Raw genomic sequence first — 57,671 nt, 5'->3', positions numbered from 1 at the left:
TATGAAAGCAGCAAGGACGGCACCTTTCAGCGCGAAAGCGCACAGCGGCGCAACGCCCTGCCCGCCGCGCAAGCCGGGCGCTACCACCTGTATGTATCGCTGGCCTGCCCCTGGGCCCACCGCACCCTGATCTTTCGCAAGCTCAAGGGCCTTGAGGGCCTGATCGATGTGTCGGTGGTCAGCTGGCTGATGGGCGAACATGGCTGGACCTTCGACCAGAGCAAAGGCTCGACCGGCGACACACTCGAGCACCTGGACTTGCTGCATCAGCGCTATACCCGCGACGACCCGCACTACAGCGGCCGGGTCACAGTGCCGGTGTTGTGGGACAAACAAGAGCAGCGCATCGTCAACAACGAGTCGGCCGAGATCATTCGCATCTTCAACTCGGCGTTCGACGAGCTGACTGGCAATCGCCTGGACCTGTACCCCGAAGCGCTGCGCGGGCAGATTGAGGCGCTTAACGAACGGATTTATCCCGCGGTGAACAATGGCGTGTACCGCGCAGGCTTTGCCACTTCGCAGGCGGCCTATGAGCAGGCCTTCGATGACGTGTTTGCCGAACTGGATCATCTGGAGCGGTTGCTCGGTACCCAGCGCTACCTGGCCGGAGAGTACTTGACCGAGGCCGACTGGCGGCTGTTTACCACGCTGATTCGCTTTGATGCGGTGTACCACGGGCACTTCAAGTGCAACCTGCGGCGCATTGCCGACTACCCGAACCTGTCGAACTGGCTACGGGAGCTGTATCAGTGGCCGGGGATCGCCGAGACGGTGAATTTCGAGCATATCCAGAAGCACTACTACATGAGCCACAAGACCATCAATCCGAACGGGATTGTGCCCAAGGGGCCGTTGCAGGATTTTGAGCTGGGGCATGACCGGGAGCGGTTGTTGGGGCGGGGGATTTGGCGCAAGGCTGGGGAATAGGGGTGGATTCATCGCGGGTCAAGCCCGCTCCCACAGGTGCAGTGCATAGAGTACCTGTGGGAGCTGGCTTGCCAGCGATGGTGTCAAGGCTGGGCGCCTTCGAACCAGGCCAGCTTCTCGCGAAGCTGCACCACCTCACCGACGATCACCAGGGTCGGCGCATGCACTTCATGCTCGGCCACAAGCTTGGGCAAGTCGGCCAAGGTGCCGGTGAACACCCGCTGGTTTGGCGTGGTGCCCTGCTGAACCAGTGCCGCCGGGGTGTCGGCTGCACGGCCGTGACGAATCAGCTCGGCACAGATGGTCGGCAAGCCAACCAGGCCCATGTAGAACACCAGGGTCTGCGCCGGCGCCACCAGGTCATCCCACGGCAGGTCGCTGGTACCGTCCTTGAGGTGGCCGGTGACGAAACGCACCGACTGGGCATAGTCGCGGTGGGTCAGCGGAATGCCGGCATAGGCCGAGCAGCCACTGGCCGCGGTAATCCCCGGCACCACCTGGAACGGAATGCCGTGGGCCGCCAGCTCTTCGATCTCTTCGCCGCCACGGCCAAAGATGAACGGATCGCCACCTTTGAGCCGCAACACACGCTTGCCTTGGCGCGCCAGGTCGACCAATTGCTGGTTGATCTGCGCTTGCGGCACGGCGTGGTCGGCGCGGCGCTTGCCGACGTAGATACGCTCGGCGTCACGGCGGCACAGTTCGATGATCGCCGGGGCAACCAGGCGATCATAGAGCACCACATCGGCCTGCTGCATCAGGCGCAAGGCACGGAAGGTCAGCAGGTCCGGGTCACCGGGGCCGGCGCCGACCAGATACACCTCGCCCGGCGCCTGGTAGGTGGCACCGTCGATCTTGGCTTGCAGCAGACGCTCGGCTTCAGCGCCCTGCCCGGCCAGTTGCCGCTCGGCGATCGGACCCTGGAAGACATCTTCCCAGAAGCCACGACGCTGATTGACGTCCGGATACAGCGCCTTGACCTTGTGCCGAAAGCGCGCGCCAAGGCCGGCCAGTTCGCCATAGGCAGCGGGAATCCAGGTTTCCAGCTTGGCCCGGATCAACCGCGCCAGCACCGGCGCATCGCCGCCGCTGGACACCGCAACCACCAATGGCGAGCGGTCGACGATGGCCGGGAAGATCACCGAACACAACGCCGGCGCGTCGACCACATTGACCGGCACGCAGCGCTGGTGGGCATCCGCCGAGACCTGAGCGTTGAGCGCCTGGTCGTCGGTGGCGGCAATGATCAGCTGGCAGCCGTCGAGGTCGCCTGACTGGTAACCACGGCTGAGGATTTCACCACCGCTGTGCCGGGCAAGCTCGGCCAGTTGCGCTTCGATCTCGGGCGCCACCACCCGCAGCACAGCCCCGGCATCAGCCAGCAGACGCGATTTGCGCAGGGCAATTTCGCCTCCGCCGACGATCAGCACACGGCTGCCGCGCAGTTTGTGGAACAGCGGCAGGAATTCCATTTAACCGATGACCTCCAGGCCACCCATGTACGGCTTGAGCACTTCCGGCACGCGGATCGAACCGTCGGCCTGCTGGTAGTTCTCCAGCACCGCCACCAGGGTGCGACCGACGGCCAGGCCCGAACCGTTGAGGGTGTGCACCAGTTCCGGCTTGCCGGTTTCCGGGTTGCGCCAGCGCGCTTGCATACGGCGGGCCTGGAAGTCACCACAGTTGGAGCACGAGGAAATCTCGCGGTACTTGTCCTGGCTCGGCACCCAGACTTCCAGGTCGTAGGTCTTGACCGCGCTGAAGCCCATGTCGCCGGTGCACAGCGCCAGCACCCGGTACGGCAGCTCCAGGGCTTGCAGGACGCGCTCGGCGTTGGCGGTCAGGCCTTCCAGAGCTTCCATGGACTTGCCCGGCTCGACGATCTGGACCATCTCGACCTTGTCGAACTGGTGCTGGCGGATCATGCCGCGGGTATCGCGGCCCGAAGCACCGGCTTCGCTACGGAAGCACGGGGTGTGGGCAACGAACTTGACCGGCAGTTGCTTGGCATCGAGGATCTCGCCGGCAACGATGTTGGTCAGCGACACTTCGGCGGTCGGGATCAGGTAGAAGTCGGCTTCGCCGTCGCGGCTGATCTTGAACAGGTCTTCCTCGAACTTGGGCAACTGGCCGGTGCCTTGCAGCGCCGGGGCCTGGACCAGGTACGGGGTGTAGGCTTCTTCGTAGCCGTGCTCGCTGGTGTGCAGGTTGATCATGAACTGCGCCAGGGCGCGGTGCAGGCGCGCGATAGGGCCGCGCAGCAGGGCGAAACGGGCGCCCGACAGCTTGGCGGCGGTTTCAAAATCCAGGCCGCCGCTCAGCTCGCCGAGGGCCACGTGGTCCTTGATCTCGAAGTCGAAGGCGCGCGGGGTGCCCCAACGACGGACTTCGACGTTGTGCTCTTCATCGGCGCCGACCGGCACGCTTTCGTCCGGCAGGTTGGGAATGCCCAGGAGGATGCCATCCAGTTCGGCCTGGATGCCGTCCAGCTCGACCTTGCCACTGGCAAGCTCGCCCGCCATACGCTCGACGTCAGCCATCAGCGGGGCGATGTCTTCGCCCTTGGCCTTGGCCTGGCCGATGGATTTGGAACGGGCGTTACGCTCGGCCTGCAGTTGTTCGGTACGGGTCTGCACCACTTTGCGGCGTTCTTCCAGTGCCTCGATGCGCGCGACATCCAGGCTGAAGCCACGGGAGGCCAGGCGGTCCGCCACTTCCTGAAGTTGGCCGCGTAACAGTTTGGAATCGAGCATATCGTTCTCTCGTTGGTTCAGAATTTGGTCAAAGACAGGCCGGCCCAGGTTGCGAGCAGCCCGCCAAATACGCTGATCCCGGCATAACCGAAGGCCAGCGGCGCCTGCCCGCTTTCAAGCAGGCGCACGGTATCCAGTGAAAAGGATGAAAAAGTCGTAAGACCGCCGAGAAACCCGACGATCAGGCCCGCGCGCAGCTCGACCGGCACCAGCGGGCGATGCAGAAACAGCCCGTAGAGCAAGCCGATCAGCAGGCAGCCAATCAGATTGACCGCCAGCGTACCGAGATAGAAGTGGCGTGGCCAGTGCGCGTTGACCCAATTGGCGGTGGCAAAGCGCATCAAGGTGCCAACAATACCCCCGGCGCTGACTGCGGCGATCACGGCAATCATGGTTTTCTCCGCTGCCGCGGGCTGTTGCGGTCGAGTTCGGCCAGGTGCTTGAGCTTCTCGCCGATCTTCAGCTCCAGGCCACGCGGCACCGGTTGGTAGTAGTGGCGCGGCGCAAGGTTGTCGGGGAAGTAGTCTTCACCAGCAGCATAGGCATCCGGCTCGTCGTGGGCGTAGCGGTATTCGTCACCGTAGCCCAGTTGCTTCATCAGCTTGGTCGGTGCGTTGCGCAGGTGCAGCGGTACTTCCAGCGAACCGAGCTCACCGGCCTCGCGCAGGGCAGCCTTGAAGCCCATGTACACCGCGTTGCTCTTCGGTGCACAGGCCAGGTAAGTAATGGCCTGGGCCACCGCCAGCTCGCCTTCGGGGCTGCCCAGGCGCTCCTGCACATCCCAGGCCGCCAGGCACAGGCTCAGGGCGCGGGGGTCGGCGTTGCCGATGTCTTCGCTGGCCATGCGCACCACGCGCCGGGCGATGTACAACGGGTCGCAACCGCCATCGAGCATGCGTGCAAACCAGTACAAGGCGCCATCGGGGTTGGAGCCGCGCACCGATTTGTGCAGTGCCGATATCTGGTCGTAGAAGGCTTCGCCGCCCTTGTCGAACCGCCGGCGGCTGTCGCCGAGCAGGCTCTGCAGCAACTCGACGCCGATTTCGCCACCGTCCTCCGCCAGGTCCGAGGCGTTCTCAAGAAAGTTGAGCATGCGCCGGCCATCGCCATCGGCGGCGGCCATAAGCATCTGGAAGGCTTCGTCGCCGACGCGCAACTGGCGCTTGCCCAGGCCGCGCTCTTCGCTCAGGGCGCGATTGACCAGCTTGCGCAGCGCGGCTTCGTCGAGGCTTTTCAGCACATAGACCCGCGCCCGCGACAGCAGCGCGTTGTTGAGCTCGAACGAAGGGTTCTCGGTGGTGGCGCCGATGAAAATCAGCGTGCCGTCTTCCACGTACGGCAAAAAGGCGTCCTGCTGGGACTTGTTGAAGCGGTGTACCTCGTCGACGAACAGAATCGTCCGCCGCCCGTACTGCCCGGCCTGCTGCTTGGCGATGTCCACCGCGTGGCGGATCTCCTTGACCCCGGCCAGGACCGCCGAGACGGTCTCGAAGTGAGCATCGCAGAACTGCGCCAGCAGCCGCGCCAGGGTGGTCTTGCCGACCCCGGGCGGGCCCCAGAAGATCATCGAGTGCAGCGCGCCCGCTTCCAGTGCCTCGCGCAGCGGCTTGCCGCGGGCCAGCAGGTGCTCCTGGCCAACGTACTCGTCCAGGTTGGCCGGGCGCAGGCGCGCGGCCAGGGGCTGGGCTACGGGGTCGCTACGAAACAGGTCCATGGGCGGCGCTACTACCTCTTACTCGGAGATGACATCCGCACCTTTGGGGATATCGAACTTGAACTTGCTCGCCGGGATCGCCTCGTTGGCCTTGACCGCGGTGAACAGGATGTTGGTGCGCTGGCCGACGCTGTCGATCAGTTGCATGTCATTGACCAGGCCGCGACGGAACGACAGGCGCAGGGAGTCGAACAGGGTGTCCTTGGTTTTCGGCTTGAGCACGAAATCCATGACCTCGCCCTGCTCCTTGGAGGTGATGTCGAAGCTCTGGCTGATCTTCGATACGTCACCAGACAGCAACAGTGCCGGGGTTTCGGTCAGGCGCTGGTCGAGTTTCTTGATGGTAGCCTGTTCCAGGTCCGGGTCCCACAGGGTGACGTTCTTGCCGTCCGACACCACCACTTGCTCGGCTGGTGCGTCGGTGTGCCAGTAGAACAGGCCCGGACGCTGCACGGCCATCTGCCCTGTGGTTTCCTGCAACTGGGTGCCGGTGCCATCGAGGGTGAGCTGGGAGAAATTGGCGCTGATGGTCCTGGATTTGTCCAGCAACTGGGTCAGGCGCGCGGCATCGGCCTCGGCGGCAATTGCCGAAGCGCTGGACAGGGCCATAGCGGAAACCAACAGCATGCGAATCAGGCGCATGGAAATCCTCGTTGCAGTATGAAGGGGCCGGCGGCCGTCACTGGCCGCCAGCGGGTTGGATCATCAGTCGCGGGACGGCCCGGGGGCAATCACTTCGCGCGAACCGTTGGTGTTCATGGCGGTGACCACACCGGCCATTTCCATCGCCTCGATCATCCGCGCGGCGCGGTTGTAGCCGATCTTCAGCTTGCGCTGTACGGCGGAGATGGACGCACGGCGGCTTTCCAGCACGAACTGCACGGCTTCATCGTAGAGCGCATCGGTCTCGGCGTCATCGCCGTCACCGCCACCACCGCCGCCGTCAAAGCCGCTGCCGGCCTCTTCGACGCCGCTAAGGATGTCGTCGTTGTAGTCCGGGGCGCCGCGCAGCTTCCAGGCCTCGACTACGCGATGGACCTCGTCATCGGAAACGAAGGCGCCGTGCACACGGATCGGCAGGCTGGTGCCTGGCGGCATGTAGAGCATGTCACCGTGGCCGAGCAGCTGTTCGGCGCCGCCCTGGTCGATGATGGTCCGCGAGTCGATCTTGCTCGAGACCTGGAAGGCCATCCGCGTCGGGATGTTGGCCTTGATCAGGCCGGTAATCACATCCACCGACGGCCGCTGGGTGGCGAGAATCAGGTGGATACCGGCAGCACGGGCCTTCTGGGCGATACGGGCAATCAGTTCTTCGACCTTCTTGCCGACGATCATCATCATGTCGGCGAACTCGTCGACGATCACCACGATGGTCGGCAGGGTTTTCAGCAGCGGCGGCACGTCGTCCATGCTTTCGCGCTTGAACATCGGGTCGTAGATCGGCTCGCCGGCCTCTTCGGCGTCCTTGACCTTGCGGTTGAAGCCGGCCAGGTTACGCACGCCCATGGCCGCCATCAGCTTGTAGCGCCGCTCCATCTCGGCCACGCTCCAGCGCAGGGCATTGGCGGCGTCCTTCATGTCGGTGACCACCGGGCAGAGCAGGTGCGGAATGCCTTCGTAGATCGACAGCTCGAGCATTTTCGGGTCGATCATGATCAGCTTGGCGTCTTCCGGGCCCGACTTGAACAGGATCGACAGGATCATGGCGTTAACGCCCACCGACTTACCGGAACCGGTGGTACCGGCCACCAGCAAGTGCGGCATCTTCGCAAGGTCGGTGATCACCGGCTTGCCGCCGATGTCGTGCCCCAGGGCCATGGTCACCGGCGATTTGGCTTCGTCGTATTGCGGCGACGACAGCACCTCGGAGAAACGCACGATCTGCCGGTCTTCGTTGGGGATCTCGATACCGACGGTGGTCTTGCCGGGGATCACTTCAACCACACGCACGCTGGTCACGGCCAGGGAGCGGGCCAGGTCCTTGGCCAGGTTGGCGATGCGGCTGACCTTGACGCCAGCGGCCGGCTGGATTTCGTAACGGGTAATCACCGGGCCCGGGTGGATCGAGTCCACCGAGACTTCGACGCCGAATTCCTTGAGCTTGATTTCCAGCAGATGGCCAACGCCGGCCAGGGACTCTGGCGAGTAGTTGACCTGCTTCTTCTCGGCAGGATCGAGGATCGAGATCGGCGGCAAGGTGCCTTCGATGGCGCTGTCGACGAACAGCGGCGCCTGTTTTTCCTTCTGCACGCGCTTGCTCGGCTCCGGCGCCTTGGCCGGGGCCGGCATGATCACCGGCGCCGGCTGCTGCACGCGCTCAGCGACGTGTTTGCTCAAGGCCTGGTCGCGCTCGATGATGCGCTCCTTGGCCTTGGCCTGCTCACGGCGATCTGGCGCTACCGGGGCGACTACCTCGTGGACCTGGTCATCGACCTCGCGCAGCTGCGCCACCAGGCGCTTGCGCTCGTTGCGCGCCTCCCACCAGCGGTTGGCGGCGCCCTGGAACAACTCGAACAGGTCGAGGGTGATCTTGCCGGTGACGTCCATGACCTTGAACCACGACAGGTCGGTGAACACCGTCAGGCCGAACAGGAACAGGGCAATGAACATCAGGGTGCTGCCCTGCACGTTCAGGGCGTTCTTGGCCAGGTCGCCAAGGCTTTCGCCCAGGGCGCCACCGGCCGATGCCGGCAAGCTGGCGGCGGAATGGAAATGAATATGCGCCAGCGCCGCGCCCGAAAGCACCAGGAACACCAGGCCGATCAGGCGCCAGGAAAACAGCCAGCCGCTCCACTGCCAGGGTTGGTGGCGTTCGCGGAAGATCTGCCAGGTCTTGATCGCCAGCAGCAACGGGAAGATGTAGGCGAAATAGCCCAGGACCATGAACAGGATATCGGCGAAATAGGCACCGGCACGACCGGCGGCATTCTGCACCTGCTCGACGTTGCTGGTGTGGCTGAAGCCCGGATCGGCCTGGTCGTAGGTCAGCAAGGCCATCCACAGGTACAGGCACAGCGCGCCCACGGCGATCAGCGCACCTTCCTTGAGCCGATAGTGCAGCTGCTGGCGCCAGAGCGGCACGGGCAAGGGACTGGGTGTTGCGGTGGATTTCTTCAAAACGCGTCTATTCCTGCGCTCATTGCGCGTCCAACAGTGATTGACCCAACTGAACAGTCAACAAACCACTACTTTTAACATTACTGCCCGCCTACCGCCATGGCGGCACGCCAGAATGAAGCGTAAACGGGGGCCAATTTCCTATACAGCAATTTGAGCATGCATTTTCTTTTGTGACAAAGGCTTATGCGGTGTTTTTGTGCAAGTGTGACAACAAAGGGTCATGCAAGTTGCCTGCAGGCACCACAGCTGCAGGAGCAGGCTTGTCCCGCGAGGCTTTTTCAGGCCATGCTGGGTGCCCTCCCCTCTTCCATCACTGGACCACGATGCTGACCTGGTTGAGCCGCGACACCCTGACCTTTCCGCCGCTGGACAAAGCCCTGCGCGACCCCAACGGCCTGCTAGCCGCCGGCGGCGACCTGAGTGCCGAACGCCTGGTGCAGGCCTATCGCCACGGCTGCTTCCCCTGGTACCAGGACGGCCAACCGATCCTCTGGTGGTCGCCTGACCCACGCACCGTGCTGCTCCCCGACGAACTGCACGTGTCACGCTCACTGCGCAAGTTCATCCGCCAGGGCCGCTACCAGGTCAGCTTCGACCAGGACTTTGCCGCCGTCATCAACGCCTGCGCCGCGCCCCGCGACTATGCCGACGGCACCTGGATCACCGACAGCATGCAGGCGGCCTACCTGAAGCTGCACCAGCAGGGCTTTGCCCATTCGGTCGAGGTTCGCCAGGGCGGCGAGCTGGTGGGCGGCCTCTACGGCCTGGCCATGGGCCGGCTGTTTTTCGGCGAATCGATGTTCAGTCGCGCCGACAACGCCTCCAAAGTCGGTTTTGTCGCCCTGGTCGAGCACCTGCAACAGGCAGGATTCGTCCTGATTGATTGTCAGATGCCTACCGACCACCTGCACAGCCTCGGCGCCCGCGCCATCGCCAGGGCCACCTTTGCCGACTACCTGCAGCGTTATCTCGACCAGCCAAACCGCGCCAGCTGGGTTTGCTAGGCGAGTTTTTCCAGCTGGCTTACACTTAAAACAAAAGCACCTCCCGAGGGGTTGATCATGACAGAGCTGGCGCGGTTGAAGTTTTATGCCACTCAACCCCATTCCTGCAGCTACCTGCCAGACGAACAAGCCACCACGCTGTTTCTCGATCCGAGCCAGCCGATGGACGTCAACGTTTACGCAGACCTGTCGGAAATGGGCTTCCGGCGCAGCGGCGATCACCTGTATCGCCCGCATTGCCAGAACTGTAACGCCTGCGTGCCGGCGCGGATCCCGGCTGCACGCTTTCTGCCCAACCGCCAGCAAAAACGCATCCTCAAGCGCAATGCCGACCTGACCGTCACTGCCGCCCGTCCGGCATTCAAGGAAGAGTATTTCGAGTTGTACCGGCGCTACATCGAGCAGCGCCACGCCGATGGCGATATGTATCCACCAAGCCGCGACCAGTTTTCCACCTTCCTGGTCCGCGACCTGCCGTTTTCGCGTTTTTACGAGTTCCGCCTGGGCGACCGCCTGCTCGCGGTGGCGGTCACCGACCTGCTGCCCAACGGCCTGTCAGCGGTGTACACCTTCTACGAGCCGGACGAAGAACGGCGCAGCCTGGGCCGTTTCGCGATCCTTTGGCAGATCACCGAAGCCCTGCGCCTGGGTCTGGGCGCGGTCTACCTCGGCTACTGGATCAAGAACTGCAAAAAGATGAACTACAAGACCCAGTACCGCCCCATCGAGCTGTTGATCAATCAACGCTGGGTGACGTTGAACTGAAATCATTGGCTTGAAGTCCATTTTTCGGGCACAATGCACGCCACTTTTTTTGCCTGGCGCAGCTGTGCACCGGGCCATTAACTGGACACCGAGGGCTTTACTGCATGTCGAAAGAAGACAGCTTCGAAATGGAAGGCACTGTCGTCGACACCCTGCCCAACACCATGTTCCGTGTGGAGTTGGAAAATGGGCACGTCGTTACCGCGCACATCTCCGGAAAGATGCGCAAGAACTACATTCGTATTCTGACCGGTGACAAGGTCCGCGTCGAACTGACGCCCTACGACCTGAGCAAGGGGCGCATCACCTACCGCGCCCGCTAAGCGACACCAACGAAAACGCCCGGCTAAATGCCGGGCGTTTTCGTTGGCCCTGGAAAAGCATCGCTGGCAAGTCGGGTCGCCGCACCGCAGCTCCCACAGGGATTGTGTGGGAGCTGGCTTGCCAGCGATGGGCTGCATAGCAGCCCCAGCCTGCCTTACGCCATCTCAGCCGTGGTCTCGAAGTCGAACACCAGTTCGCCATCGCGGATGTCGATGTGCACCACACCGCCATGCTCGGCCAGCTCGCCGAACAGGATCTCTTCGGCCAACGGCCGCTTGATCTTGTCCTGGATCAGCCGCGCCATTGGTCGCGCGCCCATCTGCGCATCGTAACCACCGGCAGCCAGCCAACTGCGCGCCGCATCGCTTACCTCCAGCAGCACGCGCTTGTCTTCCAGTTGCGCCTGCAGTTCGATGAGGAACTTGTCCACCACGCTCTTGATCGTCTCGTGGCTGAGGCGGCCAAACTGGATGATGGTGTCCAGACGGTTGCGGAACTCCGGCGTGAAGCTCTTCTTGATCACTTCCATGGCGTCGGAGGAATGATCCTGCTGAGTGAAGCCGATGGAGGCTCGCGCAGCGGTTTCAGCACCGGCGTTGGTGGTCATGATGACGATGACGTTACGGAAGTCCGCCTTGCGCCCGTTGTTGTCGGTCAGGGTACCGTGGTCCATCACCTGCAGCAGCAGGTTGAAGACTTCCGGGTGGGCCTTCTCGATTTCATCGAGCAGCAACACGCAGTGCGGCTGCTTGGTGATGGCTTCGGTGAGCAGGCCGCCCTGGTCGAAACCGACGTAGCCCGGAGGCGCACCGATCAGACGCGAAACAGTGTGCCGCTCCATGTACTCGGACATGTCGAAACGCACCAGCTCAACCCCCAGGGCCTTGGCCAACTGCCGCGCCGCTTCGGTTTTACCGACACCGGTAGGGCCGGCAAACAGGAACGAACCGACCGGTTTGTCCGGCGCCTTGAGGCCAGCACGGGACAGCTTGATGGCGGTGGCCAGCGAATCGATCGCCGCATCCTGGCCGAACACCGTGAGCTTGAGGTCGCGCTCCAGGTTACGCAGTAGCTCCTTGTCGGAACTGGTCACGTGTTTTGGCGGAATCCGCGCGATTTTGGCGACGATGTCTTCGACCTGCGGCACGTCGATGCGCTTGACGCGCATCTCGACCGGTTGCAGGCGCTGGTAGGCACCGGCTTCGTCGATCACATCGATGGCCTTGTCGGGCATGTGCCGGTCGTTGATGTAGCGCGCTGCAAGCTCGGCAGCGGCGCGCAGGGCCTCATCGCTGTACTCGATGCTGTGGTGGCTCTCGAAGCGCCCTTTGAGCCCACGCAGGATGCCCACGGTGTCCTCCACCGATGGCTCGCTGACATCGACCTTCTGGAAGCGCCGCGCCAGGGCCCGGTCTTTCTCGAAGATGCCGCGAAATTCCTGGAAGGTGGTCGAGCCGATGCAACGGATATCACCCGAAGACAGCAGCGGCTTGAGCAGGTTGGAGGCATCCATTACCCCGCCGGAGGCCGCACCGGCACCGATGATGGTGTGGATCTCGTCGATGAACAGGATCGCCTGCGGACGCTTGCGCAGTTCGTTGAGCAGCGCCTTGAAGCGCTTCTCGAAATCGCCGCGGTACTTGGTGCCTGCCAACAGCGCACCCAGGTCCAGGGAATAGACCACGCTGTGGGCCAGCAGGTCCGGCACCTGGCCGTCGACGATGCGCTTGGCCAGGCCTTCGGCGATGGCGGTTTTACCGACACCGGCCTCACCGACCAGCAGCGGGTTGTTCTTGCGCCGACGGGCAAGGATCTGCGCCACGCGCTCGACTTCGAGCTCGCGACCGACCAGCGGGTCGATACGCCCCTGACGGGCCTGTTCGTTGAGGTTGCTGGCATAGGCATCCAGTGGATTGCCCGACGATGAAGTTTCGCCGCCGTCCTCGTCCTGCATGTCCTGTTCGCCCTCGGAGTGTTCACCATGGCCCGGCACCTTGGAGATGCCGTGGGCGATGTAATTGACCACGTCGATACGCGCCACGCTCTGCTGTTTAAGAAGGAACACCGCCTGGCTTTCCTGTTCGCTGAATATCGCAACCAGCACGTTGGCACCGGTGACTTCACGCTTGCCCGAGCTCTGGACATGGAAGACTGCGCGCTGCAGTACACGCTGGAAGCCCAGGGTTGGCTGGGTCTCGCGGTCCTCGTCGTGCACGGGGATCAACGGCGTGGTGGAGTCGATAAACTCCTGCAGGTCGTGTTTGAGTTTGTCGAGGTTTGCGCCGCAGGCGCGCAGAACGGTCGCGGCGGCCTCATTATCCAATAGTGCCAGCAGCAGGTGCTCGACGGTCATGAACTCATGACGCTTCGAGCGTGCCTCCTTGAAGGCCAGATTGAGGGTGACTTCGAGCTCGCGGTTTAACATAGCTTCACCTCATACCCAAGTGGCCGGCGATTAACCGTCCTTCTCGATTTCACAGAGTAGCGGATGCTGGCTTTCCCTTGCGTATTGGTTGACCTGCATGGCCTTGGTCTCGGCGATGTCCCGGGTAAACAATCCGCACACTGCCCGTCCTTCTGTATGGACGGCCAGCATGACCTTGGTCGCCAGCTCGCGATTCAGGTTAAAAAACACCTCGAGCACTTCGACGACGAAATCCATCGGTGTGTAGTCATCGTTGAACAAAACCACCTTGTACATGGGTGGCGCCTGCAGGGCCGGCTTGGCCTCCTGTATCGCCAGGCCAGAACCATCGTCCTCATGCGATTGCGGGCGATCCTGATTGAATGTTAGTCGAATCTGGCTATGTGCATGCATGGAAAGAAATTCATCATTTCGACAGGTTGGTTTATGGGTTGACCGCACAGGCGACGCGGGACAGCCGTCGCCTCACCTTGACTATCGGCAAAACGGTGTTACAACCAATAAGAACCCACCGTGGTCGATAAAGATCCGCGCAGTCAACCAGAATTTTCGCAGGTTCATATGCGGATGGAGTGGATGATACTCCAGTGATGGAGTCCTTTGCAGAGGGATATGAGGATGGCAAGCGGTAAAGTCAAGTGGTTCAACAACGCCAAGGGCTATGGCTTCATCAATGAAGACGGGAAAACAGAGGACCTGTTCGCACACTACTCGGCTATCCAGATGGACGGTTATAAAACCCTGAAAGCCGGACAACCCGTCAGTTTCGAGATCATCCAGGGCCCCAAGGGCTTGCACGCGGTGAACATATCGAACCTCGCCGCACAAACCACCGCCTCCCCCACCCCCAACCCGCAAACGACTGAAGCCTGAGCCGGCGATCAGACATAAAAAAACCGGCCAGCCCGCAAGGACTGGCCGGTTTTCTTGTGCCGCTTACATGTGCTTGATCAAAGCCTCACCGAAACCGGAGCTGCTGACCAGCGTCGCGCCTTCCATCAGGCGCTCGAAGTCGTAGGTCACGGTCTTGGCGGCGATGGCGCCGTTGGTGCCCTTGATGATCAGGTCGGCCGCCTCGGTCCAGCCCAGGTGGCGCAGCATCATCTCGGCAGAGAGAATCACCGAACCCGGGTTGACCTGGTCCTTGCCGGCGTACTTCGGCGCGGTGCCGTGGGTGGCTTCGAACATCGCCACGGTGTCGGACAGGTTGGCGCCCGGGGCAATACCGATGCCGCCGACTTCCGCCGCCAGGGCGTCGGACAGGTAGTCACCGTTGAGGTTGAGGGTGGCAATCACGTCGTATTCGGCCGGGCGCAGCAGGATCTGCTGGAGCATGGCGTCGGCAATGGCATCCTTGACGATGACTTCACGGCCGGTTTTCGGGTTCTTGAACTTCATCCACGGGCCGCCATCGAGCAGCTCGGCGCCGAATTCGTTCTTGGCCACTTCGTAGCCCCAATCCTTGAAGGCACCTTCGGTGAACTTCATGATGTTGCCCTTGTGCACGATGGTCAGCGACTTGCGGTCGTTGTCCACCACATACTGCAGGGCCTTGCGCACCAGGCGCTGGGTGCCTTCCTTGGAGACCGGCTTGATGCCGATGCCGCAGTCCTGGTCGAAACGGATCTTGGTGACGCCCATTTCTTCCTTCAGGAACTTGATGACCTTGGTCGCTTCCGGCGAACCGGCCTTCCACTCGATGCCGGCATAGATGTCCTCGGAGTTTTCGCGGAAGATCACCATGTCGACGTCACCCGGTTTTTTCACCGGGCTCGGCACGCCCTGGAACCACACTACCGGGCGCAGGCAGACGTACAGGTCCAGCTGCTGGCGCAGGGCAACGTTGAGGGAACGGATACCACCACCGACCGGGGTGGTCAGCGGACCCTTGATGGACACCACGTAATCCTTGACTGCGTCCAGGGTTTCCTGGGGCAGCCAGGTGTCCTGGTCGTATACCTGGGTGGCTTTTTCACCGGCGTAGACTTCCATCCAGGAAATCTTGCGCTTGCCCCCATAGGCTTTCTCTACAGCAGCATCAACCACTTTGATCATGACGGGGCTTACATCTACGCCAATGCCGTCGCCTTCGATGAACGGGATGATCGGATTATCAGGAACATTGAGAGAATGGTCCGCATTGACGGTGATTTTGTCGCCGACTGCCGGAACCTTGATTTTCTGGTATCCCATGCTGCACTCCGTTTTTTTTGGTGTGGTTCGTCATCTGGATCCCCTGAGCGTACCCCAGTTGAACGGCAACGGGAACCACGTGCGCAAATGCCCTGCAATGGGGCAGCAACGCCTACATCTTTGGTCTAAAAAAGCCCCTGCGACCGGTTGATCTTGATCAATACGACCAAGGCTTTGGTATACTCGCCCGGTGACCAAAGGGTCACTGGGGGCGAACCGTCTGAAACGAGACCTGCGGCCCCGACAAGACTGGGCTGTTACCGCAGTTCAGCCGTTTGACACTCGACTGATGCAATCCACCATCACCGCCCAGAATCTTCGACCTTCTGCTCATGGATGTGTCTGAGCGAAGCGCCTACCCTGCGCACCTCGAGATTCTGCGCACGCTCAGCAAAACAGAGAGTTAACCCGAATATGCCCACCCGATCCAAGATCATCTACACCTTCACCGACGAAGCCCCCGCCCTCGCCACCTATTCATTGCTCCCCGTCATCGAAGCCTTCACCGCTTGCGCCGACATCGCCGTAGAAACCCGGGACATCTCTCTGGCCGGCCGTATCCTTTCTGCCTTCCCTGAACAGCTCGGCGCCGACAAGCAAGTGGCCGACCACCTGGCAGAACTGGGCCAACTGGCAACCACGCCAGAAGCCAACATCATCAAGCTGCCGAACATCAGCGCCTCGGTGCCGCAACTGAAGGCCGCGATCAAGGAACTGCAAGCCAAGGGCTTCAACATTCCTGACTACCCTGAAGCCGCCGCCACCGACGCCGAGAAAGAAGCCAAGGCTCGCTACGACCGCATCAAGGGCAGCGCCGTGAACCCGGTCCTGCGTGAAGGCAACTCCGACCGCCGCGCCCCGCTGTCGGTCAAGAACTACGCACGCAAGCACCCGCACAAGATGGGCGCCTGGGCTGCCGACTCCAAGTCCCACGTGGCCCACATGAGCCACGGCGACTTCTACGGCAGCGAGAAAGCCGCGCTGATCGAAGCCGATGACAGCCTGCGCATCGAACTGCTGGACAAGAACGGCAACACCACCGTCCTGAAAGAAAAAACCGCGGTCAAGGCCGGCGAAATCGTCGACTGCGCGGTCATGAGCACCAAGGCGCTGCGTAAATTTATCGCCGCCGAGATCGAAGACGCCAAAGCCAAGGGCGTGCTGCTGTCGGTGCACCTGAAGGCCACCATGATGAAGGTCTCCGACCCGATCATGTTCGGCCAGATCGTTGCCGAGTACTACCAGGACGCGCTGAACAAGCACGCTGCGGTACTGGAGCAGATCGGTTTCAACCTGAACAACGGTATCGGCGACCTGTACGCCCGTATCAAGACCCTGCCAGCCGAGCAGCAGGCGCAGATCGAAGCCGACGTCAAAGCCGTCTACGACGTCCGCCCGGCCCTGGCCATGGTCAACTCCGACAAGGGCATCACCAACCTGCACGTGCCAAGCGACGTCATCGTCGACGCCTCGATGCCGGCGATGATCCGTGACTCGGGCAAGATGTGGAACACCGAAGGCCAGCTGCAAGACACCAAGGCAGTGATCCCGGATCGTTGCTACGCCACCATCTACCAGGCCGTTATCGACGACTGCAAGCAACACGGCGCCTTCGATCCGACCACCATGGGCAGCGTGCCGAACGTTGGCCTTATGGCGCAGAAAGCCGAAGAGTACGGCTCCCACGACAAGACCTTCCAGGCCAAGACCGACGGCGTGATCCGCGTGGTTGACGGCAAGGGCAACCTGCTGCTGTCCCAGGACGTCGAAGCCGGCGACATCTTCCGCATGTGCCAGGTCAAAGACGCGCCGATCCAGGACTGGGTCAAGCTGGCCGTCAACCGTGCCCGCGCCAGCAACACCCCGGCGCTGTTCTGGCTCGACCCGCATCGCGCCCACGACGGCGTGCTGATCGAGAAGGTCCAGAAGTACCTGAAAGACCACGACACCACCGGCCTGGACATCCGCGTCCTGTCGCCTGTCGAGGCCATGAAGGTTTCCCTGCAGCGCATCCGTGCGGGCCAGGACACCATCTCGGTCACCGGCAACGTACTGCGCGACTACCTGACCGACCTGTTCCCGATCATGGAACTGGGCACCAGCGCCAAGATGCTGTCGATCGTGCCGCTGATGAACAACGGCGGCCTGTTCGAAACCGGCGCCGGCGGTTCGGCACCCAAGCACGTCCAGCAACTGGTTGAAGAGAACTTCCTGCGCTGGGATTCCCTGGGTGAGTTCCTGGCCCTGGCGGCTTCCCTGGAGCACCTGAGCACTGCCTACACCAACCCGAAAGCCAAGGTACTGGCGGCGACCCTGGACCAGGCCACCGGCCAGTTCCTGGACACCAACAAGTCCCCTGCGCGCAAGGTCGGCGGTATCGACAACCGTGGCAGCCACTTCTACCTGACCCTGTACTGGGCCCAGGCCCTGGCCGCCCAGAGCGACGACGCCGCCCTGCAAGCGCGCTTCGCCCCACTGGCAAAAGCCCTGGCCGAGCACGAAGCGACCATCGTCGCCGAGCTCAACGCCGTGCAGGGCAAGCCGGCCGACATCGGTGGTTACTACTACCCGGATGCCGAGCTGACCAGCAAAGTGATGCGCCCGAGCCAGACCTTCAACAGCGCGATTGCCGCACTGTAAGAGAAGCAGCTTGAAGCAGTAAACAAAAACCCCGGCCACGCACCGGGGTTTTTTTAGCTTTGAGTTTCAAGCTGCAAGCTACAAGAAAGAGCCTTGCGCGCACGGCTTTTACTTGTAGCTTGCAGCTTGAAACTTACAACTTAGGGAGAGAATCGACCGTGCGCCCCCACATCACCGTCGCCACTATCATCGAAGACCAGGGCCGCTTCCTCATGGTCGAGGAATTCAAGGCCGGCAAGCACGTGTTCAACCAGCCCGCCGGCCACCTGGAGACCAACGAAAGCCTGCTCGACGCCGCCCGGCGCGAAACCCTCGAAGAAACCGCCTGGGAGGTCGAGCTGACCGGCATCGTCGGCATCTACCTGTATACCGCCCCCAGCAACGGCGTGACCTACCAGCGCATCTGCTTCGCCGCCAGGCCGCTCAAGCACCACCCCGAGCGCGCCCTGGACAGCGACATCGTGCGCGCCGTATGGCTGAGCCGCGAGGAGCTGCTGGCCGACCCCGAGCGCTGGCGCAGCGAGCTGGTGCCGCGCTGCATCGACGATTACCTGGCCGGCCCGCTGCACAGCCTGGCGTTGATTCGCGACTGACAGCAACGATGCCTTGCAGGCCGCAGCCTGATAGAATCGTTGTCTTTTTCCAGATACACAGCCGGTACCTATGACCAGTCCAGCACTTTACGAACCCGAAAAGACACGCGTTATCGTCGGCATGTCCGGCGGCGTGGACTCTTCCGTCTCCGCCCTCCTGCTGATGGAGCAGGGCTACCAGGTGGAAGGCCTGTTCATGAAGAACTGGGAAGAGGACGACGGCACCGAATACTGCACCGCCCGCGAAGACCTGGCCGACGCCCAGGCCGTGTGCGACCGCATCGGCATCAAGCTGCACACCGCCAACTTCGCCGCCGAATACTGGGACAACGTCTTCGAGCATTTCCTGGCTGAATACAAGGCCGGGCGCACGCCGAACCCGGACATCCTCTGCAACCGCGAAATCAAGTTCAAGGCCTTCCTCGACTACGCGCTGATGCTCGGTGCCGACCTGATCGCCACCGGCCACTACGTGCGCCGCCGCGACACTGACGGGCGTACCGAACTGCTCAAGGGCCTGGACCCGAACAAGGACCAGAGCTACTTCCTGCACGCCGTTGGCGGCAAGGAAATCGCCCGCACGCTGTTCCCGGTCGGCGAACTGGAAAAACCCGAAGTGCGCGCCATCGCCGAGAAACACGGCCTGGCCACGGCGAAGAAGAAAGACTCCACCGGTATCTGCTTTATCGGCGAGCGCCGCTTCAGCGACTTCCTCAAGCAGTACCTGCCGGCACAACCGGGCGAGATCCAGACCACCGACGGCGAAGTCATCGGCCGTCACCACGGCCTGATGTACCACACCATCGGCCAGCGCCAGGGCCTGGGCATCGGCGGCCTGAAAGACGCCGGTGACGAGCCGTGGTACGTACTGGAGAAAGACCTCACCCGCAACGTGCTGGTGGTCGGCCAGGGTAACGAACACCCGTGGCTATTCTCGCGCGCCCTGCTCGCTTCAGAGATCTTCTGGGTCAACCCTATCGACCTGTCCAGCCCACGGCGTCTGACGGCCAAGGTGCGCTACCGCCAAAGCGATCAGGGCTGCACCCTGGAACAGACCGCAAGCGGCTACCGCGCGGTGTTCGACGAGCCACAGCGGGCGGTGACGCCAGGCCAGTCGGTGGTGTTCTATGACGGCGAAATCTGCCTCGGCGGCGGCGTGATCGAAACCGCCGAGCCGTGGAGCGCGCGCGCATGAATGCCATGCAAGAGCAGTTGGTTGCCCTGGGCGGTGTATTCCAGGCCGCGGTGCTGGTTGACCGCATCGCCCGCACCGGCCAGGCCAGCGAGGCGAACCTTGGCTGCATGCTCGGCAGCCTGCTGGTACGCGACCCCAAGGACACCCTGGAGGTGTTCGGCGGTGACGACCTGAACCTGCGCGACGGCTACCGCGCCCTGGCCAGCGCCCTGGAGCGCGACCCCGGCAGCCTGCAGCGCGAGCCGCTGCGCTATGCCCTGTCGATGCTGGGCCTGGAGCGCCAGCTGGCCAAGCGCGGCGACATGCTCGATGTGATCGGCAGCCGCCTGCCGCAAATCCAGTCCCAGGCCGAGCATTTCGGCCTGGTACATGAAAACGTCATTGCTTCCAGCGGCGCCCTGTACCAGGACACCCTGAGCACCCTGCGCCAACGCATCCAGGTGCATGGCGACATGCGCCACCTGCAGCAGCCAAGCAATGCCTCGAAGATTCGCGCCCTGCTGCTCGCCGGCATCCGCGCCGCGCGCCTGTGGCGACAGCTGGGCGGCCATCGCTGGCAGTTGGTGGTCAGCCGGCGCAAACTGCTCAAAGAGCTGTATCCGATGTTGCGTGGCTGAACACCCATTGCTGGCAAGCCAGCTCCCACAGGGCCGGCATGCACTGCACCTGTGGGAGCTGGCTTGCCAGCGATGGGGCCTTTGAAGCCACTATGATACTGAATGATTTGCTGGCATTACCTTTTGTCAGCCACCCGACCCGGGCGCGTTTTTCATGTATGATATGCGCCCTTTTCAAAGCCTGACTGTCCGAGAACACCCCATGCAGCTTTCCTCGCTCACTGCGGTTTCCCCTGTTGACGGCCGCTACGCCGGCAAAACCCAGGCCCTGCGCCCTATTTTCAGCGAATACGGCCTGATCCGTTTCCGCGCCCTGGTCGAGGTTCGCTGGCTCCAGCGCCTGGCCGCCCACCCGCAGATCGCCGAGGTTCCGGCCTTTTCCGCCGAAGCCAACGCCCTGCTCAACGGCCTGGCCGATGAGTTCGCCCTCGAGCACGCCGAGCGCGTCAAAGAGATCGAGCGCACCACCAACCACGACGTCAAGGCCATCGAGTACCTGCTCAAGGAGCAGGCCGCCAAGCTGCCGGAGCTTGCCAAGGTCAGCGAGTTCATCCACTTTGCCTGCACCAGCGAGGACATCAACAACCTGTCCCACGCCCTGATGCTGCGCGAAGGCCGCGACAGCGTGCTGCTGCCGCTGATGCGCCAGATCGCCCAGGCCATCCGTGAGCTGGCCCACCGCTTCGCCGACGTGCCGATGCTGTCGCGCACCCACGGCCAACCGGCGTCGCCAACCACTCTGGGCAAAGAGCTGGCCAACGTCGTCTACCGCCTGGAGCGCCAGATCGCCCAGGTTGCCGCCGTGCCACTGCTGGGCAAGATCAACGGCGCCGTGGGCAACTACAACGCCCACCTGTCGGCCTACCCGCAGATCGACTGGGAAGCCAACGCCCGCGCCTTCATCGAAGACGAGCTGGGCCTGGTGTTCAACCCGTACACCACCCAGATCGAGCCGCACGACTATATCGCCGAGCTGTTCGACGCGATCGCCCGCTTCAACACCATCCTGATCGACTTCGACCGCGACGTCTGGGGCTACATCTCCCTGGGCTACTTCAAGCAGCGCACCATCGCTGGCGAAATCGGCTCCTCGACCATGCCGCACAAGGTCAACCCGATCGACTTCGAAAACTCCGAAGGCAACCTGGGTATCGCCAATGCCCTGTTCCAGCACCTGGCCAGCAAGCTGCCGGTCTCGCGCTGGCAGCGCGACCTGACCGACTCCACCGTGCTGCGCAACCTGGGCGTCGGTTTCGCCCACAGCGTGATCGCCTACGAGGCCAGCCTCAAGGGCATCAGCAAGCTGGAAATCAACCAAGCGCGTATCGCCGAAGACCTGGACGCCTGCTGGGAAGTTCTCGCCGAGCCGATCCAGACCGTCATGCGCCGCTACAACATCGAGAACCCCTACGAGAAGCTCAAGGAGCTGACCCGTGGCAAAGGCATCAGCCCCGAAGCGCTGCTGACCTTCATCGATGGCCTGGACATGCCGGCAGAGGCTCGCAGCGAGCTGAAGAAGCTGACTCCAGCCTCCTACATCGGTAATGCCGCGGCTCAAGCCAAACGCGTCTGATCTGCGCCCTGCGCGTAAACGCCCGGCTCAGCCGGGCGTTTTTATTACCGAAAGAAAATTACTTTTTTTCAATAGGTTACACATGAATCCTGATACTCCTCTGCAGCTTCTGGGCGGCCTCACTGCCCGCGAATTCATGCGCGACTACTGGCAGAAGAAACCCCTGCTGGTACGCCAGGCCTTCCCGGACTTCGAAAGCCCGATCGACGCCGACGAACTGGCCGGCCTGGCCCTGGAAGAAGAAGTGGAATCGCGCCTGGTCATCGAGCACGGCGAGCGCCCATGGGAACTGCGCCGCGGCCCGTTCGAAGAAGATGCCTTCAGCACCCTGCCCGAGCGCGACTGGACCCTGCTGGTGCAAGCGGTCGATCAGTTCGTGCCGGAAGTCGGCGAACTGCTGGAGCATTTTCGCTTCCTGCCAAGCTGGCGCATCGACGATGTGATGATCAGCTACGCAGCGCCCGGCGGCAGCGTCGGCCCGCACTTCGACAACTACGATGTGTTCCTGCTGCAAGGCCAGGGCAAGCGCAACTGGAAGATCGGCCAGATGTGCGACAGCGACAGCCCGCTGCTGGAGCACGCCGACCTGCGCATCCTCGCCGAATTCGAGCAGAGCGACGAGTGGACCCTGGAGCCCGGCGACATGCTCTACCTGCCGCCACGCCTGGCCCACTACGGCATTGCCGAAGATGACTGCCTGACCTATTCGGTGGGCTTCCGCGCGCCGGGCGCCGCTGAAGTGCTGACCCATTTCACCGACTTCCTCAGCCAGTTCCTGCCTGACGAAGAGCGTTACACCGACGCCGACGCCGAGCCGGTCAGCGACCCGCACCAGATCCAGCACGACGCCCTCGAGCGCCTGAAAAAGCTGCTCACCGAGCACATGGGCGACGAGCGCCTGCTGCTGACCTGGTTCGGCCAGTTCATGACCGAACCGCGCTATCCGGAGCTGGTCAGCGGCGAGCCGCTGGACGAAGTCGAGCTGATCGAGAGCCTGGCCCAGGGCGCGATCCTGATCCGCAACCCGAGCGCGCGCCTGGCCTGGTCGGAAGTCGACGACAACCTGCTGCTGTTCGCCAGCGGCCAGAGCCGCCTGCTGCCGGGCGACCTGCGCGAGCTGCTGAAACTGATCTGCGCCGCCGACGCGTTGCACATTGAAAACCTTGAGCAGTGGCTTGAAAACGATCAAGGCATTACCTTGATCTGCGAACTGGTCAAACAAGGAAGCCTGGGGTTTGCCAATGAATAAGATTCGCGTCCGTCTCGCCGACTGGCAGAAAGACAACGCTGATATCCGCCGCATTCGTGAAGCTGTGTTCATCGCCGAACAGAACGTGCCGCCGGAGCTGGAGTGGGATGCCGACGACAACACTGCCGTGCATTTTCTGGCCATGGAGGGTGACTACGCCATCGGCACCGCCCGCCTGCTGCCCGACGGCCAGATCGGCCGGGTCTCGGTGCTCAAGGACTGGCGCGGGCTGAAGGTCGGTGACGCGCTGATGCAGGCGGTGATCGTCGAAGCCCAGAACCGTGACCTCAAGCAGCAGATGCTCAGCGCCCAGGTACACGCCACGCCGTTCTATGAGCGCCTTGGCTTCAAGGTGGTCAGCGAAGAGTTCCTCGAGGCGGGTATTCCGCACGTGGACATGGTTCGCGAATCGCGCGAACTGGTCTGATTGCGATTGGGGCTGCGAAGCAGTCCTCAGCCTGACAACCTCGCTCCCATAACTGCTACAAATTTGCCATCATGTCCACTCCACTCGCGGAGATCATGGACATGCCGCTACGCCCCCTTCTCGCCTCCCTGCTTCTGTCGTTCAGCCTGAGTACGCTGGCCGCCACTGAAGTCCTGCCGCTGAACCATCGCACCAGCGCTGAAATCCTCCCCACCGCGCAAGCCTTCATCGGCAAGGACGGCAGCGTCAGCGCCTTCGAGAACAAACTGATCGTCAACGCCGAACCCGAGCGCATCGACGACCTGCGCTCCCTGCTGCAACAGCTGGATACCGCGCCGCGTCGACTGCTGATCAGCGTCGACAACAACGACAGCAATTTCCAGGACAACCGCGGCAATGCCCGGGTCATTCGCTACGGCACCAGCAACCGCGAAGGCGGCCTGCAGCAGGTCCAGGCCAGCGAGGGCAGCCCGGCACTGATCCAGGTCGGCCAGAGCATCCCGGTCACCAGTACCAGCACCGACAGCGATGGTCGAGTGCAGAGCGACACTGAATACCGCAACGTCACCCAGGGTTTTTACGTCACTGCCAGCGTCACTGGCGACACCGTGCACCTGAACATCAGTACCAACAATGACCGGATGAGCCAGGAACGTCCCGATGTAGTGAAGGTGCAAAGTACCGACACAAAAGTCACCGGCAAGCTCGGTGAGTGGATCACGCTGGCAGGGGTCAACCAGCAGAGTCAGTCCGAACGCAGTGCTTCGGCCCTCAGCTACAGCACCCAGCGCGGTGAAAACATGACATTGCGGGTAAAAGTCGACGCTTTGGACTGAACCCAGACAAATCAAGGCCTCGACCAAAGGCCTCAAAACTGACTGACGAGTCGTATTAGACCAAAGATGTAGTGGTTATAAAAAACCACTACAAAACATTTGACGACCCCGAAACGTCGAGGCATGATGGCCCCGCTCCCGCTGATCAGAGGCCCTGGCAAGGGCCTTCGAGCCGCGCTCTAACCCACCCACCTGAGCCGGCTCGTGTCTGTACCGCCCACAAGGCAGTTTGACGAGATTGCGACTGGAACGAAGTTGTCCCGAGGGACGGAAGCGCATCAAAAGGTACCCGGCAGCACTGTTCTTTGCAGTTCGGCAACCACGAGCCACCCTGCAACGAAAACCTCGCCCACCTGCTCACTTCCCCCTTCGAGCCCCCATCGTTCGACCGTCGCATATTTCGCCCATACTGACCTTTGCCAGGCTTCTGATCTGCGCAGTAGAGAGCGCGAATTTTTACCAAAGACCGATGCGACGAGGTTTATTTCCATGGCACTGACACGCGAACAGCAAATTGCAGCCCTCGAAAAAGACTGGGCCGAGAACCCGCGCTGGAAAGGCGTGACCCGTACCTACACCGCCGCTGATGTCGTTCGTCTGCGTGGCTCGATCCAGCCTGAGCACACCCTGGCCCGCCTGGGTGCCGAGAAGCTGTGGAAGCTGGTCACCCAGGGCGCACACCCGTCCTTCCGTCCAGAGAAAGATTTCGTCAACTGCATGGGCGCCCTGACCGGCGGCCAGGCCGTGCAACAGGTCAAAGCCGGTATCCAGGCAATCTACCTGTCCGGCTGGCAAGTGGCTGCCGACAACAACTCGGCCGAGTCCATGTACCCAGACCAGTCGCTGTACCCGGTGGATTCGGTTCCTACCGTGGTCAAGCGCATCAACAACTCGTTCCGTCGCGCCGACCAGATCCAGTGGAAAGCCGGCAAGAACCCGGGCGACGAAGGCTACGTCGACTACTTCGCCCCGATCGTGGCTGACGCCGAAGCCGGTTTCGGCGGCGTCCTGAACGCCTACGAGCTGATGAAGAACATGATCGAAGCAGGCGCCGCCGGCGTTCACTTCGAAGACCAGCTGGCCTCGGTGAAAAAGTGCGGCCACATGGGCGGCAAGGTACTGGTTCCAACCCAGGAAGCCGTACAGAAGCTGACCGCTGCCCGCCTGGCGGCTGACGTAGCCGGTGTACCGACCATCATCCTGGCCCGTACCGACGCCAACGCCGCAGACCTCTTGACCAGCGACTGCGACCCGTACGACCAGCCATTCGTGGTTGGCGAGCGCACCCAGGAAGGCTTCTACAAGGTTCGCGCCGGCCTCGATCAAGCCATCGCCCGTGGCCTGGCTTATGCGCCATACGCCGACCTGATCTGGTGTGAAACCGCCAAGCCGGACCTGGACGAAGCTCGCCGCTTTGCCGAAGCGATCAAGAAGGAATACCCGGACCAGATCCTGTCGTACAACTGCTCGCCTTCCTTCAACTGGAAGAAGAACCTGGACGACGCAACCATCGCCAAGTTCCAGCGCGAACTGTCGGCCATGGGCTACAAGCACCAGTTCATCACCCTGGCCGGTATCCACAACATGTGGCACGGCATGTTCAACCTGGCGCACGACTACGCCCGCAACGACATGACCGCCTACGTGAAGCTGCAAGAGCAAGAGTTCGCTGACGCCTCGAAAGGCTACACCTTCGTGGCCCACCAGCAGGAAGTCGGCACCGGCTACTTCGACGACATGACCACCGTGATCCAGGGTGGCAAGTCTTCGGTTACCGCGCTGACCGGTTCGACTGAAGAAGAGCAGTTCCACTGATCGCTGATCGGTTGCTGACATTCGGGTAACACGCAAAACCCGGGGCCTGTGATGGGGCTCCGGGTTTTGTTTTTTATCAGGACTTGGTGGTGCCAGCGATAGGGTCCCCAGCAAATGCACAGGGCTTCCTTATTAATTGCCATTGGCTATGCTAGGTGCACAACAACACCAAGGATCGGCCATGCCCCGCCCTGTCACCCTGCTCTGCCTGGCCCTGCCGGGCGCTGCCTTCTATCTATATGCACTGGCCAGCGGCAACGCGCTGCTGGGCCTGGCGGTCAAACCGATCCCGGTGCTGGCGCTGATCTGCTGGCTGAGTAGCGCCGAGCCCACCGCCTACCGGCGCTGGATCATTATTGGCCTGGGTTTCTCACTGCTTGGCGACATTCTGCTGGCCGTGCCTGGCGACCTGTTCGTGTTTGGCCTGGCGGCCTTTCTCTGTGCACACCTGGCCTATCTGCGCGGCTACCTGGGCGAGAACCGCCAACTGGCGCCCGCTGCGCTGTTGGGTTCGGCGATTGTCGGTGCGGCGCTGCTGGGGCTGCTGATCAGTTCCGGCCTGGGTGAATTGCTGATTCCGGTCAGCGTTTATGCCCTGGCCATCAGCGCCATGCTCTGGCGCGCCCTGGCCTGTGGCGGCCTGGCGGCGCTGGGCGCGCTGGCGTTTGTGTTTTCCGACAGCCTGATCGGGATCGACCGCTTCGTCAGCCCGTTCGCTGCCGCCCAGTACCTGATTATCCTCGCCTACTGGCTGGGCCAGTGGGCTATCGCCGCCTCGGCCTACACCAGGCAATCGGCAAAAGCCTTGATCCAGAGCGCGGCAAGGCAAGAAAAAACAGGTTAAAACACAAGGTGTGGAAACTTGCAGGTGACGCCTATGTTGCACAACTTTGTAGTTGACTCGAACAGTAGGGCTAATCGCGCACCCTCAAATGATATTAATTATCATTACGAAGTTGCGGGTTCATTACGCGTTGCAAGAAACATAATTAACAGAACCCGGGGCAATGCCCGTTCCACGTGGCCTGCAGCCTGTTACGAAAGATTTTTGTTCTTAATCTTACGAATAAATTTGCTGCAGAAATTTTACTTGCACCGGGTTTACCCATAAAATCAGCGCGATAGATTCCGCTGCGACATATCGTCACTGCTCTACTTCTTTTCAAGCCGCAGAGCCTGGTCTCTGTATAAGGATTTTCAGCATGCCCGATTCGACAGGACTCATCGCCCACAACTGGGGCTTTGCCATTTTCCTTTTGGGTGTCGTAGGCCTGTGCGCCTTCATGCTCGGTCTGTCCGCCCTGCTCGGCAGCAAGGCCTGGGGCCGCAGCAAGAACGAACCCTTCGAGTCCGGCATGCTGCCCACTGGCGGCGCCCGCTTGCGCCTGTCAGCCAAATTCTATCTGGTCGCGATGCTGTTCGTGATCTTCGATATCGAAGCCCTCTTTCTCTTTGCATGGTCTGTGTCCGTCCGCGAAAGCGGCTGGACCGGATTCGTCGAAGCACTCGTTTTCATAGCAATTCTGTTGGCAGGTCTTGTCTACCTATGGCGCGTCGGGGCACTTGATTGGGCTCCCGAAGGTCGTCGCAAGCGGCAAGCGAAGCTGAAACAATGAGGCTTTGGCAATGCAATACAATCTCACCAGAATCGACCCGGATGCTCCCAACGAGCAATATCCAATCGGAGAGCGGGAAACCGTCTCCGATTCGCTGCTAGAGGACCAGGTCCACAAGAACATCTTCATGGGCAAACTTGAAGATGTGCTCAGTGGCGCGGTCAACTGGGGGCGTAAGAACTCCCTGTGGCCGTACAACTTCGGCCTCTCCTGCTGCTACGTGGAAATGACCACGGCCTTCACGGCGCCCCACGACATCGCCCGCTTTGGCGCCGAAGTCATCCGGGCTTCGCCGCGCCAGGCCGACTTCATGGTCATCGCCGGCACCTGCTTCATCAAGATGGCGCCGATCATCCAGCGCCTGTACGAGCAGATGCTCGAGCCCAAGTGGGTCATTTCCATGGGCTCGTGCGCCAACTCCGGCGGCATGTACGACATTTACTCGGTCGTTCAGGGGGTCGACAAGTTCCTCCCCGTGGATGTCTACGTGCCTGGCTGCCCGCCTCGCCCTGAAGCCTTCCTGCAAGGCCTGATGCTGTTGCAGGAGTCGATTGGCCAGGAGCGTCGTCCTCTTTCCTGGGTTGTCGGCGATCAAGGCATTTACCGTGCCGAGATGCCGTCGCAGAAAGAGCAACGCCGTGAACAGCGCATCCAGGTCACCAACCTGCGCAGCCCCGACGAAGTCTGATCCAGCGACCTGTTGCCTGCGCATGCGCGACAGGCAGCCTGGCTTCATTCTCTACGTTGACCGAAAGCGACCGAGACCATGACAGCGGACACCGCTATTTATATCCCGCCTTACAAGGCTGACGACCAGGATGTGGTCGTCGAACTGAACAACAAATTCGGCCCCGAAGCGTTCGTCGCCCAGGAAACCCGCACCGGCATGCCGGTGCTTTGGGTTACCCGCGAAAAACTCAAGGACGTGCTGGGTTTCCTGCGCAATGTCGCCAAGCCGTACAGCATGCTCTACGACCTGCACGGCGTCGACGAGCGCCTGCGCACCCAGCGCCGCGGCCTGCCGGGCGCCGACTTCAGCGTCTTCTACCACCTGCTGTCGGTGGAGCGGAACAGCGACGTGATGATCAAGGTGGCCTTGAGCGAAGGCGACCTGAACCTGCCGACCGTCACCGGCATCTGGCCCAACGCCAACTGGTACGAGCGTGAAGTCTGGGACATGTTCGGCATCGACTTTGCCGGCCACCCGCACCTGACCCGGATCATGATGCCACCGACCTGGGAAGGTCACCCGCTGCGCAAGGACTACCCTGCCCGCGCCACCGAATTCGATCCGTACAGCCTGACCCTGGCCAAGCAGCAGCTCGAGGAAGAGGCCGCGCGCTTCAACCCTGAAGCCTGGGGCATGAAGCGCCAGGGCACCAACGAGGACTACATGTTCCTCAACCTGGGCCCGAACCACCCTTCGGCCCACGGTGCCTTCCGTATCGTCCTGCAGCTGGACGGCGAAGAGATCGTCGACTGCGTCCCGGACATCGGCTACCACCACCGTGGTGCCGAGAAAATGGCCGAGCGTCAGTCCTGGCACAGCTTCATCCCCTACACCGACCGTATCGACTACCTCGGCGGGGTGATGAACAACCTGCCGTACGTACTGGCGGTGGAGAAGCTGGCCGGCATCCAGGTGCCGCAGAAGGTCGACGTGATCCGCATCATGCTCGCCGAGTTCTTCCGCATCACCAGCCACCTGCTGTTCCTGGGTACCTACATCCAGGACGTCGGTGCCATGACCCCGGTGTTCTTCACCTTCACCGACCGTCAGCGCGCCTACACCGTGATCGAAGCCATCACCGGCTTCCGTCTGCACCCGGCATGGTACCGCATCGGTGGTGTTGCCCACGACCTGCCGCGCGGCTGGGAAAAACTGGTGAAGGACTTCGTCGACTGGCTGCCAAAGCGCCTCGACGAGTACACCAAGGCCGCCCTGCAGAACAGCATCCTCAAGGGCCGGACCATCGGCGTTGCCCAGTACAACACCAAAGAGGCCCTGGAATGGGGCGTCACCGGTGCCGGCCTGCGTTCCACCGGTCTTGACTTCGACCTGCGCAAGGCCCGCCCTTACTCCGGCTACGAGAACTTCGAGTTCGAAGTACCCCTGGCCCACAACGGCGATGCCTACGATCGCTGCATGGTCCGTGTCGAGGAAATGCGCCAGAGTATCCGCATCATCGACCAGTGCCTGCGCAACATGCCGGAAGGCCCGTACAAGGCGGATCACCCGCTGACCACGCCGCCGCCGAAAGAGCGCACCCTGCAGCACATCGAAACCCTGATCACTCACTTCCTGCAGGTTTCGTGGGGCCCGGTCATGCCGGCCAACGAATCCTTCCAGATGATCGAGGCGACCAAGGGCATCAACAGTTACTACCTGACGAGCGACGGCGGCACCATGAGCTACCGCACCCGGATCCGTACCCCGAGCTACCCGCACCTGCAGCAGATCCCATCGGTGATCCGCGGCAGCATGGTCGCGGACCTCATTGCGTACCTGGGCAGTATCGACTTCGTTATGGCTGACGTGGACCGCTAAGCATGAACAGCACGCTTATCCAAACCGACCGTTTCGCCCTGAGCGAAACCGAGCGCTCGGCCATCGAGCACGAGATGCATCACTACGAGGACCCGCGCGCGGCGTCCATCGAAGCCCTGAAGATCGTCCAGAAGGAACGCGGCTGGGTGCCGGACGGCGCCATCTATGCCATCGGCGAAGTGCTCGGCATTCCTGCCAGCGACGTCGAAGGCGTGGCCACCTTCTATAGTCAGATCTTCCGTCAGCCGGTTGGCCGGCACATCATCCGCGTCTGCGACAGCATGGTCTGCTACATCGGCGGCCACGAGTCGGTGGTCAGCCAGATCCAGAGCGAGCTGGGCATCGGCCTTGGCCAGACCACCGCGGACGGGCGTTTCACCCTGCTGCCGGTGTGCTGCCTGGGTAACTGCGACAAGGCCCCGGCGCTGATGATCGACGACGACACTTTTGGCGACGTGCAGCCTGCTGGCGTCGCCAAACTGCTGGAGGGTTACGCATGACCATCACTTCCTTCGGCCCGGCCAACCGCATTGCGCGTTCGGCCGAGACCCATCCGCTGACCTGGCGCCTGCGTGACGACGGCGAGCCGGTCTGGCTCGACGAGTACCAGGCCAAGGACGGCTACGCCGCCGCCCGCAAGGCCCTGGCGCAAATGTCCCAGGACGATATCGTCCAGACCGTTAAAGATTCCGGCCTCAAGGGCCGTGGCGGTGCGGGCTTCCCCACCGGCGTCAAATGGGGCCTGATGCCCAAAGACGAATCCATGAACATCCGCTACCTGCTGTGCAATGCGGACGAAATGGAACCCAACACCTGGAAAGACCGCATGCTGATGGAGCAACAGCCCCATCTGCTGATCGAAGGCATGCTGATCAGCGCCCGCGCGCTGAAAGCCTACCGCGGTTATATCTTCCTGCGTGGCGAATACACCACCGCAGCGCGCAACCTCAACCGCGCGGTCGAGGAAGCCAAGGCTGCAGGCCTGCTGGGCAAGAACATCCTCGGCAGCGGCTTTGACTTCGAGCTGTTCGTCCACACCGGTGCCGGGCGCTACATCTGCGGTGAAGAAACCGCGCTGATCAACTCCCTCGAAGGCCGCCGCGCCAACCCGCGCTCCAAGCCGCCCTTCCCTGCCGCCGTTGGCGTGTGGGGCAAGCCGACCTGCGTGAACAACGTCGAGACCCTGTGCAACGTGCCGGCCATCGTCGGCAACGGCATCGACTGGTACAAGTCGCTGGCCCGCGAAGGCAGTGAAGACCACGGCACCAAGCTGATGGGCTTCTCCGGCAAGGTCAAGAACCCTGGCCTGTGGGAGCTGCCGTTCGGCGTCACTGCCCGCGAGCTGTTCGAAGACTACGCCGGCGGCATGCGCGATGGCTTCAAGCTCAAGTGCTGGCAGCCAGGCGGCGCCGGTACCGGTTTCCTGCTGCCCGAGCACCTGGATGCACAAATGTACGCCGGTGGCATCGCCAAGGTCGGCACCCGCATGGGAACCGGCCTGGCCATGGCCGTGGACGACAGCATCAACATGGTCTCGCTGCTGCGCAACATGGAAGAGTTCTTTGCCCGTGAATCCTGTGGCTTCTGCACCCCGTGCCGCGACGGCCTGCCGTGGAGCGTCAAGCTCCTGCGCGCCCTCGAAAAAGGCCAGGGCCAGCAGGGCGACATCGAGACCCTGCTGGGTCTGGTCGGCTTCCTCGGCCCAGGCAAGACCTTCTGTGCACACGCACCGGGCGCCGTTGAGCCGCTGGGTAGCGCGATCAAGTACTTCCGCCCTGAGTTCGAGGCTGGCATTGCCGCCCAGGCACCGGTCGCTGCCGCTGCCGGCCTGCGCCCGGACCTGGCGAAGCCGATCGTCGTCGGCGCATAACGAATAACAACGCGGGCGGTCCGTGCCGCCCGCTGCCTGCCCAGCTCGCCCGGGGACACCTGTAGCGGGCTGCAGGCACACAGATTTCCATTAGCCACGCCCGCAGACGCGGGCCAACGAAGAACTTTGAACCATGGCCACTATCCACGTAGACGGCAAAGAGCTCGAAGTCAACGGCGCAGACAACCTGTTACAGGCGTGTCTGTCGCTCGGCCTCGACATCCCCTATTTCTGCTGGCACCCGGCGCTCGGTAGCGTCGGCGCCTGCCGCCAGTGCGCGGTCAAGCAGTACACCGACGAGAACGACACCCGTGGTCGTATCGTCATGTCCTGCATGACCCCTGCCTCCGATGGCAGCTGGATCTCCATCGAAGACGAAGAAGCCAAGGTATTCCGTGCCAGCGTCGTCGAATGGCTGATGACCAACCACCCGCACGACTGCCCGGTGTGCGAGGAAGGCGGTCACTGCCACCTGCAAGACATGACGGTAATGACCGGCCACAACGAGCGCCGCTACCGTTTCACCAAGCGTACCCACCAGAACCAGGAGCTCGGCCCGTTCATCTCCCACGAGATGAACCGCTGCATCGCCTGCTACCGTTGCGTGCGTTACTACAAGGACTACGCCGGCGGTACCGACCTGGGCGTGTTCGGTGCCCACGACAACGTCTACTTCGGTCGCGTTGAAGACGGCACCCTCGAGAGCGAGTTCTCCGGCAACCTCACCGAGGTCTGCCCGACCGGTGTGTTCACCGACAAGACCCACTCCGAGCGCTACAACCGCAAATGGGACATGCAGTTTGCCCCAAGCATCTGCCATGGCTGCTCCAGCGGTTGCAACATCAGCCCGGGTGAGCGTTACGGCGAACTGCGCCGGATCGAAAACCGCTTCAATGGTTCGGTCAACCAGTACTTCCTCTGCGACCGTGGCCGCTTCGGCTATGGCTACGTCAACCGCACCGACCGTCCACGTCAGCCGCTGCTGGCCGACGGCACCAAGCTGAGCCTGGATGCCGCCCTGGACAAGGCCGCGGACATGCTGCGCGGGCGCAACATCGTCGGTATCGGCTCGCCGCGCGCCAGCCTCGAAAGCAACTATGGCCTGCGCGAGCTGGTCGGCGCCGAGCACTTCTACTCGGGTATGGAAGCCGGTGAGCTGGCCCGCGTGCGCCTGGCCCTGCAAGTACTCAACGACAGCCCGCTGCCGGTCCCGACCCTGCGCGACATGGAAGACCATGACGCGGTATTCGTCCTCGGCGAAGACCTGACCCAGACCGCCGCCCGTGTCGCCCTGGCCCTGCGCCAGTCGGTCAAGGGCAAGGCCGAAGCCATGGCCGATGCCATGCGTGTTCAGCCTTGGCTCGACGCCGCGGTGAAGAACATCGGCCAGCACGCCATGTACCCGCTGTTTATCGCAAGCCTGGCCGAAACCAAGCTCGATGACGTGGCCGAAGAGTGCGTGCACGCAGCGCCGGACGACCTCGCCCGCATCGGTTTTGCCGTGGCTCACGCCATCGACCCGAGCGCGCCAGCCGTCGAAGGCCTGGACGCCGAAGCCCTGGCCCTGGCCAAGCGCATCGCCGACGCCCTGGTTACCGCCAACCGTCCGCTGGTGGTTGCCGGTACCTCGCTGGGCTCCAACGCCCTGATCGAGGCGGCGGCCAACATCGCCAAGGCCCTGAAGCTGCGCGAGAAGAACGGCTCGCTGAGCCTGGTGGTCCCTGAGGCCAACAGCCTCGGCCTGGCCATGCTCGGCGGCGAGTCGATCGATGCCGCCCTGGATGCGGTGATCGAAGGCAAGGCCGACGCCATCGTCGTGATGGAAAACGACCTGTACAGCCGCGTCTGCGCTGCCAAGGTCGACGCTGCCCTGGCCGCTGCCAAAGTAGTCATCGTTGCCGATCACCAGAAGACCGCCACTACCGACCGCGCCCACCTGGTGCTGCCAGCTGCATCGTTTGCCGAAGGCGACGGTACCCTGGTCAGCCAGGAAGGCCGTGCCCAGCGCTTCTTCCAGGTGTTCGACCCTACCTACCTGGACAGCAGCATCCTGGTTCACGAAGGCTGGCGCTGGATGCACGCCCTGCGTGCCACCCTGCTCAACAAGCCGGTCGACTGGACCCAGCTGGATCACGTTACCAACGCCTGCGCCGCTGCCGCGCCGCAACTGACCGGCATCGTCAACGCCGCACCGTCCGCTTCGTTCCGCATCAAGGGCATGAAGCTTGCGCGTGAGCCGCTGCGCTACTCCGGCCGTACTGCCATGCGCGCCGACATCAGCGTGCACGAGCCGCGTACCCCGCAAGACAAAGACTCCGCGTTCGCCTTCTCGATGGAAGGTTACTCGGGTTCGGCCGAACCGCGCTCGCAAGTGCCGTTCGCCTGGTCGCCGGGCTGGAACTCGCCGCAAGCCTGGAACAAGTTCCAGGACGAGGTCGGCGGTCACCTGCGCGCAGGCGACCCGGGCACCCGCCTGATCGAAACCCAGGGCGACAAGCTGAACTGGTTCGCCAGCGTACCGGCGGCCTTCGCCCCGGCCCGTGGCACCTGGCAAGCGGTGCCGTTCTACCACCTGTTCGGCAGCGAAGAGAACTCCTCGCGCGCCGCCCCGGTGCAAGAGCGCATCCCAGCGGCCTACGTGGCCCTGGCCAAGTCCGAAGCCGACCGCCTGGGTGTCAACGACGGCGCCATGCTTAGCCTGACCGTGGCAGGCCAGACCCTGCGGCTGCCGCTGCGCATCAATGAAGAACTGGGCGCAGGCCTGGTTGCCCTGCCGAAAGGCCTGGCCGGCATTCCGCCAGCCATCTTCGGTGCATCCGTCGAAGGCCTGCAGGAGGCAGCACAATGACCTGGTTCACCCCTGAAGTGATCGATGTGATCATCACCGTCATCAAGGCCGTCGTGGTCTTGCTGGCCGTGGTGGTCTGCGGTGCGCTGCTCAGCTTCGTCGAGCGGCGCCTGCTGGGCTGGTGGCAGGACCGTTACGGTCCGAACCGCGTCGGCCCGTTCGGCATGTTCCAGATCGCTGCCGACATGCTGAAGATGTTCTTCAAGGAAGACTGGAACCCGCCCTTCGTCGACAAGGTGATCTTCACCCTGGCGCCGGTGGTGGCCATGAGCGCCTTGCTGATCGCCTTCGCGATCATCCCGATCACCCCGACCTGGGGTGTCGCGGACCTGAACATCGGCGTGCTGTTCTTCTTCGCCATGGCCGGTCTGTCGGTGTACGCCGTACTGTTCGCCGGCTGGTCGTCGAACAACAAGTACGCCCTGCTCGGCAGCCTGCGGGCCTCGGCCCAGACCGTGTCGTACGAAGTGTTCATGGGCCTGGCGCTGATGGGCATCGTTGCCCAGGCTGGCTCGTTCAACATGCGCGACATCGTCGACTACCAGGCCCAGAACCTGTGGTTCATCATTCCGCAGTTCTTCGGTTTCTGCACCTTCTTCATCGCAGGCGTCGCCGTGACTCACCGTCACCCCTTCGACCAGCCGGAAGCGGAACAGGAACTGGCCGATGGTTACCACATTGAATATGCCGGCATGAAGTGGGGCATGTTCTTCGTCGGTGAATACATCGGCATCATCCTGGTCTCGGCGCTGTTGGTGACCCTGTTCTTCGGTGGCTGGCACGGTCCGTTCGGCATCCTGCCGCAGATCCCGTTCATTTGGTTCGCCCTGAAGACCGCGTTCTTCATCATGCTGTTCATCCTGCTGCGCGCCTCGATCCCGCGCCCACGCTATGACCAGGTGATGGACTTCGGCTGGAAGTTCTGCCTGCCGCTGACCCTGATCAATTTGCTGGTGACCGCTGCGCTCGTGTTGCTCAACACGCCAGCTGTTGCGGCCCAGTGAGGATTTGACCCATGTTCAAGTATATTGGCGACATCGTTAAGGGCACAGGCACCCAGCTGCGCAGCCTGGTGATGGTGTTCTCTCACGGTTTTCGCAAACGTGACACCCTGCAATACCCCGAAGAGCCGGTCTACCTGCCGCCACGCTACCGTGGCCGCATCGTCCTGACCCGCGACCCGGATGGCGAAGAGCGCTGTGTAGCGTGCAACCTGTGTGCCGTGGCGTGCCCGGTCGGTTGCATCTCGCTGCAGAAAGCCGAAACAGAAGACGGTCGTTGGTACCCGGAGTTCTTCCGCATCAACTTCTCCCGTTGCATTTTCTGCGGCCTCTGCGAGGAAGCCTGCCCGACCACCGCGATCCAGCTCACGCCGGATTTCGAGATGGCCGAGTTCAAACGTCAGGACCTGGTGTACGAGAAAGAAGATCTGCTGATCTCCGGCCCCGGCAAGAACCCTGACTACAACTTCTACCGTGTTGCAGGTATGGCTGTTGCCGGCAAGCCGAAAGGCGCCGCGCAGAACGAAGCCGAGCCGATCAACGTGAAGAGCTTGCTCCCTTAAGGAAGAAAGATGGAATTCGCTTTCTATTTCGCATCCGGTGTCGCTGTGGTGTCCACCCTTCGGGTGATCACCAACACCAACCCCGTGCACGCCCTGCTCTACCTGATCATTTCGCTGATCTCCGTGGCGATGACCTTCTTCGCCCTCGGCGCTCCGTTCGCCGGTGTTCTGGAAGTGATCGCCTACGCTGGCGCCATCATGGTGCTGTTCGTCTTCGTGGTGATGATGCTCAACCTCGGGCCGGCTTCGGTCGCCCAGGAACGTGGCTGGCTCAAGCCGGGCATCTGGCTTGGCCCGGTGGTGCTTGGCGCACTGCTGCTGGTCGAGCTGCTGTACGTGCTGTTCGCCAGCGAAAGCGGCGGCGGCATTGGCCACACTACCGTTGACGCCAAGGCCGTCGGCATCAGCCTGTATGGTCCTTACCTGCTGGTGGTGGAACTGGCCTCGATGCTGCTGCTTGCCGCAGCAGTGACGGCTTTCCACCTCGGCCGCAACGAGGCGAAGGAGTAATCACATGTCTGCAATTCCTCTCGAGCATGGCCTGGCAGTCGCCGGCATCCTGTTCTGCCTCGGCCTTGTCGGCCTGATGGTGCGCCGCAACATTCTTTTCGTGTTGATGAGCCTGGAAATCATGATGAACGCTTCGGCACTGGCGTTCATTGTCGCCGGTAGCCGTTGGGCGCAGCCGGATGGACAGATCATGTTCATCCTGGTGATCAGCCTGGCAGCCGCCGAGGCCAGTATCGGCCTGGCGATCCTGCTGCAGCTGTATCGCCGCTTCCACACTCTCGACATCGATGCAGCCAGTGAGATGCGCGGATGAACCTTATCTTCCTGACGTTCGTATTCCCCCTGATCGGCTTCCTGCTGCTGTCGTTCTCGCGCGGTCGCTGGTCCGAGAACCTGTCGGCGCTGGTCGGCGTCGGTTCGGTGGGCCTCTCGGCCGCCGTGGCCGCCTACGTGATCTGGCAGTTCAACGTCGCCCCGCCGGATGGCGGCGCGTACAGCCAGCTGCTGTGGCAGTGGATGTCGGTGGACCGCTTTACACCGAACTTCACCCTGTACGTGGATGGTCTGTCGATCACCATGCTCGGCGTGGTCACCGGTGTGGGCTTTCTGATCCACCTGTTCGCCTCCTGGTACATGCGTGGTGAAGCCGGCTACTCGCGCTTCTTCGCCTACACCAACCTGTTCATTGCCAGCATGTTGTTCCTGGTGCTGGGCGACAACCTGCTGTTCATCTACTTCGGTTGGGAAGGCGTGGGCCTGTGCTCGTACCTGTTGATCGGTTTCTACTACAGCAACCGCAACAACGGTAACGCCGCACTCAAGGCCTTCATCGTTACCCGTATCGGCGACGTGTTCATGGCCATCGGCCTGTTCATCCTGTTCGCCCAGCTCGGCACCCTGAACGTGCAGGAGCTGCTGGTACTGGCACCGCAGAAGTTCCAGGCGGGTGATTTCTGGATGGTCCTGGCGACCCTGATGCTGCTCGGTGGTGCGGTCGGTAAATCCGCCCAGCTGCCGCTGCAGACCTGGCTTGCCGACGCGATGGCCGGCCCTACTCCGGTTTCGGCACTGATCCACGCGGCAACCATGGTGACCGCTGGCGTCTACCTGATTGCCCGTACCCACGGCCTGTTCGCCCTGGCTCCCGACATCCTGCACCTGGTCGGTGTGGTTGGCGGCGTGACCCTGGTGCTGGCCGGTTTTGCCGCCCTGGTACAGACCGACATCAAGCGTATCCTCGCCTACTCGACCATGAGCCAGATCGGCTACATGTTCCTGGCCCTGGGCGTTGGTGCCTGGGAAGGCGCGATCTTCCACCTGATGACCCACGCCTTCTTCAAGGCCCTGCTGTTCCTTGCTTCCGGTGCGGTGATCGTTGCCTGCCACCACGAGCAGAACATCTTCAAGATGGGCGGCCTGTGGAAGAAACTGCCATTGGCGTATGCCAGCTTCATCGTCGGTGGTGCCGCCCTGGCTGCCCTGCCGCTGCTGACCGCAGGCTTCTACTCCAAGGACGAGATCCTCTGGGAAGCCTTTGCCAGCGGCAACAACGGTCTGCTGTACGCCGGCCTGGTCGGTGCCTTCATGACCTCGCTGTACACCTTCCGCCTGATCTTCATCGCCTTCCACGGCGAAGCCAAGACCGAAGCTCACGCCGGCCACGGGATTTCCCACTGGCTGCCGCTGGGCGTGCTGATCGTGCTGTCGACCTTCGTCGGTGCCTGGATTCATCCACCACTGGCGGGCGTGCTGCCGCAGAGCGTCGGCCATGCCGGCGGCGAAGCCAAGCACAGCCTGGAAATCGCCTCGGGCGCCATCGCCATTGCCGGTATCCTGCTGGCCGCGGTGCTGTTCCTGGGCAAGCGTCGCCTGGTCACCGCGATTGCCAGCAGCGGCATCGGTCGCGTGCTGTCGGCCTGGTGGTTCGCCGCCTGGGGCTTCGACTGGATCTACGACAAGCTGTTCGTCAAACCTTACCTGCTGATCGCCCACATCCTGCGCAAGGATCCGGTTGACCGCAGTATTGGCCTGATTCCGCGTATGGCCAAGGGCGGTCATGCCGCCATGAGCAAAACCGAAACCGGTCAGCTGCGCTGGTACACCGCTTCGATCGCCGTAGGTGCCGTGCTTGTGCTCGGTGCCGTTGTAATGGCTGCGGTCTGATATGAACCTTGCGACTTTGCGAAAGGAATTGAGCCCGTCATGATTTTGCCTTGGCTGATCCTGATCCCCTTCATCGGCGGCCTGCTGTGCTGGCTGGGTGAGCGCTTCGGCGCCACCCTGCCACGCTGGATTGCGCTGCTGACCATGTCCCTGCTGCTTGGTATCGGCCTCTGGCTGTGGGCCAACGGGGACTACACCCTGGCCCCTGCACCGGGCGCTGCGCCTGAGTGGGCGGTCGAATTCAAAGTGCTGTGGATCGAGCGCTTCGGCATCAGCCTGCACCTGGCCCTCGACGGCCTGTCGCTGCTGATGATCCTGCTCACCGGCCTGCTGGGTGTGCTTTCGGTACTGTGCTCCTGGAAAGAGATCCAGCGTCACGTCGGCTTCTTCCACCTCAACCTGATGTGGATCCTCGGCGGCGTGGTCGGTGTGTTCCTGGCCCTGGACCTGTTCCTGTTCTTCTTCTTCTGGGAAATGATGCTGGTGCCGATGTATTTCCTCATCGCGCTCTGGGGTCACAGCTCCTCGGACGGCAAGAAGACCCGGATCTACGCCGCGACCAAGTTCTTCATCTTCACCCAGGCCAGCGGCCTGATCATGCTGGTGGCGATCCTTGGCCTGGTCCTGGTCAACTACAGCAACACCGGTGTGATCACCTTCGACTACACCCAGTTGCTCAAGGCCGAACTGCCGGCTGGCACCGAATACCTGCTGATGCTCGGCTTCTTCATCGCCTTCGCGGTCAAGCTGCCGGTGGTACCGTTCCATTCCTGGCTGCCTGACGCTCACGCCCAGGCACCGACCGCAGGTTCCGTCGACCTTGCCGGTATCTTGCTGAAGACCGCGGCCTACGGCCTGCTGCGTTTCGCCCTGCCGCTGTTCCCGAATGCCTCGGCCGAGTTTGCGCCGATCGCCATGACCCTGGGTCTGATCGGGATTTTCTACGGTGCCTTCCTGGCGTTCGCCCAGACCGACATCAAGCGTCTGGTCGCCTTCTCCAGCGTTTCGCACATGGGCTTCGTGCTGATCGGTATCTACTCCGGCAGCCAGCAAGCGCTGCAAGGTGCGGTGATCCAGATGCTGGCTCACGGCCTGTCGGCTGCGGCACTCTTTATCCTCGCCGGCCAGCTGTACGAGCGCCTGCACACCCGTGACATGCGTCAGATGGGTGGCCTGTGGCACCGCATCGCCTACCTGCCGGCCATCAGCCTGTTCTTCGCCGCCGCGTCCCTGGGCCTGCCGGGCACCGGTAACTTCGTTGGCGAATTCCTGATCCTGATCGGTAGCTTTGTCGCTTCGCCATGGGTCACTGTCCTCGCCACTTGCGGCCTGGTGTTCGGTTCGGTGTACTCGCTGATCATGATTCACCGCGCCTACTTCGGCCCGGCCAAATCCGATGAAGTCCTGGCTGGCATGGACACCCGCGAAATGATCATGGTGCTGGGCCTGGCTGGCCTGCTGATCCTGCTGGGCATCTACCCGCAGCCGTTCCTGGACACTTCTGCCGCCACCATGAGCGGTGTGCAGCAGTGGTTCGGTACCGCTTTCACTCAACTCGCTTCGGCCCGGTAAGAGCGCTATGGACCTGACGATTCAACACTTTATCGCGCTTGCGCCGCTGCTGATCACCACCATCACCACAGTTGTGGTGATGCTGGCGATCGCTTGGCGGCGCAACCACTCGCAAACCTTCCTGCTGTCTATCGTGGGCCTGAACCTGGCCCTGCTGTCGATCATCCCGGCCCTGAAGGTCGCGCCGCTGGCAGTCACCCCACTGCTGACCATCGACAACTTCGCCTGCCTGTACATGGCGCTGATCCTGGTCGCCACCCTGGCTTGCGTCACCCTCGCCCATGCGTATTTGGGTGATGGCGGCAAGGGCTACCCAGGCAACCGCGAAGAGCTGTACCTGCTGATCCTCATGTCGGCCCTGGGCGGCCTGGTACTGGTCAGCGCGCAGCACCTGGCAGGCCTGTTCATCGGCCTGGAACTGCTGTCGGTACCGGTCTATGGCCTGGTTGCCTATGCCTTCTTCAACAAGCGCTCGCTGGAAGCCGGCATCAAATACATGGTGCTCTCGGCCGCCGGTTCCGCCTTCCTGCTGTTCGGCATGGCGCTGCTGTATGCCGACGCCGGCAGCCTGAGCTTCGACGGCATCGGCAAGGCCCTGGCAACCACCAGCATGCCGAGCATGCTCGCCCAACTGGGCCTGGGCATGATGCTGGTCGGCCTGGCCTTCAAACTGTCGCTGGTGCCGTTCCACCTGTGGACCCCGGACGTCTACGAGGGTGCTCCGGCACCGGTCGCCGCCTTCCTGGCCACCGCCAGCAAGGTTGCCGTGTTCGCCGTCGTGGTGCGCCTGTTCATGCTCTCCCCTGCTGCCAGCAGCGGCGTGCTGACCACCGTGCTGTCGATTATCGCTGTCGCCTCGATCCTGATCGGCAACCTGCTGGCGCTGACCCAGAGCAACCTCAAGCGTCTGCTCGGTTACTCCTCGATTGCCCACTTCGGTTACCTGCTGATCGCCCTGGTGGCAAGCAAGGGCCTGGCGGTTGAAGCCATCGGCGTGTACCTGGTCACCTACGTGATCACCAGCCTCGGTGCCTTCGGCGTGATCACCCTGATGTCGTCGCCATACAACGGTCGCGACGCTGACGCCCTGTACGAGTATCGCGGCCTGTTCTGGCGCCGTCCGTACCTGACCGCGGTGCTGACCGTGATGATGCTGTCGCTGGCCGGTATTCCACTGACCGCAGGCTTCATCGGCAAGTTCTACATCATCGCTACCGGCGTCGAGTCGCAGCTGTGGTGGCTGGTCGGTGCCCTGGTGATCGGTAGTGCCATCGGCGTGTTCTACTACCTGCGCGTGATGGTCACCCTGTTCCTGATCGAGCCAAACCTGCGTCGCCACGACGCCCCGCTGAACTGGGAACAGCGCACCGGCGGCGTCATGCTGCTGGCCATCGCCATCCTCGCCTTCGTGCTGGGTGTGTACCCGCAGCCACTGCTGGACATGGTCCAGCATGCAGGCCTGCAACTGATCGGTTGATCGATCAGGCACTGACAAACACCCCGCTTCGGCGGGGTGTTTTGTTTTGGGCCGCTCTGCAACCATCGCTGGCAAGCCAGCTCCCACAGGATTTGGTGATGACCCTGTGGGAGCTGGCTTGCCAGCGATGAGGCCGGTACAGATCGGCGACTGTGCTTCGTCTGATAGTTGCGACGTCAGATACCCGCTCACAGTCCCGGAACCCCCTCGATGCGCCCCACCCTACCCCGCTCCGCCCTCGCCTTGCTGATCTCCTGTGCCGCGTCGGCCCAGGCCGGCGATGGCATCGAACTCGGCCAGGTGCTGATCCAGGAACAGGAACACAGCGAGCTGCAGGACGCTCGCGAACGCCTGCAGCAGGTGCCCGGCGCCAGCAACCTGATCGACATGCAGCGAGTGGAGCAAGGCCGGGGCGCCAGTAACCAGGACGTACTGGCCTACCAGCCGGGGGTGTTCGCCCAGTCGGCCGGCAACGACGGCATCAAGCTGTCGATCCGCGGCTCCGGCATCAACCGCGCCCCCGGCGCCCATGGCTCGGGCGTGTACACGATGTTCGACGGCCTGCCGCTCACCGGCCCCGGCGGCACCCCTTATGAATTGTTCGAACCGCTGTGGCTGAACCGCGCCGAGGTGCTGCGCGGCGCCAATGGTTTCGACAAGGGTTCACTGGCCCTGGGCGGCGCCATCGACTACATCTCCCACACCGGCCGCGACGCCGCACCGCTGCAACTGCGCTACGAGCTCGGCAGCCGCGGCTACGCCAAGCGCCAGATCAGCTCCGGCCAGGTATTGGGTGACCTGGACTACTACGTAGCGCTGACCGATTCGGAATACGACGGCTACCAGGATCACAGCAGCGGCAGCAGCAAGGGCGTCGCCGCCAACGTCGGCTACCGTTTCAACCCGAACCTGGAAACCCGCTTCTACCTGCGCTACCGGGAAACCGAGAACGACCTGGCCGGGCGCCTGACCAAGGATCAGATCAAGCACCATCCGCGTGCGGCCAACCCGGCCTATTTGCGTCGCGATGCCAGCCGGCCACAGCCAGGCAGCACCTGGCTGGCGAACAAAACAACCTTTTACCTAGGCGACGACTCGCGCCTGGAAGCAGGCGTTGTTTATCACGATTATCCGATGGACCTTCGCGAAGGCCCTAACCGCCTCAAAGTCGCCTACACCGATGTCAGCGGAACCTTGAACTACGTCCGCCGAGATACTCTGTTTGACCACGAGAGCAAGACCACCGTGGGTTGGCGAACAACCAAGCACCTACCCAACAGCGGCGCCTCCGAGTTCGTCCGTGTACCAGAAGCCTCTAATGACAATAAAGCCGTGGGTACCCGGACCCGAGACTTCACCTACCAGGGTTCGGACAGCGTCCTGCATGTTGGCAACGAACTGGAACTGATCCCGGACCTGTGGCTGACCAGCGGCCTGGCGGCGATCTACACTCGCCGCGAGAGCGCGGTGACCTATCCGGACAACGGCGGCAAGGTCAGCCAGAGTGACTGGGACTACGCACCGCGCCTGGGCCTGCGCTATGACATCAGCCCGCAGTTGCAGGTCTATGGCAACCTCAGCCGCTCGGTGGAGCCGCCGCACCCGTGGTCGCTGATCTGGAGCTCGACCAGCGCCACGCAACCGATTGAAATGCACAACCAGACCGCCACCACCCTGGAGCTGGGTGCCCGCGGCGAGTCGTCCATCGGTCGCTGGGACCTGGCCTGGTACTACTCGCAGGTGCGCCATGAGCTGCTGGCCGTGGAGATCGTACAAGGCCAGCCCGCCAAGGAGTTCAACGCCAGCCCAACCGTGCACCAGGGCATCGAGGCGGGCCTCGACAGCCTGCTCTGGGAGCGCGCCGCGGTCGGCAAGCTGTCCCTGCGCCAGGCCTACACCTTCAGCGACTTCCACTACCGCGACGACGATACGTTTGGCGACAACCGTCTGCCGGGCATCCCCATGCACTACTACCAGGCCGAGTTGCGCTTCGACCTGCCCAGCGGCTTGTATGCAGGGATCAACACGCAGATGGCGTCCAAGGTCCAGGTCGACTACGCCAACAGCTACCCGGCCGACGCCTATGCCATTCTCGGCGCCACCCTGGGCTACAACTCGCCGAGACAGGACTGGCAAACCTGGCTCGACCTGCGCAACCTGACCAACAAGCGCTACGCCGCCACCGTTACCCCGAGCTACGACGACAAGGGGGCGGACGCCGCCCGCTCGACCCCGGGCGAAGGCTTCGGCGTCTACGCCGGGGTGTCGTACAGCTTCCGCTAACTGGGCAATTGCACCTGCGGCTTGGTCGAGACGAAGATCGCCCAGCTGGAGATGAACAGCGCGGCGATCAGCGGGCCGATGACAAAGCCATTGAGGCCGAATACCGCCAACCCGCCAAGGGTGGACAGCAGGATCAGGAAATCGGGCATCTTGGTGTCCTTGCCCACCAGGATCGGGCGCAGCACGTTGTCCACCAGGCCGATCACGAACACACCGTAGGCCGTCAGCACAGCGCCTTGCCAGAACGCACCGGTAGCGACGAAATACACCGCCACCGGCGCCCAGACGATCCCCGCGCCCACCGCTGGCAGCAGCGACAGGAAGGTCATCAGTACCCCCCAGACCAGGGCACTGGGGATGTCGAGAATCCAGAAAATGATGCCGCCGAGGGCGCCCTGGGTCACCGCCACCACCAGGTTGCCTTTGACCGTGGCGCGCACCACGCGGTTGAACTTCAGTTGCAGGCGACGCTTCTGCTGCTCGGCCAGCGGCACCGCCGTGCGGATCTTGCGCACCAGCTCGGCGCCATCACGCAAGAAGAAGTACAGCAGGTAGAGCATGACGCCGAAGCTGACCAGAAAATCGAAGGTGCCCTGGCCAAAACTGAAGGCCTGGGAGGCAAAGAACTGGCTGCCCTGCATTGCGCCCTTGGCGATCTTGTCGCGCAGGCCTGCCAGGTCACCCATGCCCATGCGCTCAAGAAAGTTCTGCGCGAAGGCCGGAAGGATGTTCTTGAAACGCTCGATATAACCGGCCAGGTCCAGCTCGCCGCTCTCGATGCTCTTGTACAGCGCAGCGCCTTCCTGCACCAGCAGGGTACTGATGATGATCACCGGCAAGATTGCGATCACCAGACAGATGAACAGAGTCAGCCCGGCCGCCAGGTTGCGCCGCCAGCCCAGGCGCGCCAACAGGCGGCGTTGCAGCGGGGCGAAGACGATACCGAGGATCACCGCCCAGAACACGGCGCCATAGAATGGCAGGAGAATCCAGACAAAGGCGATGGTCACCAGCACCAGCAACGCCAGTAGCGCCTTGTGTTGCATGACGGTTTCGTTCATGTGCGCTCCTTGTACGGTCTATTCGTTAGTGCGCCGGACAGTGGTAAAAGTGCCATTGATGCAGATCAATAAAAAGTCGCCACAAGCGGCGTAGCATCCGCGCCTTTTGCCGCGACCCGATCATGACCCTTCTCGCCAAACCCGAACTGCTCGCCCCCGCCGGCTCGCTGAAGAACATGCGCTACGCCTTCGCCTACGGCGCCGATGCCGTGTATGCCGGGCAGCCGCGCTACAGCCTGCGCGTGCGCAACAATGAATTCGATCACGCCAACCTCGCGCTGGGCATCAAGGAAGCCCAGGCGCAGGGCAAGCGCTTCTACGTGGTGGTCAACATTGCCCCGCACAACGCCAAGCTCAAGACCTTCTTGAAGGACCTGGCGCCGGTGATCGACATGGCCCCGGATGCGTTGATCATGTCCGACCCCGGCCTGATCATGCTGGTGCGCCAGCACTTCCCGCACATGCCGATCCACCTGTCGGTGCAGGCCAACACGGTGAACTGGGCCAGCGTCGAGTTCTGGCGCAGCCAGGGCCTTACCCGGGTGATCCTGTCGCGCGAGCTGTCGCTGGAAGAAATCGAGGAGATTCGCCAGCAAGTGCCGCAGATGGAGCTCGAGGTGTTCGTCCACGGTGCCCTGTGCATGGCCTACTCCGGCCGCTGCCTGTTATCGGGCTACCTCAACCGCCGCGATGCCAACCAGGGCAGCTGCACCAACGCTTGCCGCTGGCAGTACAAGGCCACTGCGGCCCGCGAGAATGTCACCGGCGAAATCGTTCGCGAGGTAGAACCGACCCTGGGGCTCGGCGCCCCCACCGAGCAGGTGTTCGTGCTGCAGGAAAGCAACCGCCCCGATGAAGACATGCCAGCCTTCGAAGACGAGCACGGCACCTACATCATGAACGCCAAGGACCTGCGGGCGGTGCAGCATGTCGAGCGGCTGGCGCGCATGGGCGTGCATTCGCTGAAGATCGAGGGCCGGACCAAGTCGCACTTCTACTGTGCACGCACCGCCCAGGTGTATCGCCAGGCCATCGATGACGCGGCAGCCGGGCGCGCGTTCGACCGCAACCTGATGCTCAACCTCGAATCACTGGCCCAGCGCGGCTATACCGAAGGCTTCCTGCGCCGGCATGTGCATGACGAATATCAGAACTACCAACGCGGCAACTCGGTGTCCGAGCGCCAGCAATTCGTTGGCGAGCTAAGTGGCGAGCGGGTCAATGGCCTGGCAGAGGTGCGGGTGAAGAACCGCTTTGCGGTGGGTGATCATCTGGAACTGATGACGCCCAAAGGTAACTACCACTTCGACCTGCATCAGTTGCGTGATCGCCAGGGCGGCGCAATCGAGGTGGCGCCGGGGGATGGGCATACGGTGTACCTGCCAATCCCTGAGCAGGTCGATCTGGCCTTCGGCTTGCTGCTCAGGGATTTGATTCATTGAATCAAGGCGCAGACTTCGCCAGCGCCGCCCCCTCAACCTCGTGAATCACCTGCAAGCGATACTGCGGATCGGCCTTGATCTGCGCCTCGGTGAACGGAATCACCTGCCACTGCTTGGCCGAAAACGCACGGGTCTGGTCGCCGGCATGGGCCGAGCCCGCTTCACTGGACTCGGAGAACGCCAGCATCCCTTGGGCATGCGGCCCTTGGTCATCGAAGGTCACCAGTTGCAGGTAGCTGGTGCCGCTGACCACCAGGCGTTTGTCCGGCGCGACCGGTACGCTCTGGATCGCGTTGTACACCCCAAGGCTCGCCGGACCGCCATGTATCGGCGTGCCATCGGCAGCCTGCTGGATCTGCCCCCAGCGCGCGTCCTCGGCGAACCCGGCCTTGGTCACTTCAGCGATTGAAGCCAGGGCTGCCTCACGCAAGGCGTTGGCCACGTCGGCCTGATCAACTGCCAGCCCCCGCGGTGTGTGCAGCGGGTCGGCGGCATCGAAACCGACCCGCCAGATATCCTTGCGTCCCTGCAACGCCTGCATGATGCGCTGAAAGTGCACCAGGCCAAGACCACTGTCGAGGTTGGCGCGTTGGTCCCAGGCCTTGAGGCTGGCGCACAGCACACTGAGCTGGGCATCGGCCGCTTGCCCGGCGCACCACTTGAGCAGGTCGGGCATGACCAGTTCGGCGAGATAAACCTGGTTATCCATGACCATCTGCTGCAGGTCCGCCTGGCTGATCTTGCCCTTCTCGCTCAGGCTCGCCAGGCGCTGCAAGGCAAAGCGGCTGCGCGGGCCCAGGGGTTGCCCCTCGCGGCTGATCAACGGCGAGTAGCCCTGCAACGGTTTGGCCGGGTTGACCATCCAGGCCGAGTCGTTGGAATGCTGGACGAAGTCGCTACGGCTCAGGCTCGGCTGCAGCTGCGCAGGGAAGATACCCGCCTGCGCGGCACGCGGGTCGATCTTCCAGTTGCAGGCACTGCGCGAGCCGTCGAGCACGATCATTTCCTGGCCGGCAGCCGGGTCGCTGCACTGGGTCAGCAGAGCGGCGTCGACGTACGGTACCACCGACTGGTTCAGGTACAACGCCTGGCCCTTGGCGTCCACCGCCAGGGTGTTGACCCAAGGGATGCCCTGCAGGCGCTGTACCGAAGCCTGCAGGCCTTTCAGGCTGTCGGCGCGGTTCAGCGCATCCCACTGTTGCAGCACCCGGGTGTTGTCGAGGTTGGCGTCACGCAGGCTGAAGGCGTACTGCCTGTTCCAGTCCAGGCGCCCCGGCCACTGCACGATCGGGCCGAACACCGAGCTGTAAACGTCGCGGGTCACCGGCTTGAGCTGGCCGTCCTCGCCCTTGACCGTCACGCTCAGGCGCTGGTGGGTCAAGGCCAGCGACTTGCCGTCGAGCAGGTAGCGGGTCGGGTCCTTGGGGTCCAGCTCCAGCCGGTACAGGGTGAAATGCTTGGAGGTGTCGACCGTGTGGGTCCAGGCCAGATGGCGGTTGAAACCGATATTGATCAGCGGCAACCCAGGCAAGGCTGCGCCCATGACATCGAGCGTGCCCGGCAGGGTCAGCTGCATCTGATAAAAACGCATGCCGCCAGCCCAGGGAAAGTGCGGGTTGGCCAGCAGCATGCCGCGGCCATTGAACGAGCGCTCGGCACCGATGGCCAGCGCATTGCTGCCACGCTCGACGGCAAACTGTTCCTGGCGTGCCTGGGCAACGCTGAGGTCGGGGCGCAGCTGGGCGACGACATTCGGCGGCGTTGCCCCGGCCAGGGCTTCGGCAAACTGGCCGACGCCGCCTTCGACCAGCAAGCGGCGGGTCAGCTTGACCAGGTCGAGGGTGGTGATCGGCCGCAGCCACTCAGCCTGCAGGCATTGCGCGCCCTGCCCCTGAGCCTTGAGCTCGGCCAGCGCGCGGTTGTAGCCCTTGGCATAGCCTTCAAGCCGTGCGCGCATGGCCGCCGGTTGCGCCTGCCAGAAGCCGAACACGGCGGTTGGCGTGTTCAGCCAATTGAAGAACAGGTCGCTTGGCAGGTTTTCGCGCTGCTCGAAGGTGCGCTGCCCGGGGCCGAAGTAACGCGAACGCTCGCCATTGACGGTGACCACTTCGTTCGCCAGCAGGCACAGGTTGTCCTGCGCATAGGCATAGCCAATGCCGTAGCCCAGGCCCTGTTCGTCCTTGGCCAGAATATGCGGCACACCAAAACTGGTCCGGCGGATCTGGGCAGACGCATCGCCCGCGACTACGCGCGCCTGGGCGGGAAGGCTGAGGCCGGCGAGCAGCCCGACCATACAGAGGGTTGCAAAAGGACGAGGTTTGATCACGCGTACTCCGGCTCAATCAGGGGAAAGGTCACTCTGACTGAACGAATTTCTGCGTGAAAATTTACTGGATTGGCCCGGTCAAAACGTCATTTGAGGGTGAGCTTGCAGTTTTTTTTTGTCAGGTACTGCAGTTTTGCCGCGCTCATTCGTCTTATAGGTATAGGCAAGCACTTTTGCTTATCTGGACAGACCATGAAATGGAGCATTCACATGTACAACCAGCAACATTCAGCGGCAATAGCTGAGCCTGGACGCACAAATAACCAACCTGTGGCTGAAAATACCGAAGCCGGCGAAAATGAACGCCCCGGCAATGAGCACATCCGCGAATTGCTCAAGGCCTTTGGCCTGCGCACCAGCCTGATTCGCCTGAAGGTCATCGATGCCTTGCACATGGCCGATCGCAACGGTCGCAGCATTGGTGTACGCGGTGTGCACAGCCAGCTCGAACAGCTGGATATCCCCCTGTCATTCCTCAGCGTTCGCGAAGTACTCAAGCGCTTGTGCGCCGAAGGCGTCATCAGCCTTGGCAGCGACAAGTGCTACAGCCTCAATCCCCAGGCCCGTGCCGTGCTGGAGCAAGCCAGCTCACGTTGAGCGACCGGCCGGCCCATAGCCGGCCGCGCTTAAACCCTCAGGGTTTGACCTTGCGGCGCATGACGCCATTGATCACCACCACTGCCACCGCCACACCGATGGCGATGTACTGGAACACCTGCTCGCTGATCGTCCCCTGTTTTTGCAGGTAGGACAGTCCGAGCATGATCCCCAGCACCAGCAGGGAGATCAGGATGGAGTATTTCAGGCGTTGACCTTGCGTCATTGGTAGTTCCTTGCGACATCGGCGAAAAGGCCCGAAGCGGGCCGTGCGCATGATACAACGTCCCCCGCCGGTCAGCGGACAATTTCCCGCTTCTGTTGTCGCCGCCCCGTCGCCACCATGGTGTCCCGGGCTGATGCCCAGACGAACGGAAGCTCACCATGTTGATGCGAACACTGCTGGGCAGCCTGCTGCTCCTGGGCGCCGCCCTCAAGGTTCAGGCCTTGCCCACCGAAAATCAGCCTCAGGCGCTGCTCCTGACACTCGGCGCCGAACTGGCCAACAACGCCGGCAGTAGCCAATGGCAACAGCTGTGGCAGCGGACCCGACAAGCCGGCCACCTGGGCACAGGCACCGCCACGACGCACTTCACCGTACCCCAAGCACAGCTTGCGCAACTGGTGGTACACGCCCTGGCGACAGCCGATCAAGCCCAGCCACTGAAACAGACCCAGGTCCTGTATCGCCGGGATTTTCACCCCAGCGTCATCGGCAAGGCCTCTGCCCGGGAATTTACCGCCCTGTGCGTATGGGTCGACTGGCGCAGCTTTCCCCTCCACGGCGTTACCCGTCCAGCCAGTTTCCTGGGCCAAGTCAGCCTGCTACTGGCGCGCCCGTGCGAATGAGCATGGGTCGGCCAATCAGGTCGAGTCGAAACTCTCGCATGTGCCAACAATCAAGGCCCTGCGCGATGCCCTGAACCCCATTCCCACCGGGGTGAGCCTAACAACCTACAAACCGCGTGCAAAAAGGCCACCCTAACCGCCCCACTTGCTGCCTAGCCTGCTTTCTTCATGCTGGCCGAAAATCCAGTTCAAGCCGGTCAGGTGCGAAATGGCCTGAAATGGCTCGAGCCGCTTGGCACGGATGCTCAAGCATCTGGGTGCCAAACCATCGCCTACAAGGAAGTCATCATGGAACTGAGCGAACTGAACCGTATTGATGTCGCGCAACTGCCCCACTCGCTGCAGATGCTGATCGAGTGCCTGGGTATCGAGAATGCCTACAACCTTACCTGTGCCTTTGGTGGGCGCCCCAAGTACATCCCCAAGCATCGAGAGCGCACCGCCCTGGCACAGATCCTTCCTGCCCCGGCGCTGGATGCGCTGATCCGGCGCTTCGCCGGCATGGCCCTGGAAATCCCCAAGGTCGACCATTTCCTGCGCCAACTGCGCAATCAACAGATCCAGCAAGAAAGTGCCGATGGCCAGTCTCGTAGCATGCTGGCCAACAAGTACGGCTTAAGCCTGCGCCAGATCGGCAACATCCGTCGTCAGGAAGCTTGTCCGCGCTGAGTACGGCAAACATGAACCCCAATCCCGCACACAAGGTGTGGACCCACGATAAGGAAATCACCCATGGCAACAATCGACAACGATCTGATCGGTTCGGTCATGAACTCCCTGCCCCTGGACCGGATGATTGCCGGACCGCTGCAGGCAATGGTCCAGGCACAGGTAGCCGCTAGCCAGTCCTACGCCGACTTCCTCATGGGTGTCTGTGTCGAGAATGGCAAAGCAGTTGCCATCGAGTTCAACTACGACGAAACCGTCACCGATGAGCAGGGGGCGGCCAAGGGAACCGTTTCCAAAACCATGCGCATCCCGCTGATGGCGGCGATCGCCCACCCCAACATTGTCATCGAGGAAGGTAACGTCGAGTTCGAAGTGACCATCAGCCAACAGGCTGAATCCAGTCGCGAAACCGCAGGCGAAGCGAGTACCGCTGCCTCCTTCGGCTTCGGCAAGTTCAAGATGGAGCTCAAAGGCCAGGTCAGCCACAAGTCGACACAAACCCGCAAGACCGATACCCGTGCGCGCTATGCCTTCAATACCAAAATACGCCGCCAGGAGCCGCCGGAGGCACTGATGCGGGTAATTGATGCCCTCACCGAAGCCGCCAGCAAACCGGTTGCAAGCCCCAGCTGACAGCCACCGTCCCAGCGCAGGGTAGCTGAGCGCACCCCTTCGCCACTGGCCCCTTCCACGGGAGGGGGCTTCAGCTAAAAAATCCCAGGAGTGCCCACCGCTTGGACCCTCGCCCGCCAAACAACGCACCCATCATCGCCAGCGACCTGTGCGATATCACTCGCGGCCTGCAGGAAGCCGCCGCAGCCACCAACAACCTGATTGCCCAGCAGTACATCAAGCTGTTCGACCAGTTTTTCGACTATGACACCGAGGCACTGGGCACGCCGATGAAAGCCAAGATGGTCGAAGTGGCGATGGACGATCAGCACACGATGCAGATCCCGCTGATCGCACTGGTGTCACCGCGTGGGCTGGCACTGGAGCGCATGCAGGTCGACCTGTCTGTGCGGATTCAAAACACCGAAACCACCGAGGCCTGCGAGAGCCTGCAACGCGAGCGCTTCTATGTAACGGTCGGCGGCCAGAGCAAACGCAATGGCGAAGCACCGCGCGACCCCGATGAAGTGCAGATCCGCATGCAGTTCCAGGCCTGTGAACCACCGGAAGCGCTGAACCGGCTGATCGAGGAGTACACCAAACTGATTACCCCGCTTCGCTTGTCCACCCCTGTCCAGCCCACGGACGACAGCAACGAGTTCATCGAAGCGGCGACCGTGCGCTGACACTACTGGCCTCTAGAAGTCGCGCTTGTAGAAGATATCCAGGGAGCTGGCCAGACCACTGGCCGCCTCCAGGTAGACTTTCTTGCTGAGCTTGTAACGCAGGGCAATGGTGTTGGCCGGCTCGAACACCCCAACACCGTAACGCAGGCTCAAACGCTCGGTCAGGTTACCGCTGGCGACTACCGCAGTGCTATTGCCGCTGCCCTGGGTGTCGAGCTGGAAGTCATCGATACCCAGGCTCGAGGCCAGGCTGCCGGTGATCCCGGCGCTGCCTGCCAGGCCCAGGCCGAGCGCGGCTTCAGCGAGCATGTTGTTGTCTTCCCCGGTAGTACCCAATGGCCGCCCGAGCACCAGGTAGGACAACGCCTGCTCCTGGCTCATGGCCGGCTCCGAGAACACCTGGGTGGTGGGCTGTTCGGCACTGCCGCTCAAGCGGATACCGGCAATCACATCATCGGTCTTGCGAATGGCCTCGATGTCCAGGTAAGGCTGGTCGATGGGGCCGGCAAACAGCAAGCGCGCGCGGCGGATGGTCAGGCGTTGGCCATAGGCGCGGTAGCGGCCGTCGGCCAGGCTCAGTTCGCCGCGGGTATCGAGGTTGTCACCGATGTGCACGTGCCCCAGCAGGTTGGCGGTCAGGCCGAAGCCGCTGAACGAGAGTTTTTCCTGACCGACCTGGACGTCGATATCCATGGCCATGGCCATCGGCGGTTTGCCCTCCTCGGTCTGATGACCAAGGATCACCGTATCGTCGGAAACCTTGACCGTGGACGGCGGTAACTCACGCACGGTGATTTTGCCCTTGGGTACCCGCACCTTGCCGGTCACCGCGAGCTTGTCGTCAATCAGGCTGATTTTCAGGTCCGGAGCGACTTCCAGTGCCGCATAGGGCTCAACATTGACCGGCAGCTGCTGGCCCTGCAGCGCCAGGTTGACAGTCAGTGCCTGGCCCCAGCCAATCTGCCCGTTCAGGCTGCCCTGGCCAGCATCACCGCTTTTCCAGCGGCCGTTGAGCTGGACCTGTTCGCCAGCGATCAGTGCCTGCAATTGCAGATCCTCAAGGCTGATCGGCAGCTCCGAGCCGCTAATTTCGCCACGCGCAAGGTTCAGGCTGCCATTGACCTGGGGCGCCAGCAAAGTGCCGGACAGGCGCCCGCTGCCGTTGAGCTGGCCATTCAAGCGTTCGACCATCGGCGCGAACGGGCGGCCAATGGCCAGGTCCAGGCCACTGAGGCGGAAGTCACCGCTCAGGGGTTTGTTTTTGGCCAGCGGATCAAGCCGGGTATTGACCGCCAGCTCGCCGAGCTTGTCGCCCAGGAAATCCAGACGGGTGTCGATGCGTCGCGGGCCCAGGGTGCTTTGCAGGCGCAGGGTCTGGTAGGGGAAGTCCAGCCAGCGGTCCTTTTCGCGCACCCGCAGGGTACCGCCGCTGGCATCGATGAGGACAGTGCCCTTGGGCCCGCTGGCCGGAACATCGAGGTTGATGTCGGCATTGAGCAGGCCCTGCCAGGCAAAGTCCTTGGGCAGCCACTGCGCCAGGCTTTGCAACGGGAACTGCTTGAGGTGGTAGCGCAGGCGCGGCTCGGGCGCCAGACGCTGATCTTCGCCACACAGGCTGGCCTGGCCGGAACGCCAGCAATGGGCGCTGAAATCCACTTGCCCACTGGCCAGGCGCTGCAGTTTCGCCGGTGCCTGCAGGCGCCAGTCCTGGCCGCCGGCCTGGATTTCACCACTGGCCAGGCGACCGCGCCAGTTGCCCTTGTCCAGTTGCCCGTCCAGGCCCAGGTCCAGCTTGAGCTGCGGCCCGTCCAGGGCCAGTTGCAGCTTTTGCTGGCGAATGTCACCTGCCCCCTTGGCGGTGAGCATGCCAAGGGGGGTGTCACCCAGGCGAATGCCGCCGGCCTGCAGGTCGATAAGCGCGCGTTGCGCGTTGTCCAGACGCGCATCCAGGCTCAGGCGCTGTACACGGTTGTCGGCCTGGGCCAATTGCTGGCCCTGCAGAACGAAGCTGCCCTGGGGCGCCTGCAAGGTTCCGGTAACCTCCAGCCGCCCTTTGACCTGGCCTTGCAACTGCGGCCAGAGTTGGCCCAGGCGCGGCAGGTTGAGATCGATCTGCCCGGCCAGACGCTGTTGCAGGCTGCCGCTGCCATTGATCTGGTTGTCGCCCAGGCGGATGTCCAGGGTGCCCAGGGTCCATTGCTGCCCTGCCCCTTGTGCCACCGCCTTGAGTACGGCGGGCTGGCCGCGCAGGCGGCCCTTGAGGTCAAGGTCGGCATCCAGGCGCAACTCGCCGTTTTTCATTTCACCCTTGCTGCGCAACGGGCCCGCCAGGGTGCCGGGCAATTCGGCCAGCCAGTACGCCGGGTTCAGCGCCGACAGCTCCAGCGCCGCATCCCAGGCCAGGCCATCGGCAAACTGCACGCCGACACTGCCGGCGGCCTTGCCCTGGCCGGCACTGAGCAACAATTGCGGCAAGCTGACCTGCTTGAGGTCGCCCTTGAACGGGCTGCTCAGGCTGAAGGCGCCGGCCGGGCCGTCCAGGTCACCTTTGAACTCGCCCTGGTAGTTGCCATCACGGTACTGCACCTGGCCGTTGAAGCGGCGCAGGGTAACGTCGGGCGCTTGCTCCAGCGGATACAGGCGCAACCAGGGGAAATCCAGCCAGTCGATGCTGGCTTCAGCACTCAGGCCTTGCTGCCAGTCGGCCTTGGCCTTGAGCTTGAGCGCCTGCTCGGCGCTGGCGCTGAGGTCCAGGGTGCTGAGCTCGGCACCTTTGGCATCGACCCGGCCTTGCAGATTGAGCACCACCGGCCCCTGCTCGGCGGGCAGGCTGGCTGAACCCAGCAACTGATAGCCGCTTTGCAGGTTACCCTTGGCGCTCAGTTGCAGCGTGTTCAGTTGCAGGGTGTCAGGCAGCTCGGCCGAGGGTTTGAAGGCCTCGCTGCTGATCTGCAGGTGCGCCGGCAGGTTGTCGGCCAGGGCTTGCAGCTCGCCGGACAGGCGCGCGTGCAGGTAACCGCTGCTGTCAGCCTTGAGCCTGAGGGTTTTCTGCAGGTCGCCGTCCACCTGCAATGCCAGTTGCCAGGGCTGTCCGTCGACACTCGGCAACTGCAGTTGCCCCTTGGCCTGCAACGGCCAATCGGCTTCGGGCTTGAGCAACCCCTGCAGGTTCAGCTTGAGCTCATCGCGCTGCAGTTGCAGGCTGTCGATCTGCAGCCCGCCCGAGGTCCAATGCGCGGCCAGTTGCAATTGGCTGAGCTGTTCATTGCCGTCCAGGCGCAGATGGCCGATACGCACCTGGCCCAACTCGATGGCCACGGGTAGCTTGAGTGCCGGCAGTTGCAACGGCCCGCTATCAGGCTTCGGCTCGCCGGGTGCGAAGGCCAGGTTGACCTGATCGGCTTGCAACTGATCGATGCACAGGGTCATGCGCAGCAGGCAGGCCGGCGACCAGGCCAGTACCGGCGCCACCAACTCGACCCGATCGCCGCCTTGTGCCCACAGCAAGCGCTCGGCTTGCCACTGCCCGGCCAGACGCCCCTGGAAGTTATCCAGCTGCTGCAGCCCCGGCACCTGCTCCAGGGCCCAGCGGCTGCCGGCCTGGGTACCGAGCACCAGGCCCACACCCAGCACCACCAGCATGAGCAAGGCCAGCAGGCCAAGAACGATGAATTTGATAACGCGACTCACAGTTCCGGCCCCATGGAGAAGTGCAGACGCAAACCGCCGTCGTCATCCAGCGCGCGGGCCAGATCCAGACGCAGCGGTCCGACCGGAGACACCCAGCGCACACCGATACCGACACCGGTCTTGAGGCTGGGAAGCTCCAGATTATTGAATGAATTGCCCTGGTCGATGAAGGTCGCCACCCGCCACTTTTCTGCAACCGAATACTGGTACTCGGCACTGCCGGCCACCAGGTAACGGCCGCCAATACGATCGCCGTCGGAGTTTTTCGGTGACAGGGTCTGGTAGTCGTAGCCTCGCACGCTCTGGTCGCCACCGGCAAAGAAGCGCAACGAGGGCGGAACCGAATTCTTGTAGCTGTTGGTGGCGCTGCCGCCGAACTGCACACGGCCGAGAAAGCGATGATTCTGGCCCAGAGTGGTCAGGCCCTTGAGCAGCACATTGGCATGCAGCAGGTTGGTGTCGGAGACCAGTCCCTGCTTGGCCGCCTGCACATCGAACTGCAGGCGATAGCCATTGTGCGGGTCGATGCGATTATCGCTGCGCAGGTAGGAATAGCTGATGCCGGGCATCAGCAGGTTGCTCAGGCCCGAATCGTCACCGAGCTTGTACTCTTCGCGCTGGTACTTGAGCGAAATGACCCGCTGCCAGCCGCTGGGCAGCTTGCTGTGCCATTCCGGGCCGACCGTGAGCAGCTTGCTCAAGGTATCGGTGCCGGCGATTTCTTCGTTCTGGTAACCACCGGCAAAACGCAGTTTGTCGGTCAGCGGCGGGTCGAGCGGGATGTCGTACCACAGGCCGACGTTCTGCCGTGGCGCCGACAGTTCGGTTTCCCAGCCGTAGCTGTGACCTTGCGGGTTGACCCAGTGGCGAGTCCAGTTGGCCTTGCCGCGCGGCCCGACGTCGGTCGAAAAACCCAGGCCCAGGCCCATGGTCCGCGGTTTGCGGGTGTCGAGCTGAACGGCCACCGGGATGCTCTGCTCGATAGCGGCAGTGGGCGCGGCATCGACCCGTACGCCTTCGAAGTAGCCGCTCGACTGCAGGGCATTGTTGAGCTCGGCGATCAGCTCGGAGTCGTAGGGCGTGTCAGCCTTGAACGGCACCATGCGGTGCAGCAG

49 protein-coding genes (2 of these 49 only partly in view) are annotated in these 57,671 nt (G+C 62.6%); 35 read left to right on the top strand and 14 right to left on the bottom strand.

Annotation, left to right across the window (positions count from 1 at the left end; genetic code table 11):
- Positions 1-930 carry the 3' portion of a glutathione S-transferase family protein gene (locus KHO53_RS20075; protein WP_213570704.1) on the top strand. 39 nt of this gene lie to the left of the window's left edge, so only the last 930 of its 969 coding nucleotides appear in the window; the start codon falls outside the window, past its left edge; it ends in the stop codon at positions 928-930.
- A gap of 83 nt (positions 931-1,013) precedes the next feature.
- On the opposite strand, the gene cysG is transcribed toward KHO53_RS20075, so the two are convergent.
- From cysG to ftsK, 6 genes are all read right to left on the bottom strand, one after another.
- Positions 1,014-2,402 (bottom strand): siroheme synthase CysG, encoded by a 1,389-nt coding sequence (cysG, locus tag KHO53_RS20070; protein WP_100783292.1) that lies wholly within the window; start codon positions 2,400-2,402, stop codon positions 1,014-1,016.
- Positions 2,403-3,683, bottom strand: coding sequence for a serine--tRNA ligase (gene serS / locus KHO53_RS20065; protein WP_036994550.1), 1,281 nt, complete (start codon positions 3,681-3,683; stop codon positions 2,403-2,405).
- Between the two features lie 17 nt (positions 3,684-3,700).
- Positions 3,701-4,075 carry a fluoride efflux transporter CrcB gene (gene crcB, locus KHO53_RS20060; RefSeq protein ID WP_036994548.1) on the bottom strand — a complete coding sequence of 125 codons (375 nt, stop codon included), beginning with the start codon at positions 4,073-4,075 and terminating at the stop codon, positions 3,701-3,703.
- A complete protein-coding gene (locus KHO53_RS20055) occupies positions 4,072-5,397 on the bottom strand; it encodes a replication-associated recombination protein A (protein WP_213570703.1) in 1,326 nt (441 codons plus the stop codon). Before KHO53_RS20055 ends, crcB begins: the two co-directional genes overlap by 4 nt.
- Positions 5,398-5,415: 18 nt before the next feature.
- On the bottom strand, positions 5,416-6,039 hold the full coding sequence (lolA, locus tag KHO53_RS20050) for an outer membrane lipoprotein periplasmic chaperone LolA (RefSeq protein WP_010226741.1): 624 nt from the start codon (positions 6,037-6,039) through the stop codon (positions 5,416-5,418).
- A 63-nt stretch (positions 6,040-6,102) separates the two neighbouring features.
- Positions 6,103-8,514, bottom strand: coding sequence for a DNA translocase FtsK (gene ftsK / locus KHO53_RS20045; protein ID WP_026001533.1), 2,412 nt, complete (start codon positions 8,512-8,514; stop codon positions 6,103-6,105).
- A gap of 326 nt (positions 8,515-8,840) precedes the next feature.
- Here ftsK and aat point away from each other — a divergent pair, with 326 nt between their 5' ends.
- From aat to infA, 3 genes are all read left to right on the top strand, one after another.
- The gene (aat, locus tag KHO53_RS20040; protein ID WP_213570702.1) at positions 8,841-9,521 is read left to right on the top strand and encodes a leucyl/phenylalanyl-tRNA--protein transferase; all 681 of its coding nucleotides are present in this window, start codon (positions 8,841-8,843) and stop codon (positions 9,519-9,521) included.
- Between the two features lie 57 nt (positions 9,522-9,578).
- Positions 9,579-10,286, top strand: coding sequence for an arginyltransferase (locus KHO53_RS20035; protein WP_036994542.1), 708 nt, complete (start codon positions 9,579-9,581; stop codon positions 10,284-10,286).
- A gap of 104 nt (positions 10,287-10,390) precedes the next feature.
- Positions 10,391-10,609 carry a translation initiation factor IF-1 gene (gene infA, locus KHO53_RS20030; RefSeq protein ID WP_002553999.1) on the top strand — a complete coding sequence of 73 codons (219 nt, stop codon included), beginning with the start codon at positions 10,391-10,393 and terminating at the stop codon, positions 10,607-10,609.
- Positions 10,610-10,764: 155 nt separating this feature from the next.
- Here infA and clpA read toward each other — a convergent pair whose 3' ends face one another.
- Positions 10,765-13,035 (bottom strand): ATP-dependent Clp protease ATP-binding subunit ClpA, encoded by a 2,271-nt coding sequence (gene clpA / locus KHO53_RS20025; RefSeq protein ID WP_010226749.1) that lies wholly within the window; start codon positions 13,033-13,035, stop codon positions 10,765-10,767.
- A gap of 30 nt (positions 13,036-13,065) precedes the next feature.
- Positions 13,066-13,428, bottom strand: coding sequence for an ATP-dependent Clp protease adapter ClpS (clpS, locus tag KHO53_RS20020; protein ID WP_010226753.1), 363 nt, complete (start codon positions 13,426-13,428; stop codon positions 13,066-13,068).
- 225 nt (positions 13,429-13,653) lie between these two features.
- Between clpS and cspD the strand changes: the two genes are divergently transcribed.
- Positions 13,654-13,908, top strand: a complete 255-nt coding sequence (gene cspD, locus KHO53_RS20015) for a cold shock domain-containing protein CspD (protein ID WP_026001534.1) — start codon at positions 13,654-13,656, stop codon at positions 13,906-13,908.
- A gap of 63 nt (positions 13,909-13,971) precedes the next feature.
- On the opposite strand, the gene icd is transcribed toward cspD, so the two are convergent.
- On the bottom strand, positions 13,972-15,228 hold the full coding sequence (gene icd / locus KHO53_RS20010) for an NADP-dependent isocitrate dehydrogenase (RefSeq protein WP_010226755.1): 1,257 nt from the start codon (positions 15,226-15,228) through the stop codon (positions 13,972-13,974).
- Between the two features lie 414 nt (positions 15,229-15,642).
- Here icd and KHO53_RS20005 point away from each other — a divergent pair, with 414 nt between their 5' ends.
- The 24 genes from KHO53_RS20005 to KHO53_RS19890 all read left to right on the top strand — a co-directional run bounded on the left by KHO53_RS20005 (position 15,643) and on the right by KHO53_RS19890 (position 44,624).
- Positions 15,643-17,868 carry an NADP-dependent isocitrate dehydrogenase gene (locus KHO53_RS20005; RefSeq protein ID WP_213570701.1) on the top strand — a complete coding sequence of 742 codons (2,226 nt, stop codon included), beginning with the start codon at positions 15,643-15,645 and terminating at the stop codon, positions 17,866-17,868.
- Positions 17,869-18,026: 158 nt separating this feature from the next.
- A complete protein-coding gene (locus tag KHO53_RS20000) occupies positions 18,027-18,461 on the top strand; it encodes an NUDIX hydrolase (RefSeq protein ID WP_036994537.1) in 435 nt (144 codons plus the stop codon).
- Between the two features lie 70 nt (positions 18,462-18,531).
- Complete coding sequence (gene mnmA, locus KHO53_RS19995) at positions 18,532-19,656, top strand: tRNA 2-thiouridine(34) synthase MnmA (protein WP_010226758.1); 1,125 nt, start codon at positions 18,532-18,534, stop codon at positions 19,654-19,656.
- Positions 19,653-20,273, top strand: a complete 621-nt coding sequence (hflD, locus tag KHO53_RS19990) for a high frequency lysogenization protein HflD (protein WP_010226760.1) — start codon at positions 19,653-19,655, stop codon at positions 20,271-20,273. The genes mnmA and hflD overlap by 4 nt, the downstream gene beginning before the upstream one ends.
- 202 nt (positions 20,274-20,475) lie before the next feature.
- Positions 20,476-21,846: an adenylosuccinate lyase gene (gene purB / locus KHO53_RS19985; protein ID WP_010226761.1), complete on the top strand. Its 1,371-nt coding sequence runs from the start codon at positions 20,476-20,478 to the stop codon at positions 21,844-21,846.
- An 82-nt stretch (positions 21,847-21,928) separates the two neighbouring features.
- Positions 21,929-23,095, top strand: coding sequence for a ribosomal protein uL16 3-hydroxylase (locus KHO53_RS19980; protein WP_213570700.1), 1,167 nt, complete (start codon positions 21,929-21,931; stop codon positions 23,093-23,095).
- A complete protein-coding gene (locus tag KHO53_RS19975; protein WP_010226763.1) occupies positions 23,088-23,522 on the top strand; it encodes a GNAT family N-acetyltransferase in 435 nt (144 codons plus the stop codon). The genes KHO53_RS19980 and KHO53_RS19975 overlap by 8 nt, the downstream gene beginning before the upstream one ends.
- Positions 23,523-23,593: 71 nt before the next feature.
- Positions 23,594-24,358 (top strand): secretin N-terminal domain-containing protein, encoded by a 765-nt coding sequence (locus tag KHO53_RS19970; RefSeq protein WP_036994532.1) that lies wholly within the window; start codon positions 23,594-23,596, stop codon positions 24,356-24,358.
- A gap of 489 nt (positions 24,359-24,847) precedes the next feature.
- Complete coding sequence (gene aceA / locus KHO53_RS19965) at positions 24,848-26,173, top strand: isocitrate lyase (RefSeq protein WP_010220395.1); 1,326 nt, start codon at positions 24,848-24,850, stop codon at positions 26,171-26,173.
- A 181-nt stretch (positions 26,174-26,354) separates the two neighbouring features.
- Positions 26,355-27,017: a lysoplasmalogenase gene (locus tag KHO53_RS19960; protein WP_010220396.1), complete on the top strand. Its 663-nt coding sequence runs from the start codon at positions 26,355-26,357 to the stop codon at positions 27,015-27,017.
- 358 nt (positions 27,018-27,375) lie between these two features.
- The gene (locus KHO53_RS19955; RefSeq protein ID WP_010220397.1) at positions 27,376-27,789 is read left to right on the top strand and encodes an NADH-quinone oxidoreductase subunit A; all 414 of its coding nucleotides are present in this window, start codon (positions 27,376-27,378) and stop codon (positions 27,787-27,789) included.
- Positions 27,790-27,799: 10 nt separating this feature from the next.
- A complete protein-coding gene (locus tag KHO53_RS19950) occupies positions 27,800-28,477 on the top strand; it encodes an NADH-quinone oxidoreductase subunit B (protein WP_010220398.1) in 678 nt (225 codons plus the stop codon).
- A 78-nt stretch (positions 28,478-28,555) separates the two neighbouring features.
- Positions 28,556-30,337, top strand: coding sequence for an NADH-quinone oxidoreductase subunit C/D (nuoC, locus tag KHO53_RS19945; RefSeq protein WP_010220400.1), 1,782 nt, complete (start codon positions 28,556-28,558; stop codon positions 30,335-30,337).
- 2 nt (positions 30,338-30,339) lie between these two features.
- Positions 30,340-30,837: an NADH-quinone oxidoreductase subunit NuoE gene (nuoE, locus tag KHO53_RS19940; RefSeq protein WP_010220402.1), complete on the top strand. Its 498-nt coding sequence runs from the start codon at positions 30,340-30,342 to the stop codon at positions 30,835-30,837.
- The gene (gene nuoF / locus KHO53_RS19935) at positions 30,834-32,207 is read left to right on the top strand and encodes an NADH-quinone oxidoreductase subunit NuoF (RefSeq protein WP_010220403.1); all 1,374 of its coding nucleotides are present in this window, start codon (positions 30,834-30,836) and stop codon (positions 32,205-32,207) included. Before nuoE ends, nuoF begins: the two co-directional genes overlap by 4 nt.
- A 133-nt stretch (positions 32,208-32,340) precedes the next feature.
- Positions 32,341-35,055 (top strand): NADH-quinone oxidoreductase subunit NuoG, encoded by a 2,715-nt coding sequence (gene nuoG / locus KHO53_RS19930; protein WP_010220404.1) that lies wholly within the window; start codon positions 32,341-32,343, stop codon positions 35,053-35,055.
- Positions 35,052-36,059, top strand: coding sequence for an NADH-quinone oxidoreductase subunit NuoH (gene nuoH / locus KHO53_RS19925; RefSeq protein ID WP_036994526.1), 1,008 nt, complete (start codon positions 35,052-35,054; stop codon positions 36,057-36,059). The genes nuoG and nuoH overlap by 4 nt, the downstream gene beginning before the upstream one ends.
- A gap of 11 nt (positions 36,060-36,070) precedes the next feature.
- Positions 36,071-36,619 (top strand): NADH-quinone oxidoreductase subunit NuoI, encoded by a 549-nt coding sequence (gene nuoI, locus KHO53_RS19920; RefSeq protein WP_009400993.1) that lies wholly within the window; start codon positions 36,071-36,073, stop codon positions 36,617-36,619.
- Between the two features lie 9 nt (positions 36,620-36,628).
- Complete coding sequence (nuoJ, locus tag KHO53_RS19915; RefSeq protein ID WP_010220408.1) at positions 36,629-37,129, top strand: NADH-quinone oxidoreductase subunit J; 501 nt, start codon at positions 36,629-36,631, stop codon at positions 37,127-37,129.
- Positions 37,130-37,133: 4 nt separating this feature from the next.
- Positions 37,134-37,442 (top strand): NADH-quinone oxidoreductase subunit NuoK, encoded by a 309-nt coding sequence (nuoK, locus tag KHO53_RS19910; protein ID WP_010220409.1) that lies wholly within the window; start codon positions 37,134-37,136, stop codon positions 37,440-37,442.
- Positions 37,439-39,292 (top strand): NADH-quinone oxidoreductase subunit L, encoded by a 1,854-nt coding sequence (nuoL, locus tag KHO53_RS19905; RefSeq protein ID WP_010220411.1) that lies wholly within the window; start codon positions 37,439-37,441, stop codon positions 39,290-39,292. Before nuoK ends, nuoL begins: the two co-directional genes overlap by 4 nt.
- A 39-nt stretch (positions 39,293-39,331) precedes the next feature.
- Complete coding sequence (gene nuoM, locus KHO53_RS19900; protein WP_010220412.1) at positions 39,332-40,864, top strand: NADH-quinone oxidoreductase subunit M; 1,533 nt, start codon at positions 39,332-39,334, stop codon at positions 40,862-40,864.
- A gap of 7 nt (positions 40,865-40,871) precedes the next feature.
- Positions 40,872-42,341: an NADH-quinone oxidoreductase subunit NuoN gene (gene nuoN / locus KHO53_RS19895; RefSeq protein ID WP_010220413.1), complete on the top strand. Its 1,470-nt coding sequence runs from the start codon at positions 40,872-40,874 to the stop codon at positions 42,339-42,341.
- Positions 42,342-42,551: 210 nt separating this feature from the next.
- Complete coding sequence (locus KHO53_RS19890) at positions 42,552-44,624, top strand: TonB-dependent receptor family protein (protein WP_213570699.1); 2,073 nt, start codon at positions 42,552-42,554, stop codon at positions 44,622-44,624.
- Here KHO53_RS19890 and KHO53_RS19885 read toward each other — a convergent pair.
- Positions 44,621-45,685, bottom strand: coding sequence for an AI-2E family transporter (locus KHO53_RS19885; RefSeq protein WP_036994524.1), 1,065 nt, complete (start codon positions 45,683-45,685; stop codon positions 44,621-44,623). The genes KHO53_RS19890 and KHO53_RS19885 overlap by 4 nt on opposite strands.
- Before the next feature lie 122 nt (positions 45,686-45,807).
- Between KHO53_RS19885 and trhP the strand changes: the two genes are divergently transcribed.
- Positions 45,808-47,127, top strand: coding sequence for a prephenate-dependent tRNA uridine(34) hydroxylase TrhP (gene trhP, locus KHO53_RS19880; RefSeq protein ID WP_010220416.1), 1,320 nt, complete (start codon positions 45,808-45,810; stop codon positions 47,125-47,127).
- Between the two features lies 1 nt (position 47,128).
- Here the strand turns inward: trhP and pvdQ are convergent, their stop codons facing one another.
- On the bottom strand, positions 47,129-49,420 hold the full coding sequence (gene pvdQ, locus KHO53_RS19875) for a bifunctional acylase PvdQ (RefSeq protein ID WP_200874272.1): 2,292 nt from the start codon (positions 49,418-49,420) through the stop codon (positions 47,129-47,131).
- Positions 49,421-49,663: 243 nt separating this feature from the next.
- Between pvdQ and KHO53_RS19870 the strand changes: the two genes are divergently transcribed.
- Positions 49,664-50,050: a fe2+ zn2+ uptake regulation protein gene (locus tag KHO53_RS19870; protein ID WP_026001149.1), complete on the top strand. Its 387-nt coding sequence runs from the start codon at positions 49,664-49,666 to the stop codon at positions 50,048-50,050.
- Positions 50,051-50,087: 37 nt separating this feature from the next.
- Here the strand turns inward: KHO53_RS19870 and KHO53_RS19865 are convergent, their stop codons facing one another.
- A complete protein-coding gene (locus KHO53_RS19865) occupies positions 50,088-50,276 on the bottom strand; it encodes a hypothetical protein (RefSeq protein WP_010220419.1) in 189 nt (62 codons plus the stop codon).
- Positions 50,277-50,434: 158 nt separating this feature from the next.
- Here KHO53_RS19865 and KHO53_RS19860 point away from each other — a divergent pair, with 158 nt between their 5' ends.
- The 4 genes from KHO53_RS19860 (at position 50,435) to KHO53_RS19845 (ending at position 52,866) form a co-directional block, all read left to right on the top strand.
- Positions 50,435-50,899, top strand: a complete 465-nt coding sequence (locus KHO53_RS19860) for a hypothetical protein (protein ID WP_223253909.1) — start codon at positions 50,435-50,437, stop codon at positions 50,897-50,899.
- Between the two features lie 288 nt (positions 50,900-51,187).
- The gene (locus KHO53_RS19855; RefSeq protein WP_010220421.1) at positions 51,188-51,568 is read left to right on the top strand and encodes a Mor transcription activator family protein; all 381 of its coding nucleotides are present in this window, start codon (positions 51,188-51,190) and stop codon (positions 51,566-51,568) included.
- A 63-nt stretch (positions 51,569-51,631) separates the two neighbouring features.
- Entirely contained in the window at positions 51,632-52,201 is a 570-nt protein-coding gene (locus KHO53_RS19850; protein ID WP_010220422.1) for a DUF2589 domain-containing protein, read from the top strand.
- Positions 52,202-52,302: 101 nt separating this feature from the next.
- A complete protein-coding gene (locus tag KHO53_RS19845; RefSeq protein ID WP_249684628.1) occupies positions 52,303-52,866 on the top strand; it encodes a DUF2589 domain-containing protein in 564 nt (187 codons plus the stop codon).
- Positions 52,867-52,878: 12 nt separating this feature from the next.
- Here KHO53_RS19845 and KHO53_RS19840 read toward each other — a convergent pair whose 3' ends face one another.
- Complete coding sequence (locus KHO53_RS19840; RefSeq protein WP_213570698.1) at positions 52,879-56,556, bottom strand: translocation/assembly module TamB domain-containing protein; 3,678 nt, start codon at positions 56,554-56,556, stop codon at positions 52,879-52,881.
- Positions 56,553-57,671 carry the 3' portion of an autotransporter assembly complex protein TamA gene (locus KHO53_RS19835; protein ID WP_010220425.1) on the bottom strand. The gene runs 624 nt beyond the window's last position, so the window shows 1,119 of its 1,743 coding nt (coding positions 625-1,743); the start codon falls outside the window, past its right edge; it ends in the stop codon at positions 56,553-56,555. The genes KHO53_RS19840 and KHO53_RS19835 overlap by 4 nt, the downstream gene beginning before the upstream one ends.

The organism is Pseudomonas sp. RC2C2, assembly GCF_018390435.1.
Classification (GTDB): Bacteria; Pseudomonadota; Gammaproteobacteria; order Pseudomonadales; family Pseudomonadaceae; genus Aquipseudomonas; species Aquipseudomonas donghuensis.
This window is presented reverse-complemented; position numbering and strand designations above follow the sequence as displayed.

Coding starts and splice junctions, on each gene's coding strand:
- nuoN (WP_010220413.1), top strand. CDS start 40,872: ATGGACCTGACGATTCAACACTTTATCGCGCTTGCGCCGCTGCTGATC.
- KHO53_RS19885 (WP_036994524.1), bottom strand. CDS start 45,685: ATGAACGAAACCGTCATGCAACACAAGGCGCTACTGGCGTTGCTGGTG.
- aceA (WP_010220395.1), top strand. CDS start 24,848: ATGGCACTGACACGCGAACAGCAAATTGCAGCCCTCGAAAAAGACTGG.
- KHO53_RS19855 (WP_010220421.1), top strand. CDS start 51,188: ATGGAACTGAGCGAACTGAACCGTATTGATGTCGCGCAACTGCCCCAC.
- KHO53_RS19870 (WP_026001149.1), top strand. CDS start 49,664: ATGTACAACCAGCAACATTCAGCGGCAATAGCTGAGCCTGGACGCACA.
- KHO53_RS19850 (WP_010220422.1), top strand. CDS start 51,632: ATGGCAACAATCGACAACGATCTGATCGGTTCGGTCATGAACTCCCTG.
- aat (WP_213570702.1), top strand. CDS start 8,841: ATGCTGACCTGGTTGAGCCGCGACACCCTGACCTTTCCGCCGCTGGAC.
- clpS (WP_010226753.1), bottom strand. CDS start 13,428: ATGCATGCACATAGCCAGATTCGACTAACATTCAATCAGGATCGCCCG.
- KHO53_RS19890 (WP_213570699.1), top strand. CDS start 42,552: ATGCGCCCCACCCTACCCCGCTCCGCCCTCGCCTTGCTGATCTCCTGT.
- KHO53_RS19960 (WP_010220396.1), top strand. CDS start 26,355: ATGCCCCGCCCTGTCACCCTGCTCTGCCTGGCCCTGCCGGGCGCTGCC.
- KHO53_RS19955 (WP_010220397.1), top strand. CDS start 27,376: ATGCCCGATTCGACAGGACTCATCGCCCACAACTGGGGCTTTGCCATT.
- purB (WP_010226761.1), top strand. CDS start 20,476: ATGCAGCTTTCCTCGCTCACTGCGGTTTCCCCTGTTGACGGCCGCTAC.
- infA (WP_002553999.1), top strand. CDS start 10,391: ATGTCGAAAGAAGACAGCTTCGAAATGGAAGGCACTGTCGTCGACACC.
- trhP (WP_010220416.1), top strand. CDS start 45,808: ATGACCCTTCTCGCCAAACCCGAACTGCTCGCCCCCGCCGGCTCGCTG.
- clpA (WP_010226749.1), bottom strand. CDS start 13,035: ATGTTAAACCGCGAGCTCGAAGTCACCCTCAATCTGGCCTTCAAGGAG.
- cysG (WP_100783292.1), bottom strand. CDS start 2,402: ATGGAATTCCTGCCGCTGTTCCACAAACTGCGCGGCAGCCGTGTGCTG.
- pvdQ (WP_200874272.1), bottom strand. CDS start 49,420: ATGGTCGGGCTGCTCGCCGGCCTCAGCCTTCCCGCCCAGGCGCGCGTA.
- nuoC (WP_010220400.1), top strand. CDS start 28,556: ATGACAGCGGACACCGCTATTTATATCCCGCCTTACAAGGCTGACGAC.
- hflD (WP_010226760.1), top strand. CDS start 19,653: ATGAATGCCATGCAAGAGCAGTTGGTTGCCCTGGGCGGTGTATTCCAG.
- KHO53_RS19980 (WP_213570700.1), top strand. CDS start 21,929: ATGAATCCTGATACTCCTCTGCAGCTTCTGGGCGGCCTCACTGCCCGC.
- nuoI (WP_009400993.1), top strand. CDS start 36,071: ATGTTCAAGTATATTGGCGACATCGTTAAGGGCACAGGCACCCAGCTG.
- serS (WP_036994550.1), bottom strand. CDS start 3,683: ATGCTCGATTCCAAACTGTTACGCGGCCAACTTCAGGAAGTGGCGGAC.
- KHO53_RS19860 (WP_223253909.1), top strand. CDS start 50,435: ATGTTGATGCGAACACTGCTGGGCAGCCTGCTGCTCCTGGGCGCCGCC.
- nuoJ (WP_010220408.1), top strand. CDS start 36,629: ATGGAATTCGCTTTCTATTTCGCATCCGGTGTCGCTGTGGTGTCCACC.
- KHO53_RS20035 (WP_036994542.1), top strand. CDS start 9,579: ATGACAGAGCTGGCGCGGTTGAAGTTTTATGCCACTCAACCCCATTCC.
- nuoG (WP_010220404.1), top strand. CDS start 32,341: ATGGCCACTATCCACGTAGACGGCAAAGAGCTCGAAGTCAACGGCGCA.
- icd (WP_010226755.1), bottom strand. CDS start 15,228: ATGGGATACCAGAAAATCAAGGTTCCGGCAGTCGGCGACAAAATCACC.
- nuoH (WP_036994526.1), top strand. CDS start 35,052: ATGACCTGGTTCACCCCTGAAGTGATCGATGTGATCATCACCGTCATC.
- crcB (WP_036994548.1), bottom strand. CDS start 4,075: ATGATTGCCGTGATCGCCGCAGTCAGCGCCGGGGGTATTGTTGGCACC.
- cspD (WP_026001534.1), top strand. CDS start 13,654: ATGGCAAGCGGTAAAGTCAAGTGGTTCAACAACGCCAAGGGCTATGGC.
- KHO53_RS19970 (WP_036994532.1), top strand. CDS start 23,594: ATGTCCACTCCACTCGCGGAGATCATGGACATGCCGCTACGCCCCCTT.
- nuoM (WP_010220412.1), top strand. CDS start 39,332: ATGATTTTGCCTTGGCTGATCCTGATCCCCTTCATCGGCGGCCTGCTG.
- nuoF (WP_010220403.1), top strand. CDS start 30,834: ATGACCATCACTTCCTTCGGCCCGGCCAACCGCATTGCGCGTTCGGCC.
- KHO53_RS19975 (WP_010226763.1), top strand. CDS start 23,088: ATGAATAAGATTCGCGTCCGTCTCGCCGACTGGCAGAAAGACAACGCT.
- lolA (WP_010226741.1), bottom strand. CDS start 6,039: ATGCGCCTGATTCGCATGCTGTTGGTTTCCGCTATGGCCCTGTCCAGC.
- nuoL (WP_010220411.1), top strand. CDS start 37,439: ATGAACCTTATCTTCCTGACGTTCGTATTCCCCCTGATCGGCTTCCTG.
- KHO53_RS19950 (WP_010220398.1), top strand. CDS start 27,800: ATGCAATACAATCTCACCAGAATCGACCCGGATGCTCCCAACGAGCAA.
- KHO53_RS19865 (WP_010220419.1), bottom strand. CDS start 50,276: ATGACGCAAGGTCAACGCCTGAAATACTCCATCCTGATCTCCCTGCTG.
- nuoK (WP_010220409.1), top strand. CDS start 37,134: ATGTCTGCAATTCCTCTCGAGCATGGCCTGGCAGTCGCCGGCATCCTG.
- nuoE (WP_010220402.1), top strand. CDS start 30,340: ATGAACAGCACGCTTATCCAAACCGACCGTTTCGCCCTGAGCGAAACC.
- KHO53_RS20005 (WP_213570701.1), top strand. CDS start 15,643: ATGCCCACCCGATCCAAGATCATCTACACCTTCACCGACGAAGCCCCC.
- mnmA (WP_010226758.1), top strand. CDS start 18,532: ATGACCAGTCCAGCACTTTACGAACCCGAAAAGACACGCGTTATCGTC.
- KHO53_RS20055 (WP_213570703.1), bottom strand. CDS start 5,397: ATGGACCTGTTTCGTAGCGACCCCGTAGCCCAGCCCCTGGCCGCGCGC.